The organism is Pseudomonas sp. LBUM1668 (assembly GCF_059695715.1).
On sequence record NZ_CP166787.1, the window covers coordinates 1,208,905 to 1,266,575 of the forward strand.

Below are 57,671 nucleotides of genomic sequence, written 5' to 3' on the forward strand. Positions count from 1 at the left end.
ACTTCGTGACCCTGCGCGACTTTCTGCACGCCTTCGATGTGGTTGACCTTGATGCCGTCGTAGATTTTGTTCCAGAACCAGCTCAGCACCACTTCGAGAAAGCGGATCGCGGTGTAGGTGTAGTCCGAGGCGATCTCGTTGCCATAGCGCAGGGCCTGGGCCTTGGCTTTTTCCGGCGAGATGTTTTCGCGTTCGGCTTCGTCGAGGATCGCTTGCTTGACCAATGGCTGGTTGAGCAGGCCTTTGACGAGGTTACGGCGGTGGGAAATGTCCGGGCCGATGACCGCGGCTTTTAGATTGCGGAAGTGCACGCGCAGGATTCGCTGGGCCATGCGCACGGTGCGCTCGTGGCCCTTGTTGTGATCGATCAGTTCGCGCAGATGGATTGGCGCGGAGAATTGCACGCGGGTCTTGCGCCCGAGAATCATGATGCTCAGCAGGCGACGCAAGCGCCCGGTGACTGCCCAACTGTCGGCAAACAGCAGTTTCCACGGGCTCGATTCGCTATCCGGCGACTGACCCCAGAACACGCTGACCGGAATGATCTGCGCGTCTTCGGCGGCGTTCTGGCTCAGCGCGCTGACGAGTCGCGTCAGCGTCGGCGGCGCGCCGCGTTTGTCCTGACGGCCGAGCCAGTCCGGTTCCGGCGTCAGATAGAAGAACGCCGCCGGTTCCAGCAAATTACCCACCGACACTGGCAGCACCGGACGCGGCAGACCGGCCTTGGTGCACTCGGTGTCGAGCACGGCCAGATCGGTCAGCGAAGGGTTTTGCAGGACGTAGAACACCGGACGACTGCGGTCGAGGTTGAGAGTGAACGACGACTGGTTGATCGTCTCGGAGCGAACCCAGAGATACAACAGTCGGCGCAAGGTGCCAAACACAAGACGGCGGAACGGGGAACGGGTCATACGGCTTCTGCATGAGTGGATAAAACCGAGCAGGCGCTCGGGGCGGACAGTTTGCCGTATTAGGCGAAAATCGGCAAAAAAGCGGCGAAGTAATCTCCTGTTGAGAGTTTTCGCGCCTGTCATATACTCGGCGGTCTGTCGCCGGGGCCCTTTAAAGGTCGTCGGACGCAGGCTGACGTTCCTCAAAGGCTTTCCTGCGAAAAGCCTGTCCAATAATAAAAAAGGAGTATGAACAGATGGCAACACGTGAAACCGGCAACGTGAAGTGGTTCAACGACGCCAAGGGCTACGGCTTCATTCAGCGCGACGACGGGGTGGACGTATTCGTGCACTACCGTGCAATTCGCGGCGAAGGACACCGCTCGCTGGCGGAAGGTCAGCAGGTCGAGTACGCGGTGGTGACGGGGGAGAAGGGTTTGCAGGCTGAGGATGTTGTGGGTCTGTAAAAACCAGGATCAAAAGATCGCAGCCTTCGGCAGCTCCTACAGTTTGGAATGCATTCCCCTGTAGGAGCTGCCGAAGGCTGCGATCTTTTGCTGGTTAAGCGGTTTTCCAGGTGATCTCTTCTTCACCGTCTTCGCTGATGCGCATCCAGCGATCCGCCGTCTCCTCACCTTCTTCCTCGACCCACGTGCCCGGCGCGCAACGCACTTCGACGTTCAGCGCGGCAAAGGCTGCGCGGGCGCAGGCGATGTCGTCGTCCCATGGGGTCTGGTCGCTTTCCAGGTACAGGCTGTTCCATTTGCCCACGGCTTTCGGCAACCAGGTGACCGGGACGTTGCCGGCCTTGCACTTGTAGGTCTGGCCTTTCTGTACCCAGTCGCTGCACGGGCCCAGCGCGGCGCCGAGCCATGCGGCGATGGCCTTGTGGTCGACGTCGGCGTCTTTCAGGTAAATCTCGATATCCGGTTGGCGCATGGATGTCCTCACTGCGGGTCTGAAAAATCCATTCGCGGATTTAGCCGGCCCCGGGCATTTGCCCGAGACCAATAGTTATTGAAGAACGAAATAATCGTAGCGCATCGACACGGTGGTCTCGAACGGCTCGGCCTGCTCGATCACTGCCGCGCGACGCTCGGCACTGGCGCGCCAGCCGTGGGGTGTCATCGCCAGGAGGTTGGCGCGATCCTGCGGCTTGTCCAGCGTCAGCTTGAATTCCAGGGTTTCACTGTGCGCCAGCGCCATGCCTTGCGGCACCAGGGCCAGATGCTTGTCGTCGGTGTATTCGCGCACTTCGTCGTACAGGCTTTCGCGCAGTTCCATCAAATGGCCGCTGGTCGGGCCGACTTTCATCAATCCGCCGCCGACGCTCAGCAGGCGTTTGGCCTCTTCCCAATCCAATGGACTGAAGACGCTGGCGAGAAACTGGCAGCTGCCCGACGCCAATGGCACGCGGGCCATGCTGGCGATCAACCAGGTCAGTTGCGGATTGCGTTTGCAGGCGCGTTTGACGGCTTCCCGCGAGATATCCAGTGCGTAGCCATCGGCATCCGGCAGGGCAGCGGCGATCTGCGCGGTGTAGTAACCCTCACCACAACCAATGTCGACCCAGCGTGCCGGCGCGTAACTCGCCGCCAGCTCGGCCAGACGCTTGGCCACCGGCGCGTAATGGCCGGCGTTCAAGAAATCACGGCGGGCCTCGACCATCGCCTGATTGTCGCCAGGATCGCGGCTGTTTTTGTGCTGCACCGGCAGCAGGTTCAGGTAACCCTGCCGCGCACGGTCAAAACGATGCCCGGCGGGGCAGGCCACGCCGTTGTCCACCGCATTCAGCGGCTCACTGCAGATCGGGCACGCGAGCATCAGGCGAGCAACTTGATCATGGTCTGGTAGTAAATCTCGGTCAGTACATCGAGATCGGCTGCCAGCACGCGCTCGTTGACCTGGTGAATGGTCGCGTTGACCGGGCCCAGTTCAACCACTTGCGTGCCCATGGTCGCGATGAAACGACCGTCGGAAGTGCCGCCGCTGGTAGACGCCTTGGTCTCGCGGCCGGTGATGTCCTTGATGCTCGCCGACACCGCGTCGAGCAGCGCGCCCGGCTCGGTGAGGAACGGCAGGCCGGACAGCGCCCAGTCGATGTGCCAGTCCAGGTCATGCTTGTCGAGGATGTCGGCCACGCGTTTCTGCAGGCCTTCGACGGTCGACTCGGTGGAGAAACGGAAGTTGAACACTGCCACCAGATCACCCGGGATCACGTTGGTCGCGCCGGTGCCGGAATTGACGTTGGAAATCTGGAAACTGGTCGGCGGGAAGAAATCGTTGCCGTGATCCCAGTGCTCGGCGGCCAGCTCGGACAGCGCAGGCGCGGCGAGGTGGATCGGGTTCTTGGCCAGATGCGGATAGGCCACGTGGCCCTGAATGCCTTTGACGGTGAGCTTGGCGCCCAGCGAGCCGCGACGGCCGTTTTTCACCACGTCGCCGACCAGCGTGGTGCTCGACGGTTCGCCGACGATGCACCAGTCCAGACGCTCGTTACGCGCGGCCAAACGCTCAACCACAGCCTTGGTGCCGTGGTGCGCCGGGCCTTCTTCGTCGCTGGTGATCAGGAACGCGACCTTGCCTTTGTGGTTCGGGAAGTCGGTCACAAAGCGCTCGGCGGCGACGGTCATCGACGCCAGGCTGCCTTTCATGTCCGCCGCGCCACGGCCGCAGAGCATGCCGTGTTCATCGATCAGCGCGTTGAACGGGTCGATCTGCCAAGCAGTCACCGGACCGGTCGGCACCACGTCGGTGTGACCGGCGAAACACAGCACCGGGCCATCGTTGTCGCCGTGGGTAGCCCAGAAGTTATCCACATCTTCGATGCGCATCGGCTCCAGTTTGAAACCGGCATCGCCCAGGCGCTGCATCATCTGCTTCTGGCAATCGGCGTCGACCGGCGTCACGGACGGACGGCGGATCAGGTCGATGGCGAGTTGAAGGGTCGGCGAAAGGTCGGCGTGGGCCGTCATGTAATAACTCCGGGGTGCGCACGGTAAACCTGTAGAAGCTGCCGAAGACTGCGATCTGTTGATCTTGCTGTTGATTTAAAAAACAAAATCAAAAGATCGCAGCCTGCGGCAACTCCTACAGGGTTTGTTGGCATTGAAAAAGGCGACCATTCTAAAGCAAAACGGCGACCCGAAGGCCGCCGTTTGACGTTATCCAATAACCGATTACGCGGTTGCCGGCTCAGGCGCCGCTGCAGGTTTTGGCAGCGACGACAGGAACGCCATGATCAACGCCGCCAGATACGGCAGCGACTGCACCAGCAACATGACCACCCAGAAGCGCATGTCGTTGCTCGGCATGCCGTTGACCAGATAAATCCCCAGCGCCGCGCCCCACAACAGCAGCATGATGAACAGCTCTTCGCGCGCTTCGGAGATCGCCACCCAGAAACCGTGGTTGTCAGCGTTTTTCGGCGTGCGGAAGAACGGAATGCTGCTGGTGAAGAAACCGTACAGCACCGCTTTGGCGATGGTGTGCGACAACGCCAGCCCGGCCAGTGCCGCGCAGAACGCATCTTTCAGGTTCACGCCAACGGCGCGACGGTACAGGAAGATGATCTTGCCGACCTTGAACACGAACAGCGCCAACGGCGGGATCGCGAAAATCAGCAGCGGCGGATCGACCCGTTGCGGCACGATGATCATCGCCGCCGACCACAACAGCGCGCCGACGGTGAAGAAGATGTTCATGCCGTCCGCGACCCATGGCAACCAGCCCGCGAGGAAGTGGTAGCGCTGGCCGCGAGTCAATTCGGTGTCCTTGCCGCGCAGCAGGCTGCCGGTGTGACGCTTGATGATCTGAATCGCACCGTAGGCCCAGCGGAAGCGCTGCTTCTTGAAGTCGATAAACGTATCCGGCATCAGGCCCTTGCCGTAGCTGTCGTGGTAATACGCCGCCGACAGGCCTTTTTCGAATACACGCAGACCGAGTTCGGCATCCTCGCAGATACACCAGTCAGCCCAGCCCAATTCTTCCAGAACCGAACGGCGAGTCATGGTCATGGTGCCGTGCTGGATGATCGCGTCGCGGTCGTTACGGGTGACCATGCCGATATGGAAGAAGCCCTTGTATTCGGCGTAGCAGAGCTTCTTGAAGGTGCTTTCGTTCTGGTCGCGGTAATCCTGCGGCGACTGCACCACGGCGATTTTCGGGTCGGCGAAGTGCGGCACCATGTGCTTGAGCCAGTTCGGCGACACGCAGTAGTCCGAATCGATGACCGCGATCACTTCGGCATCCTTGGCGGTGTGCGGAAGCAGGTAGTTCAGCGCGCCGCCCTTGAAGCCGGCCAATGGCGAAACATGGAAGAACTTGAAGCGCGGGCCGAGGGTTTCGCAGTAGTCGCGCACCGGCTCCCACACCGCCGGGTCCTTGGTGTTGTTGTCGATGATCAGGACTTCATAGTCCGGGTAATCGAGGGCGGCCAAGGCGTCGAGGGTCTGTTTGACCATCTCCGGCGGCTCGTTGTAGCACGGCACATGGATCGACACTTTCGGCCGGTAGTCCGAATCACCCACCACCGGCAGGAATTCGCGTCGACGTTTGTGAATCCACACCGCTTCAGCCAGTTCATGGGCCTCGGTGAGTAACACGATGAACACCCCGAACGCACCGAGCGCCAGCAGGAAACCCACCGTCAGACTGAACCACGTGCTGTATTGCAGGCTGTAGTCGTAACCGATCCACACCAGCACCGACCCGCAAAGGAAGGCGATAAAGGTCAGGAACACGCGTCCGCGCTGACGCAGCGCCGAGCCGTCGATCATCAGCAACGTCAGCGACAACAGCGCCAGCACCACCGAACCGACTGCCAGCACGCGCCATTGCGGGATCGCGACCACCGGGCCTTCGAAATTGAATTTCTGCTGACGCGCGGCGTTGAACACGCCCCAATACGCGCCGACCGAACCTTCATCGCTGGCCTTCCACGGCTGGTCGAACGCTTCGATCACGAAGTAGTTGAAGCCCTGACGGTTGAGTTTGTTCACCAGCGTACGCAGGTAGATCGCCTGATCCGCCGGCGACGCATCAGCGCCACCGCGCATGCGGCCGTTGCTTGGCCAGCCGATTTCGGACAGCAACAACGGTTTTTTCGGGAACATCTTTTTCAGGTCGCGGGCGCGGTCGAAGACGAACTGGCCGGCCTTGTCGACCGGGATGAATTCCCAGTACGGCAGAACGTGAGCGGCGATCAGGTCAACGTGCTTGGCCAGCTCCGGGTGTTCTTCCCAGACGTGCCACTGTTCGGACGTGGTGACGGGTACTTTCACCGCAGCGCGCACCCGGTCGAGCAGTACGCTGAGTTGTTCAGCGGTGATTTCCTTACGGAAGATCGCCTCGTTACCGACCACCACGCGAACCACACTGCGCGACGTATTGGCCAGTTCGATGGCACGAGTGATTTCGCGCTCGTTGCGCTCCTGATCGGGGCTGATCCAGATCCCCAGGGTCACGCGCAGACCGAACTCTTCAGCCAGTTTCGGAATGTCTTGCAGGGAACCGTCGACCGAGTAGATCCGGATGTTATCCGTCAACTTGCTCATGATCTCGAGGTCGCGGCGCATCTCGTCGTCAGACGGATACTGATCCTTCTGTGGGTACTGTCCCTGCTGGAACGGCGAATAAGAGAAACCGGAGATCTGTTCCGGCCAATTGGGCGCGGAGACCGGGCGATTGATCAGCGCCCAGAAACCAGTGAACAGGGCGGCGATTGCCAGAACCACCACCAGGTTGAGACCAAATTTACGCGATGACATAGCTGTTTCGGGTTCCAAAGGCTGTGGAACGAAGGATCGGTAGGCTGTACCCCACAGGGGCGCGCATCCTACACCGACAGTTCGCCGGTCGTACATCAGACAGGGAAATGGCTCACATTGGGCAAGCCTCTTTGACTTAAGTTCTTACACTTGTAGATCGAAGGTTAAAACTTGTCGCTGCGTAGCCCTATAATGCGCGCCGGTTTTTGGGGTAATGGTCATGAGTACAGAAGATCCGCGGTTTGCAGGCATCGCCCGTTTGTATGGCATCGAAGGCATGGAGCGCTTGCGCGCGGCCCACGTGGCGATCGTCGGCGTCGGTGGCGTCGGCTCCTGGGCGGCGGAAGCCATTGCCCGTTGTGGCGTCGGCGAGATTTCGCTGTTCGACCTCGACGACGTCTGTGTCAGCAACGCCAACCGCCAGTTGCACGCGCTGGACAGCACCGTCGGCAAACCCAAGGTCGAGGTGATGGCCGAGCGTCTGCGCGGGATCAACCCGGACTGCACGGTGCACGCCGTGGCGGATTTCGTCACCCGCGAGACCATGGCCGAATACATCACGCCGAATATCGACTGCGTGATCGACTGCATCGACGCGGTCAACGCCAAAGCTGCGCTGATCGCCTGGTGCAAGCGCCGCAAGATTCAGATCATCACCACCGGTGGCGCGGGTGGGCAGATTGATCCGACGCTGATTCAGGTCTGCGATCTCAACCGCACGTTCAACGATCCGCTGGCCTCGAAAGTGCGCTCGACATTGCGCCGCGATTACGGCTTCTCGCGCACCGTGACCCGCCATTACAGCGTGCCGTGCGTGTTCTCCACCGAGCAACTGCGCTATCCGAAACCGGATGGCAGCATTTGTTTGCAGAAGAGTTTTGTCGGCGACGGCGTAAAGCTGGACTGCGCGGGCGGGTTTGGCGCGGTGATGATGGTCACGGCGACGTTCGGCATGGTCGCGGCGACCAAGGCTGTGGACAAGATTGTGGCGGGTGTTCGGCGCCCGGCGGAGCGGGTCAAACCTGAAGTGCAGTGAAAGCAGTTTTTGTGGCGAGGGGATTTATCCCCGATGGGTGGCGAAGCCGCCCCAAAGCCTATGGATGCGGTGTGACTATGAAAAACTGGGGCCGCTTCGCGACCCATCGGGGATAAATCCCCTCGCCACAGGGGAATTCCATTTCAGGATTAACCTGCGAGCGCATTCATCCGCTGAAGCACAGCATTCAGGCCATTGCTGCGCGAAGGTGATAATTGCCGGGACAGCCCCAACTGACTGAACCAGTCCGGCAAATCCACTTGCTGCAACTCATTAGCGGTCAGGCCATTGACCCGCAACAGCAGCAACGCCACCAACCCACGAATCATGCGCGCATCGCTACTCGCGGCGAACTGCCAGTGGCCATCCTGTAACGCGCCGACCAGCCACACCTGGCTCTCACAGCCATGTACCCGATTGGCGTCGCATTTGTCCGCGTCATTCAACGGCGCCAGACGATCACCAAACTGCATCAACAACCGCGCCCGCTGTTCCCAACCTGCCGCATTCTGAAAGGTTTGCAGCGCCTCGGCAGCCTCGACCGGCAAACTCATCGCAATAACTCCAGCGCCTGATCCAGCGCTTCAAAGAAGCGTTCCAGATCCTCGGAATCGTTGTACAGCGCCAGCGACACCCGAATCGCCCCGGCCAGCTCAAAGCTTTTCAGTAACGGCATCGCGCAATGGTGCCCGGCGCGCACGGCAATGCCTTGCTCGGTCAGCAGGTGCGCCAAATCAGCGTTGTGTACGCCTTCAACGACAAAACTCGCCAGCGCCAGTTGCGGTTTGCCCAGCAGGCGAATGCCGTTACGCGCCGCGAGGCCACGCAACAGATAGTCATGCAATGCCGCTTCGTGCGCCGACACCGCGTCCTGATCAAGACCTGCCAGATAGTCGAGGGTCGCACCGAGGCCGATTACGCTGGCAATCGGTGGAGTGCCCGCCTCGAAACCCAGTGGAGCAGGGCGGAAACGTGCGTCGTGATAGTTGGCTTCCAGGACCATTTCGCCACCGAACTGCCACGGTTTCAGCTGTTCAAGCGCAGTGTTGCGCCCAAAGAGCACGCCGAGGCCATCGGGGCCGTACAGCTTGTGGCTGGAAAACACATAAAAGTCGCAACCCAGTGCCTGCACGTCATGCCGACCGTGGACCACACCTTGCGCGCCGTCGACCACGGTCAGCGCGTTGTGCGCCTTGGCCATGCCCAGCAGCGCCGGCAATGGTTGCCACGCGCCGAGCACGTTGGACAACTGACTGACCGCCAGCAGACGCGTGCGCGGGCCGATCAGGTGCACAGCGGCGGCGAGGTCGATCAAACCGTCGACATCCAGTGGCAGGATCACCAGTTTCAGTTGACGACGTTGTGCCAGTTGCTGCCACGGCAGCAGGTTGGCGTGATGCTCCAGGGCGCTGATGACAATTTCATCGCCCGGCTGGAAAAGATGTTCCAGGCCATAAGCCAGGAGATTCAGCGCGCTGGTGGCGCCGTGGGTAAAGATGATCTGTCCGCTGTCACCGGCATTCAGCCATTGCGCAACTTTCAGTCGACTGTCTTCAAATGCCTGCGTGGCATGGGCGCCGGGCAAGTGTTGTGCACGGTGCACATTGGCCGCGCCGTTGGCGTAGTAATGCGTCAGCGCGTCGAGCAGGGCTTGAGGTTTTTGCGTGGTGGCGGCGTTGTCCAGATAGGTCTGGTCTTGCCGTTGCAGAGCGGCGATGGCCGGAAAATCGGCACGCCAAGGGGAGGCAATCATCACAGTTTTTAGCCCTGGTGAAGAGGGGCGGGATGTACGCCAGACCCTGTAGGAGTGAGCCTGCTCGCGATGGCGTCTGTGAGGGCGCTAAAAGCATCGCGAGCAGGCTCACTCCTACAATGGATCGTCTAACGCTTAGTTGTGAGCGTGCAGCGCTTCGTTCAGCTCGATCGCCGATTTGTGGGTTTTGCATTCCACGGCACCGGTTTCCGAATTGCGACGGAACAGCAGGTCGGTCTGGCCGGCCAGTTCACGCGCCTTCACAACTTTAACCAGATTGTTGTGCTCATCCAGCAGCGCGACTTTGGTGCCGGCGGTCACGTACAGGCCCGACTCGACGGTGTTGCGGTCGCCCAACGGAATACCGATACCGGCGTTGGCGCCGATCAGGCAGCCTTCGCCAACCTTGATCACGATGTTGCCGCCGCCCGACAGGGTGCCCATGGTCGAGCAACCGCCGCCCAGGTCCGAACCCTTGCCGACGAAGACGCCAGCCGACACGCGGCCTTCGATCATGCCCGGGCCTTCGGTGCCGGCGTTGAAGTTGATGAAACCTTCGTGCATCACGGTGGTGCCTTCGCCCACGTAAGCGCCCAGACGCAGACGCGCGGCGTCAGCGATACGCACGCCGGCCGGTACGACGTAGTCGGTCATTTTCGGGAACTTGTCCACCGAGAACACTTCCAGCAGCTCGCCACGCAGACGCGCTTCGAGTTGCATTTCGGCCAGTTCGCTCAGGTCGACAGCGCCTTGGCTGGTCCACGCTACGTTCGGCAGCAGCGGGAAGATCCCGGCCAGGCTCACGCCGTGCGGCTTGACCAGACGGTGCGACAACAGGTGCAGCTTCAGGTACGCCTCAGGCGTGGAGGTCAGTTGCGCGTCTTCGGCCAGCAGAGTGGCGACCAGCGGCTTGTGGCTCTCGGCCAGACGGGTCAGCAGTTTGCCCTGAACGGCGTCGATGCCTTTGACCGCTTCAGCCAGTTGCGCAGCCTGTGCGGTGGTGAAGGTGATGGCCTGATTGCCTTCGGTGTAACCGAGGATCGGTGCAACAGCAGCGACCAGTTCGGCCGAAGGATTAAGCAGTGGCTGCGCGTAAAACACTTCGAGCCAGGCGCCCTGGCGGTTTTGCGTGCCGACACCGAAGGCGATGCTGAACAGAGAGTTGGACATGTGAATACCTCTACAAAGAGTGACGGGCTGCTTACTTCAGAGCGGCCGCGTAGATATCTGGCTTGAAGCCAATCAGGGTTCGGTCACCGAGATCGAGCACCGGGCGCTTGATCATCGAGGGTTGGGCGAGCATCAGTTCGATGGCTTTTGCTTGGTCGAGATCGGCTTTACGTTCGTCGTCGAGTTTGCGAAAGGTCGTGCCTGCGCGGTTCAACACCGTTTGCCAGCCGTGCTCGTCACACCATTGGGTCAGGTGTTCGCGGTCGATACCGGCGGTCTTGTAATCGTGAAAGTCATAGGCGACAGCGTGTTCATCAAGCCAGGTGCGCGCCTTTTTCATGGTGTCGCAGGCTTTGATGCCGAAAAGGTGCAACGTTTTACTTGAAACGGTCAAGGAATTGCCCCCTTTACAGGTGCTGGAAAAAAATGGTGTCGGATTATGCCATGACCAAACGGTTTCGCGGCGCCGAGGTTTATCTGCCACCACAAAACCCTGTAGGAGCTGTCGAGTGAAACGAGGCTGCGATCTTTTGATTCTGTTTTTAAACATCAAAAGATCGCAGCGTGCCGCAGCTCCTACACGGGGATCAGTGTCGGCGTGCGACATAGGTGCAACGGTCAGGCGCAGCCTAAACGGCTAATATGGCAGTTCAACGCTGTCGATTGTCCGAGATTCTGATTTATGCAAACCGCTTACACCGTCCTGATCCTGCTGATGCTCGTCAGCGTCTCGCGTCTGGTCGGACGGGTCATCCCGCTGCCGCTGCCTCTTGTGCAAATTGCCGCTGGCGCCTTGCTGGCCTGGCCGACCCTCGGTTTGCACGTGGCGCTGGATCCCGAACTATTCCTGTTTCTGTTCCTGCCGCCGCTGCTGTTCTCCGATGGCTGGCGCATGCCCAAGCGCGAACTCTGGCACCTGCGTGGCCCGATCCTGACGCTGGCCGTCGGGCTGGTGCTGTTTACGGTGGTCGGCGCCGGGTACTTCATTCATTGGTTATTGCCGACAATTCCGCTGCCGGTGGCATTCGCGTTGGCTGCCGTGTTGTCGCCAACGGACGCGGTGGCTGTTTCGGCGATTTCGCAAAATCGCCTGCCGACGCCGCTGATGCACATGCTTCAGGGCGAAGCACTGATGAACGATGCGTCGGGTCTGGTGACGTTCAAGTTTGCCTTGGCCGCGGCGGTGACTGGCGTGTTCTCGCTGGCCACCGCCAGTTTGACATTCGTATTGGTGGCGGTCGGCGGCCTGGCCGTCGGTGTGGCGCTGAGTTGGCTGGTCGGGCGTTTGCGGTCGTGGATGATCACTCGCGGGTGGGATGATCCCGCGACCCACGTCGTCTTCATGTTGCTGCTGCCGTTTGCGGCTTATGTGTTGGCCGAACGCCTTGGCGCCTCGGGCATTCTCTCCGCGGTGGCGGCGGGGATGATGCAGAGCTGGCTCGACCTGCTGCCGCGTCAGACCAGCACGCGATTGCTCAATCGCAGCGTTTGGTCGCTGCTGGAATTCGCTTTCAATGGCTTGATTTTCCTTCTGCTCGGTCTGCAATTGCCGGACATCATCAAAGCGGTGGTCAGCCATGAACCGACGTTGTGGCCGGCGTTGTTTTACCGCTGCCTCGATGTGATCGCAATTTTCCTCGCACTGGTGCTGCTTCGGTTTATCTGGGTACAGAGCATCTGGCGCTTATCGGTGTTGTTGCGGCGGTTGCGTGGTAAAGGTGCGCTGACGCAAGTGCCGACTGCGCGATCCTGCTGGCTGCTGACCGTCGGCGGCGTGCGCGGTGCGGTGACACTGGCGGGTGTGATGTCGGTGCCGATGCTGATGGGAGCGGATGCGTTCCCCGAGCGTGATCTGCTGATTTTTATCGCCGCGGGGGTGATTTTGCTTTCGCTGGTCTCGGCGTGCATCGCACTGCCACTGTTGCTGCGCGGCATCCAGAAGAGCCCGGACGACAAGCGCCGGCAGGAAGTTCGTGATGCCTGGCGCAAGACCGCCGAGGCGGCCATTCACTCGCTGGAAACCGAAGAGCTTGCCCCGCAGGACGCCGCGCAGGCAGCACTGGCGGCGGAACTCAAGGCGCGCATCATGTCCGAGTACCGCCATCAGCTCGATGTTTTCAACGACTCCGCCGAAGCCCAGGCGCTGGCATTCCAGATGGATCTGCTGGAGCGCCGTTTACGTCTCAAGGCGCTGCGCGCGCAACGCCTGGAGTTGTATAGCCTCAGCCGACAACATCAGATTGGTGATGATGTGCTCAGGGAAGTGCTGGGGGAGCTCGACCTGAGTGAGGCCAACCTCGGACAAGTCAAATAGACAGGTCACCGTAATCGATAGGTGGATAAATCGCTCTGGCGAAGGCCTTGTCGCCTTCGCTGAGCGTCTGGTTGATCCCTGTTTCCCAATTGTTTCGAGTCATGAAACTGGCGATCTGGTAATGCATGATCGAATCTTTATCGTAGGTGCCATAAATAATCATCCATTCGTTGATATAAAACAGATTGCGATCAACGTCCTTGTTACTCCATCCATGGCTCTCGGTGAAATACTTGTAGATCGCGGGTTTGTTCCATTGAATATTGGCTTCGGGATGCAAGTGGGCATGCTGGAAACCTAATGCATGGCCAAACTCATGAAGCATTGTTCGATCAAAGTCTGAATCGTCCGGCTTGACAGCGATTTTCAGAGTCGCTGTTTTTTTATCCGCGCGGAGTGCGTCGGTACCAACCATTGACTCGCTTTGTTTACTGCCGACTGCAATGCGAATGTCACCTTCGCCATCATCCACGAGTTCTATCGCAAGGCTGATAAAAGGCTCCCATTGCCGAATGACACGCTCTATACGATATCTGAGTTCATTGGGCACCTCTGGCATAAACGATATTTTCAGGGTGCTGGCGTTTTCCCATAACTTGCTGGATGCCACTGAGCGTTTGGGCCGTCCTTCGGATATCGCGGCGGTATTCTGTTCCTGAGTCGATGGCGTCGTTAATTGTTTTACATAGTGCATGATCAACATCCGTGTTGGGTCTGAGTGTTTGCGGCAGTGTGGCAGGGCAATGAAGTTAATGTATTTGAAAGGTATCAGGGGGCGGATGTTGTAACTTTATGCTGTGAACATTCGTTTTGACTGGATTTGTGGCGGTGGGGTGTTTGAAGGGAGTCGTGATGTATTGGCAGGCAAGTTATAAGCGTGTTCGTCGTAGGTGGCTGTAGCACGCTGGATCAATGTCCGCGCCAGGTTGCCTGGCGCGGACCTTCATGCTTACTGTTGACGAGTAATAAAGGCGCGAATCCGTTCGGCGGCTTCAACACACTCCGCCAAAGGCGCTACCAGCGCCATTCGAACGCGGCCGGCGCCCGGATTGACGCCATCGACATCGCGCGACAGATACGAGCCCGGCACTACGGTCACATGTTCTTCGGCAAACAGATCCCGGCAGAACGCCGCGTCGTCACCTTTCACGTTTGGCCACAAATAAAAGCTGCCATCTGGACGCTGCACATCCATCACCGGACTGAGGATTTCCAGTACCGCGTCGAACTTCTCGCGGTACAAGGTGCGGTTGGCGCGTACATGCTCTTCGTCATTCCACGCGGCAACGCTGGCCAGTTGCGTTTGCACTGGCATGGCGCAGCCGTGGTAGGTGCGATACAGCAGGAAGCCCTTGAGGATATCGGCATCACCGGCAACGAAGCCGGAGCGCAGGCCTGGCAAGTTGGAACGTTTGGACAGGCTATGGAACACCACGCAACGCTTGAAATCCTTGCGACCCAGTTCCACGCAAGCGGTGAGAAGGCCCGGCGGCGGGGTTTGCTCGTCGAAGTACAGTTCGCTGTAGCACTCGTCGGCGGCGATCACGAAGTCGTGTTCATCCGCCAGGGCGATGAGTTTTTTCAGGGTGTCGACCGGAATCAGCGCACCGGTCGGGTTGCCCGGCGAGCACAGGAACAGAATCTGGCAACGCTTCCAGATGTCCGCTGAAACAGCGTCGAAATCCGGATTGAAACCGTTATCGTCCAGGCACGGCAGGTAATGCGGTTTGGCGCCGGCCAGGAACGCCGCGCCTTCGTAGATCTGATAGAACGGGTTCGGGCTGACTACAAGCGCGTCGTCGCCACGGTTGACCACGGTCTGGGTGAAGGCGAACAACGCTTCACGGGTGCCATTGACCGGTAGCACGTTGCGCGCCGGGTCGATCCAGCCGCTCGGGACGCCGAAGCGGCGTTCGCACCAGCCGGCGATGGCTTCGCGCAGGGCCGGGATGCCGAGCGTGGTTGGATACACCGCCATCTGATCCAGGCTGTTGGCCAGCGTTTCGGCGACGAAGCCTGGCGAACGGTGTTTCGGCTCACCGATGGACAGCGCGATCGGGCGCTTGTCCGGGTTCGGGGTCACGGTGCCGAGCAGGGCGCGGAGCTTCTCGAACGGGTAGGGCTGGAGCTGGTTCAGAGCGTTGTTCATGCGGGCCTCGTTCAATGTGGGGAGAGGTCTGTAATTAGAGATCTGTGGTGAGGGGATCTATCCCCGATCGGCTGCGCAGCAGTCGCAAATCATTGAATGCGGAGTACTTGGTACACCGTGATGGCTGATTTGGGGACGCTTCGCGACCCATCGGGGATAAATCCCCTCGCCACAGAAAAACCGTCACATACGTCTGTGTCCACCGGGGAAATGGTTAATTCAAATCAAATACTGATACGCGAAAGATTGATATCGGGTTCGTGGCTGACGCTCAACTGCTCGACAATCGCATCCTGCAAACGGCTGCACAGCAGCGGATCGGACAAAGGCTGATTTTTCGCATCAGTAATAAAGAACACGTCCTCCACTCGTTCGCCCAATGTTGCAATCTTGGCGTTTTGCAGCGACAGGTCGAACTCCAGAAAGATTCCGCCGATTCGCGCCAGCAGACCCGGTCGGTCAGGTGCGGTCAATTCCAGCACGGTGACCGGGCGTTGCGCGTCGTTGTGGATAGTGACCTGCGGCGCGAACGCGAAATGCTTGAGCTGGCGCGGCACCCGGCGCTGAATGATCGTCGGGTAGTCGTCCGGATTGCGCAGGGCGTCGGTCAAACCGTCGCGGATCTGCTTGATCCGCACAGGGTTGTCGCCGATGGATTCGCCATCGTTGTCGAGCACGATGTAGGTGTCGAGGGTGAACTGGCTGCTCGAGGTGATAACCCGGGCGTCGTGAATGTTCAGGTTGAGCTGATCCATTGCCGCCACGGTCACCGCGAAGAAGTCGTGCTGATCCGGTGCATAAATGAAGATTTGTGTGCCGCCCTCGAACTCGCGCTGGGTGGTTTCCTTGATCAACACCAACGGCCCGCCATCGACGGGTTGCTGGAGGATCGCATCGCTGTGCCAGGCCACGTCGCCGGCGGTGTGGCGCAGAAAATAGTCGTCGCCCAGTTGTGCCCACAATTGTTCGACGTCGTCCGGATCGGTGCCGCCGCGCACGAGGATGTCGAGTGCCGCACTCTGGGTCTGGCGGATCTGCTCTTCGCGGTCCACCGGGTTCTCCAGGCCGCGACGCAAGGCCCGCTTGGTTTCGGTGTAGAGCTGGCGCAACAGGCTGGCGCGCCACGAATTCCACAGCGTCGGATTGGTCGCGTTGATGTCGGCCACGGTCAGCACGTACAGATAGTCGAGACGGGTTTCATCGCCGACCGCTTGCGCGAAATCGTGGATTACCTGCGGGTCGGACAAATCCTTGCGCTGAGCGGTGGTCGACATCACCAGGTGGTTCTGCACCAGCCAGACGATCAGGCGGCTATCCCACACCGGCAACTGATGGCGCTGGCAGAACGCCTCGGCATCGATCGCGCCGATCTCCGAGTGATCGCCATGACGGCCCTTGCCGATGTCGTGATACAGGCCGGCGAGATAAATCAGCTCGGGTTTCGGCAGCTTGGCCATGAGCTTGCTGGCCAACGGGAATTTTTCCGACACCTGGGTGTACTGAAGCTTACGCAGGTGTTTGATCAGGTTCAGCGTGTGCGCATCGACCGTATAAATGTGGAACAGGTCGTGCTGCATCTGCCCGACGATAAAACCGAACTCCGGCAGGTAGCGCCCGAGAATGCCGTAACGGTTCATCCGTCGCAGATTGCGATGGATGCCGATCTTGCATTTGAACAGCTCGATAAACAGGCTGGTGTTGCGGATGTCGTTGCGGAAATCGTCGTCGATCAGGTGACGATGCTCGCGCAGCAGGCGGATGGTGTCGGCGCGCACGCCTTTGATTTCCGGCTGCTGGGCCATCAGCACGAATATCTCGAGCATGGCGAACGGGGTGCGGCGGAACACATTGTCGTTGCGCGCTTCGATGTAGCCGTCATGTAGCTGGAAACGCGAATTGATCGGTTGCGGCGGCGCTTCGTCTTCCGGCGCGAGGATGACTTCCTCGAAGTGCTGGATGATCAGGTCGCTGAGCTGGGCGATGCTCATGACCACCCGGTAATACTGCTGCATGAAGTTTTCGATGCTGTGCTTGGCGTCATCGCCTTCGAACCCCAGCAGCGTCGCAATCGAACGCTGATGATCGAACAGCAGACGGTCTTCGGAGCGTCCGGCGAGCATGTGCAGGGCGTAGCGCACCTTCCAGAGAAATTCCTGAGAGGACGCGAGCAACGCGTTTTCGCTCTCCACCAGAAAACCTTCGCCAGCGAGTGCACGTAAATTCAGCGTGCCGTACTGACGACGGGCGACCCACAGAATCGTCTGAATATCCCGTAGTCCACCGGGCGAGCCTTTGACGTTGGGTTCCAGGTTGTATTCGGTATCGTTGTACTTGTGGTGACGAGCCTTCTGCTCGGCGCGTTTGGCCAGGAAAAATTCCTTGGCCGGCCACATGTGCGCAGTGCTGGTGACGTCGAGCATGCGTTGGCGCAAACGCTCGGGGCCGCTGATGGTGCGGCTTTCCATGAGGTTGGTGACCACGGTCAGGTCGGCGCGCGCCTCTTGCGCGCACTCGTCCACCGAGCGAACGCTCTGACCGACTTCCAGGCCGATGTCCCACAGCAAGGTGAGAAACCGCTCGATGGAATCGCGGAAAACTTCGTGATCGGCGCTGTCCAGCAGGATCAGCAAATCGATGTCGGAATAGGGGTGCAATTCACCTCGGCCGTAGCCGCCGACTGCGACCAGCGCGATGTCCGCGTCTTCGCTCCAGTTGAACTGCTCCCAGGCCTTTTGCAGGATATTGTCGACGAACCAGGCACGGTCCTCGATCAGCCGACGAATATCACGACCGCTGCGAAAACGTGCGTCGAGCACGTCGCGGGCCTGGCGAATCGCCTTCTTGAAGGCGGCGATGGGGCTCGCTTTCAGGGCCAGCTCAGCCTGGAACTGGCCACGGTCGAAGAGTTCGGGATCCACCTGCGGCATCGATTGGCTTTCCTTCTATAAGGCTGGGAGCGTTTGTGGATCAGGCCGAGATGCGTGGAATGGTGTCATCGGCACGCAGGGTGAAGATCTCGTAGCCGGTGTCGGTGACCAACAGGGTGTGTTCCCACTGGGCCGAGAGCTTGCGGTCCTTGGTGATCGCGGTCCAGCCGTCGCCCAATACCTTGGTGTCGGCCTTGCCCTGATTGATCATCGGCTCGATGGTGAAGGTCATGCCGGCCTTCAGTTCCATGCCAGTACCGGCGCGGCCGTAGTGCAGGATCTGCGGCTCTTCGTGGAACACCTTGCCGATGCCGTGGCCACAGAACTCACGAACCACCGAGAAGCCGTTCTTTTCCGCGTGTTTCTGGATGACTTCACCGATGTCGCCGAGGCGGCAGCCAGGTTTGACGATTTCGATCGCCTTGTACATGCATTCTTGGGTGATTTGCGACAGGCGCTCAGCCCATACCGGGACTTCGCCGACATGGAACATGCGGCTGGTATCGCCGTGGTAACCGTCCTTGATCACGGTGACGTCGATGTTCAGGGTGTCGCCGTTTTTCAGCGGCTTGTCGTTCGGGATGCCGTGGCATACGACGTGGTTGATCGAGGTGCAGATCGACTTCGGATAGCCCTTGTAGTTGAGCGGGGCAGGGATGGCCTGCTGCACGTCGACGATGTAGTCGTGGCAGATCTGGTTCAGTTGATCGGTGGTAACGCCCGGTTTGACGTGTTCGGCAATCATTTCCAGCACATCGGCGGCCAGTTTGCCGGCGACACGCATGCCAGCGATGTCCTCGGGAGTTTTGAGGTTGACGGTCATACAGGCTCTCTTTGCGCTCGGCGGCGCTTGCTGATACGGATAGGGCGGCAGGTGTACATTTTGCGACCCTGAAAAACGCGATTCTAACAGACGAGAGGAGCAAATCCGCGCCTGCGTGCATCGCTTCTGTCTATACAATGGTGCCCGCGGCGCCGATTCCAAGGGGGCTGAGCCCATGTCCTTGGTGTGATTGCAGATTTCGAGTTCCGTTTCTGCCTTCCTTGTGATATAAAATGCGCCGCTTTCCGGGGATACCCCGAAAGGCTTAAATCCACACACGTGTCGACACGATGACCTGGGTGCTTTTGGCTTTATGCCACTGGTTGGTCATTGGGATACGTGGAGGCCAAACCCGACTTATTAAGGAACTATCATGTCCCAAGTCAATATGCGCGATATGCTGAAGGCCGGTGTGCACTTCGGTCACCAAACCCGTTACTGGAACCCGAAAATGGGTAAGTACATTTTCGGCGCGCGTAACAAGATTCACATCATCAACCTTGAAAAAACCCTGCCAATGTTCAACGAAGCTCTGACTTTCGTAGAGCGTCTGGCCCAGGGCAAAAACAAGATTCTGTTCGTCGGCACCAAGCGTTCCGCTGGCAAGATCGTTGCTGAAGAAGCAGCACGTTGCGGTTCGCCGTACGTCGATCACCGCTGGTTGGGCGGCATGCTGACCAACTTCAAAACCATTCGTGCTTCCATCAAGCGTCTGCGTGACCTTGAAGTTCAAGCCGAAGACGGTACTTTCGCCAAGCTGACCAAGAAAGAAGCGCTGATGCGCACTCGTGATCTTGAGAAGCTGGATCGTTCGCTGGGCGGCATCAAGGACATGGGCGGTCTGCCAGACGCACTGTTCGTGATCGACGTTGACCACGAGCGCATCGCGATCACCGAAGCCAACAAGCTGGGCATCCCGGTAATCGGCGTTGTCGATACCAACAGCAGCCCGGAAGGCGTTGACTACATCATCCCAGGCAACGATGACGCAATCCGCGCTATCCAGCTGTACATGGGTTCGATGGCTGACGCTGTTATCCGTGGTCGCAGCAATGTTGGCGGCGGCACTGTAGAGTTCGCAGCTGAAGAAGCTCCGGCAGCTGCAGCTGAGTAATTGACGCCCTGGCGTTGACTCAGTAAGCAAAAAGGGGGCTTGGCCCCCTTTTTGCCACCTCGAAAACCATTTGTTAACAGCGCAGCTACAGCATCTGTAACGTGCAGCGGCTAACAAGGGTGATTCGGGAAGAATTGAACGCCCGTTCGATCGGGTGGAATGGTTGAAAACCTATCCAAGAGGAATTTGAAAATGGCAGAGATTACTGCAGCGTTGGTTAAAGAACTGCGTGAGCGTACCGGCGAAGGCATGATGGATTGCAAAAAGGCCTTGACCAAGGCCGGCGGCGACATCGAAAAAGCCATCGACGACATGCGTGCTTCGGGCGCCATCAAGGCCGCCAAGAAAGCCGGCAACGTAGCTGCTGAAGGCGCGATCGCTCTGGTAGAAGACGGCAAGTCCGCCGTTCTGCTGGAAGTGAACTCGCAGACCGACTTCCTTGCTCTGCAAGACGACTTCAAGGCATTCGTTGCTGCCAGCGTCAAAAAAGCATTCGACGAGAAGCTGACCACTGTTGAGCCTCTGATCGAATCGCAAGAAGCTGATCGCCTGGTACTGGTCGGCAAGGTTGGCGAAAACGTCAACATCCGTCGTCTGGTTCGCGTTGAAGGTGATGTTGTTGGTGGTTACCTGCACGGCAACAAGATCGGTGTTGCAGTTGTTCTGAAAGGCGGCGACGTTGAGCTGGCCAAGGACATCGCTATGCACGTAGCGGCGACCAACCCAGAATTCCTGCTGCCATCGGAAGTTTCCGCTGAAGCGGTTGAGCGTGAGAAGGGCGTTTTCCTGAGCCTGAACGCTGACAAGATCGCTGGCAAGCCAGAAAACATCGTTGAAAACATGATCAAAGGCCGTATCAGCAAGTTCCTGGCTGAAGCGAGCCTGGTTGAGCAGGCGTTCGTCAAGAACCCTGAAATCAAAGTCGGCGACCTGGCCAAGAAAGCCGGTGCTGAAATCGTTTCCTTCACCTACTTCAAAGTAGGCGAAGGCATCGAGAAGCCGGTCGACAACTTCGCTGAAGAAGTTGCTGCCCAGCTGGCTGCCGCCAAGCAGTAAGACGGTTTTCAACTGTCGCCCGAAAGAGGCTGCCCGCTCACGCGCGCAGCCTCTTTTCAGATGGGGTAACCAATTATTTATTGGTTTCCACTTGGAACTGACTTACAAAGCCATGTTCCGATGGCGCTGAAGCAGCGCCAAGCTAGAGTGAACGCCAGCTGAAAACAGCTCGCAAAGAATTTTAAATACGCCGCAGGAGAGATTCGCAATGGCTCAGCAGGGCAGTGGTTATCAGGCTCGCTATAAACGCATTCTACTCAAGCTTAGCGGCGAGGCCCTGATGGGCTCGGAAGAGTTCGGGATCGATCCAAAAGTGCTGGATCGGATGGCGCTGGAAGTCGGCCAACTGGTCGGCATCGGCGTACAGGTCGGTCTGGTGATCGGCGGTGGCAACCTGTTCCGCGGCGAAGCCTTGAGCAAAGCCGGTATGGATCGGGTGACAGGCGACCACATGGGCATGCTGGCCACTGTGATGAACGCCCTGGCCATGCGCGACGCGCTGGAACGTGCGAATATCTCGGCAATCGTCATGTCGGCCATTTCGATGGTGGGCGTGACCGATCACTATGATCGCCGCAAAGCCATGCGTCACCTGAACTCCAAAGACGTCGTGATTTTCGCAGCCGGTACCGGCAATCCGTTCTTTACCACGGATTCGGCAGCCTGCCTGCGTGCAATCGAAATCGATGCCGATGTCGTGCTCAAGGCGACCAAGGTGGATGGCGTCTACACCGCAGATCCGTTCAAAGACCCGCATGCCGAGAAGTTCGATCATCTGACTTATGATGAAGTACTGGATCGCAAGCTGGGTGTAATGGACCTGACAGCTATTTGCCTGTGCCGCGACCACAAGATGCCGCTGCGCGTATTCAACATGAACAAGCCTGGCGCCCTGCTGAACATCGTGCATGGCGGCGCTGAAGGCACCCTGATCGAGGAAGGTCAACAATGATCAACGAAATCAAGAAAGACGCTCAAGAGCGTATGCAGAAATCCCTGGACTCTCTGGCCCATGCATTTGGTCAGATTCGTACCGGCAAGGCTCACCCAAGCATTCTGGGTAGCGTAATGGTCCCGTACTACGGCGCTGATACGTCCATTACCCAAGTGGCCAACATCACCGTTAAAGACTCGCGCACCCTGCAAGTCGTGGCTTTCGAGCGCAACATGCTTGCGGCTGTCGACAAGGCAATCCAGAGCGCTGGTCTGAACCTCAACCCGACCAACCTGGGCGAGTTGTTGCTGATCTCCATGCCTGCCCTGACCGAAGAAACCCGCAAGGGCTTCACCAAGCAGGCACGCAGTGCCGCAGAAGACGCTCGTGTTGCCGTGCGCAACATCCGTCGCGATGCGCTGGGTGATTTGAAGAAACTGGTTAAAGACAAAGAAATCAGCGAAGACGAAGAGCGTCGCGCTGCTGCCGATATCCAGAAGCTCACCGACAAGGCTGAGGCTGATATCGACGCGGCTACCAAGCAGAAAGAAGCGGATTTGATGGCCGTATAAGGGTCGAGTTTTTAATGGACAAGACCAAGCAGACTGCGCCGTCCGCGGTGCCGCGCCATGTCGCGATCATCATGGATGGCAACAATCGCTGGGCGAAAAAACGCTTTATGCCGGGTGTCGCCGGGCATAAGGCGGGCGTGGATGCGGTTCGTGCGGTAATCGAGGTGTGTGCCGAGGCCAAGGTCGAGGTGCTCACCCTGTTCGCTTTCTCCAGTGAAAACTGGCAGCGCCCGGCCGATGAGGTCAGCGCTTTGATGGACCTGTTCTTCAAGGCGCTGCGTCGTGAGGCCAAGCGCCTCAACGACAACAACATCAGCTTGCGCATCATTGGCGATCGCTCGCGCTTTCATCCGGAGCTTCAGGTCGCGATGCGCGAAGCCGAGGCCATGACCGCGGGTGCCAACCGTTTTATCCTGCAGATTGCCGCCAATTACGGCGGTCAGTGGGATATCGCACAAGCTGCACAGCGTCTTGCACGTGAAGTTCAGGCCGGGCATCTGCGTCCGGAGGACATCACTCCGGATCTGCTGCAAACCTGTCTGGCAACCGGTGATCTGCCGTTGCCGGATTTGTGCATCCGCACCGGTGGCGAGCACCGCATCAGCAACTTCCTGTTGTGGCAACTGGCTTACGCCGAGTTGTACTTCTCCGACCTATTCTGGCCGGACTTCAAACACGATGCCATGCGCAACGCGCTGGCCGATTTCGCTTCGCGCCAACGTCGCTTCGGTAAAACGAGCGAACAAGTCGAAGCTGGAGCCCGGGTTTAATGCTTAAACAACGAATCATCACCGCGCTGATCCTGCTGCCGATCGCCTTGTGCGGGTTTTTCCTGCTTGAAGGTTCCGGTTTTGCGCTGTTCATCGGGCTGGTCGTGAGCCTGGGCGCCTGGGAATGGGCGCGGCTGGCGGGCTTCACCGCACAATCGTTCCGCGTCGGTTTTGCCGCCGTCGTCGCATTGATGCTGTTCGTCATGTATGTGCTGCCCGGTCTCGCACCTTGGGTGCTCGGTGCTTCGGTGCTGTGGTGGGCGGTCGCGACGTATCTGGTGCTGACCTATCCACGTTCCAGCGAGCATTGGTCCAGTGCAGCCACCAAACTGGTGATCGGTTTGCTGATTCTGCTGCCGGCCTGGCAAGGTCTGGTACAGATCAAGCAATACCCGCTGGGTAACTGGCTGATCATGGCGGTCATGGTGTTGGTCTGGGGCGCAGATATCGGTGCCTATTTCTCTGGCCGTAAATTCGGCAAGCGCAAGTTGGCTCCTCAAGTCAGCCCCGGCAAGAGCTGGGAAGGCGTTTACGGCGGTCTGGCGCTGAGCCTGGTGATCACCGCGATTGTCGGTCTGGTGCGTGACTGGACGGTGGCCGAGTTGCTCAAGGGCCTGATTGGCGCTGCGCTGATCGTGTTTATTTCGGTTGTGGGAGACCTGACCGAAAGCATGTTCAAGCGTCAGTCCGGCATCAAGGACAGCAGTAATCTGCTGCCCGGTCACGGCGGCGTGCTTGATCGCATCGACAGCCTGACCGCGGCCATTCCGATCTTCGCCGTGTTGCTGTGGATGGCTGCGCCGTGAGTCGCCCGCAACTGATTACCGTTCTGGGCGCGACCGGCTCGATTGGTCTGAGCACCCTTGATGTGATTGCGCGTCATCCTGAGCGTTATCAGGTGTTCGCGTTGACCGGTTTTACGCGCCTCAGCGAATTGCTGGCCTTGTGCATACGTCACGTGCCGCAATTTGCCGTGGTGCCGGAAGTCACAGCAGCTCGCGGTTTGCAGGACGATTTGCGTGCAGCCGGTCTGGCGACCCGTGTGCTGGTGGGTGAGGCAGGTTTGTGTCAAGTCGCTTCTGCGCCGGAAGTCGATGCGGTCATGGCGGCGATTGTGGGTGCCGCTGGCCTACGTCCGACGCTGGCTGCTGTCGAAGCAGGCAAGAAGATTCTCCTGGCTAATAAAGAGGCGCTGGTAATGTCCGGCGCCTTGTTCATGCAGGCCGTACGCAAGAGCGGTTCGGTGCTACTGCCGATCGACAGCGAACACAATGCGATTTTCCAGTGCATGCCACAGGATTTCGCCACCGGATTAAGCAAGGTCGGTGTCCGTCGGATTTTACTCACAGCCTCTGGTGGACCGTTCCGGCAGACGCCCATGAGTGAATTGGCACATGTTTCGCCTGAGCAGGCGTGTGCGCATCCGAACTGGTCGATGGGCCGCAAGATCTCCGTGGATTCGGCCAGCATGATGAACAAAGGTCTTGAGTTGATCGAGGCCTGCTGGTTGTTTGATGCAAAACCGGCGCAGGTCGAGGTGGTCATTCATCCGCAAAGCGTGATTCACTCGCTGGTCGATTATGTCGACGGTTCGGTCCTGGCGCAGTTGGGCAATCCTGACATGCGCACGCCGATCGCCAGCGCGCTGGCCTGGCCGGAGCGTATCGACTCCGGCGTCGCGCCGCTGGATCTGTTTGCGATTGCGCGTCTGGACTTCGAGGCGCCGGATGAAGAGCGCTTCCCGTGCCTGCGTCTGGCGCGGCAAGCGGCCGAGGTGGGCGACAGTGCACCGGCGATGCTCAATGCGGCCAACGAAGTAGCGGTGGCCGCGTTTCTCGACGGACGGGTTCGTTACCTGGAAATCGCGAGTATCATCGAGGACGTCTTGAGTCTTGAGCCGGTCGTAGCGCTGGATGATCTCGATGCTGTGTTCACGGCGGACGCGAAGGCCCGAGTTCTGGCCGAGCAATGGTTGGCTCGTCACGATCGATAGGTTTTGCAACACAATGGTTTCAAGCAGCACTGAACGGGATTGCGGAGAAAGTAGATGAGCGCGCTCTATATGATTGCCGGCACCCTGATCGCCTTGGGTGTGCTGGTCACCTTTCACGAATTCGGCCACTTCTGGGTCGCGCGTCGCTGTGGCGTCAAGGTTCTGCGCTTTTCCGTAGGCTTTGGCATGCCGCTGCTGCGCTGGCACGACAAGCAAGGCACCGAGTTCGTCATCGCTGCGATTCCGCTGGGTGGCTACGTCAAGATGCTCGACGAGCGCGAAGGCGAAGTGCCGGTTGATCAGCTCGATCAGTCGTTCAATCGCAAGTCCGTTCGCCAGCGTATTGCTATTGTCGCGGCCGGCCCTATCGCCAACTTTCTACTGGCCCTGGTGTTTTTCTGGGTATTGGCGATGCTCGGTAGTGAGCAGGTGCGTCCGGTTATCGGTGCGGTCGAATCCGGCAGTATCGCCGCGAAGGCCGGTTTGGGTGCAGGTCAGGAGATCGTTGCGATCGATGGCGAGCCGACTTCCGGCTGGGCTGCCGTCAATTTGCAGCTGGTTCGCCGGCTCGGCGAAAGCGGCTCGTTGCAGGTGCTGGTGCGCGAGCAGGGCTCTACGGCGGATTTGCCCCGTGAACTGACGCTGGATGAGTGGCTCAAGGGTGCTGATGAGCCGGATCCGATCCGCTCTCTGGGGATTCGTCCATGGCGTCCAGCCTTGCCGCCTGTACTTGCCGAACTTGATCCAAAAGGCCCGGCCCAGGCCGCTGGCCTGAAAACCGGTGATCGCCTGGTGTCTCTTGACGGTCAGGCGCTCAATGACTGGCAACAAGTGGTCGATACCGTTCGTACGCGTCCTGATACCAAAATCTTGCTGCGAGTCGAGCGCGATGGTGCTCAAATCGACGTCCCTGTGACCTTGGCGGCGCGCGGTGAGAGCAAGGCGCCCAGCGGTTATCTGGGTGCAGGCGTAAAAGCGATCGACTGGCCGCCGGAGATGATCCGCGAAGTCAGTTATGGGCCGTTGGCCGCGATTGGCGAGGGTGCTCGTCGCACTTGGACCATGAGCATCCTCACGCTGGATTCGCTCAAGAAAATGCTGTTCGGCGAGCTCTCGGTAAAAAACTTGAGTGGACCGATAACCATTGCTAAAGTGGCGGGCGCTTCTGCCCAGTCGGGCGTCGCTGATTTCCTGAATTTCCTTGCTTATCTGAGTATTAGCCTGGGTGTTCTGAATTTGCTGCCCATTCCTGTACTGGATGGGGGGCATTTGTTGTTTTATCTGATCGAGTGGGCGCGTGGTCGTCCCTTGTCGGATCGGGTGCAAGGTTGGGGGATACAGATCGGTATCAGTTTGGTGGTCGGGGTGATGTTGCTTGCTCTGGTCAACGATCTGGGTCGACTGTAACGCTTCGCTGAATTGCGAATCTGCCGCATTTTGCGGCAGTTTGTTTATTGCCAGTTGGAATAAGAAAGGACTTCATGAAACGTCTGCTGCTAACTGCGGTTCTCACCGTATTGATGATCGCCGAAGTTCACGCCGAGTCCTTCACCATCTCTGATATTCGCGTCAATGGCCTCCAGCGGGTCTCCGCGGGTAGTGTCTTTGGTGCCTTGCCGTTGAACGTCGGCGAGCAGGCGGATGATCGTCGCCTGGTGGAATCCACTCGTGCGTTGTTCAAAACCGGTTTCTTTCAAGATATCCAGCTGGGCCGCGAAGGCAACGTTCTGGTGATCACGGTCGTCGAACGTCCGTCGGTTGCCAGTATCGAGATCGAGGGCAACAAGGCGATCTCCACTGAAGACTTGATGAAAGGCCTCAAGCAGTCCGGTCTGGCCGAAGGCGAGATCTTCCAGCGTGCCACCCTCGAAGGCGTGCGTAACGAACTGCAGCGCCAGTACGTCGCGCAAGGTCGCTATTCGGCTACGGTCGATACCGAAGTGGTATCCCAGCCGCGTAACCGCGTCGGCCTGAAAGTGAAGATCAACGAAGGCACCGTTGCGGCCATTCAGCACATCAACGTGGTGGGTAACACGGTTTTCCCTGAGGAAGACCTGACCGACCTGTTCGAGCTGAAGACCACCAACTGGCTGTCGTTCTTCAAGAACGATGACAAATATGCCCGTGAAAAACTATCCGGTGACCTGGAGCGTCTGCGTTCCTACTATCTGGATCGCGGCTATATCAACATGGATATCGCTTCGACCCAGGTGTCCATCACCCCGGACAAGAAGCACGTCTACATCACTGTCAACGTGACCGAAGGCGAGAAGTACACCGTTCGCGACGTCAAACTCAGCGGTGACCTCAAAGTCCCTGAAGACCAGGTCAAGTCCCTGTTGCTGGTGCAGAAAGGCCAGGTGTTCTCGCGCAAGCTGATGACTACCACCTCTGAACTGATCACCCGTCGTCTGGGTAACGAGGGTTACACCTTCGCCAACGTCAACGGCGTGCCTCAGCCGCACGATGATGACCACACTGTGGACATCCTCTTTGCCGTCGATCCGGGCAAGCGTGCCTACGTCAACCGCATCAACTTCCGTGGTAACACCAAGTCGGAAGACGAAGTGTTGCGTCGTGAAATGCGTCAGATGGAAGGTGGCTGGGCTTCGACTTACCTGATCGACCAGTCCAAGACCCGTCTTGAGCGTCTGGGCTTCTTTAAAGAAGTCAACGTCGAAACCCCGGCCGTTCCGGGGGTCGATGACCAGGTTGATGTGAACTACAGCGTTGAAGAGCAGGCTTCGGGTTCGATTACCGCCAGTGTCGGTTTCGCCCAGAGTGCCGGTCTGATCCTCGGTGGTTCGATCACCCAGAACAACTTCCTCGGTAGCGGTAACCGCGTCAGCATCGGTCTGACCCGAAGCGAATACCAGAGCCGCTACAACTTCGGCTATGTTGACCCGTACTGGACCGCCGATGGTGTGAGCCTGGGTTACAACGCGTTCTACCGCACCACTGACTACGATGAACTCGATGCCGATATCTCGAGCTACTCCGTAGACAGCCTGGGCGCCGGTGTCAACGTTGGCTACCCGATCAGCGAGACTTCGCGACTGACCTTCGGTCTGTCTGCTCAGCAAGACACGATCAATACAGGTAAATACACCGTTGACGAGATTTTTGACTTCGTCAAACAGGAAGGCGACAGCTATCTGAACTTCAAGGCGTCGGCCGGCTGGTCCGAGTCGACCCTTAACAAAGGTGTACTGCCGACCCGTGGCCGTTCCCAGAGCCTGACCCTGGAGAGCACCATTCCGGGCAGCGACCTGTCGTTCTTCAAACTTGATTACCGTGGTCAGTTGTTCCAGCCACTGAGCGAAAACTACACCATGCGTCTGCACACCGAACTCGGTTATGGCGACGGTTACGGTTCGACTGACGGCTTGCCGTTCTATGAAAACTACTATGCTGGTGGTTTCAACTCGGTTCGTGGTTTCAAGGACAGTACGCTTGGCCCGCGAAGCACGCCAAGCCGTGGCGCAGGTGTGACCGGTAACACCGGTACGCTGGCCGACCCGGATCAGGATCCGCTGCCGTTCGGCGGTAACGTGTTGATCCAGGGTGGTGTCGAACTGCTGTTCCCGCTGCCGTTTGTCAAAGATCAGCGTTCCCTGCGTACTTCGGTATTCTGGGATGTGGGTAACGTATTTGACTCCAAGTGCGAGAAGACTACCAACGCTACCGTCGGTTCGACTTCCTCCACTCAGTGCAACGACATCAGCCTGAGCAACATGGCAAGTTCCGTCGGTGTAGGCGTGACTTGGGTTACCGCGCTGGGTCCTCTGAGCTTCGCGTTGGCCATGCCGATCAAGAAACCGGATGACGCTGAAACTCAAGTGTTCCAATTCTCCCTCGGCCAGACGTTCTAAGCGTCTGCCCCAAGATAACGACAATGGATTTTGTAGGAGTGCATCGTGCGTAAGTTGACTCAATTGGTTCTCCTGGCCTCCGTACTGGTGGCAGGCCCGGCGTTCGCCGACATGAAAATCGCCGTCCTGAACTATCAGATGGCTCTGCTGGAATCCGATGCGGCGAAGAAGTACGCCGTGGATGCCGAGAAGAAGTTCGGTCCTCAACTGACCAAACTGAAGACTCTGGAAAGCAGCGCCAAAGGCATTCAGGATCGTCTGATGGCCGGTGGTGACAAGATGCAGCAAGGCGAGCGCGAGCGTCTGGAGCTTGAATTCAAGCAAAAGGCCCGTGATTTCCAGTTCCAGTCCAAGGAGCTGAACGAAGCCAAAGCCGTTGCCGACCGCGAAATGCTCAAGCAACTGAAGCCAAAACTGGATGGCGCCGTGGAAGAAGTCATCAAGAAAGGTGGTTTTGACCTGGTGTTCGAGCGTGGCGCAGTCATCGATGTCAAACCTCAGTACGACATCACGCGCCAGGTTATCGAGCGCATGAATCAGCTGAAGTAACCCATGACCGTGACTATCAAGCTCGGCCAGTTGGCCGAGTTCCTCGGCGCCACCCTGCGTGGCGACCCGGAGAAGCAAATTACTGGGCTAGCCACTTTGCAAGAGGCTGGCCCAGCTCAGTTGAGCTTTCTGGCAAATCCGCAATACCGCAAATTCCTGGCAGGCTCGCAGGCGGCAGCGCTGTTGCTCAAAGAAGCTGATGCCGAAGGTTTTGCCGGCAATGCGCTGGTGGTGCCGGATCCTTATCTGGCCTATGCACGCATCTCTCACTTGTTCGATCCCAAGCCAAAAGCCACTGCGGGTATTCATCCTTCGGCGGTGATAGCAGCTGATGCGGTGGTTGATCCAACCGCCAGCATCAGTGCGTTTGTGGTGATCGAGGCAGGTGCGCGGATTGGTGCGCAGGTCACTCTGGGTGCCCATTGTGTTATCGGTGCACGCAGTGAAATTGGTGAAGGCGGCTGGCTCGCGCCGCGCGTGACCCTGTATCACGACGTTCGTATCGGCAAGCGTGTGGTTATCCAGTCGGGTGCCGTAATCGGTGGTGAAGGCTTCGGCTTTGCCAACGAGAAGGGTATCTGGCAGAAAATCGCCCAGATTGGTGGTGTGACCATCGGTGACGATGTGGAGATCGGCGTGAATACCGCCATCGACCGCGGTGCGTTGGCCGATACAGTGATCGGCAATGGTGTAAAGCTCGACAACCAGATCCAGATTGCTCACAACGTCCAGGTCGGTGATCACACCGCGATGGCTGCGTGCGTGGGTATTTCCGGCAGCACCAAAATCGGCAAGCACTGCATGCTGGCCGGTGGTGTCGGTCTGGTCGGGCACATTGATATTTGCGACAACGTTTTCCTGACCGGGATGACCATGGTGACCCACTCGATTACCGAGCCGGGTGCCTATTCTTCCGGCACAGCCATGCAACCGGCTGCCGAATGGCGCAAAAGCGCGGCACGCATCCGTCAGCTCGATGACATCGCGCGACGTTTGAAACAGCTGGAAAAGCGCGTAGGGGAAGTGACCCCTGACGGCAATGCTTCATCTGATGGCTGATACCATTTCCATATCAAGTGTGCACAGCCGCTAGACTGCCTCCTTGATTTGCTAGAGGAGTGCGCGTCAGTCGCGCTCCCAATCTTTACATAGGCTTCCCCCCGAAATGATGGACATCAACGAGATTCGCGAATACCTGCCTCACCGTTACCCGTTCCTGCTGGTGGACCGGGTGGTGGAACTGGACACTGAAGGCAAGCGAATTCGCGCCTACAAGAATGTCAGCATCAATGAGCCGTTCTTCAATGGTCACTTCCCTGCGCACCCAATCATGCCGGGCGTGCTGATCATCGAAGCGATGGCTCAGGCTGCCGGGATCCTCGGTTTCAAAATGCTCGACGTCAAACCGGCCGACGGCACCCTGTATTACTTCGTTGGTTCGGACAAACTGCGCTTCCGCCAGCCAGTCAAGCCTGGCGACCAGTTGATTCTTGAAGCCACGTTCATCAGCTGCAAGCGCAAGATCTGGAAATTCGAATGCCAGGCTTCGGTTGATGGCAAGCCGGTCTGCTCGGCCGAGATCATCTGCGCGGAACAAAAAGTATGAGTTTGATTGACCCTCGCGCAATCATCGATCCGTCTGCCGTTCTGGCTGACGGCGTCGAGGTCGGCCCGTGGTCGATCATCGGCGCAGGTGTGGAAATCGGCGAGGGTACCGTGATCGGGCCGCATGTGATTCTCAAAGGCCCGACCCGCATTGGTAAACACAATCGCATCTACCAGTTTTCTTCGGTAGGCGAAGACACACCCGATTTGAAGTACAAGGGTGAAGAAACCCGCCTGGTGATCGGTGACCACAACGTCATCCGTGAAGGCGTGACGATTCACCGGGGTACCGTTCAGGACCGTTCGGAAACCACGCTGGGCGATCACAATCTGATCATGGCTTATGCGCACATCGGTCACGACAGTGTCATCGGCAATAACTGCATTCTGGTCAACAACACCGCGTTGGCTGGCCACGTGCACGTCGATGACTGGGCGATCCTCTCCGGGTTCACCCTGGTTCACCAGTATTGCCACATCGGCGCCCACAGCTTTTCCGGTATGGGCACGGCAATTGGCAAAGACGTTCCGGCGTTCGTCACCGTGTTCGGCAACCCGGCCGAAGCGCGCAGCATGAACTTCGAGGGCATGCGCCGTCGCGGGTTCAGCGAAGACGCTATCCACGCGCTGCGCCGTGCTTATAAAACCGTTTATCGCCGAGGGCTGACAGTTGATCAGGCCTTGGCCGACCTGGCAGAGCCTGCTGCTCAGTTCCCGGAAGTCGCTGTGTTCCGCGACTCCATCGAGTCATCGACTCGCGGCATCACCCGCTGATCATGGCCAGTCTGCGTATTGCGCTGGTGGCGGGGGAGGCTTCCGGTGACATTCTCGGTGCCGGTCTCATGCGTGCCCTCAAGGCACAACATCCGTCAGTCGAGTTCATCGGTGTCGGCGGTCCGTTGATGGAGGCCGAAGGCCTGACTTCCTACTTCCCCATGGAGCGCTTGTCGGTCATGGGGTTGGTTGAGGTGCTCGGCCGGCTGCGCGAGTTGCTCAAACGTCGCAAAAAGCTGATTGCCACGCTGATTGCCGAGAAGCCTGACGCGTTCATTGGCATCGATGCCCCGGACTTCAACCTCAATATCGAACTCAAGCTGCGTCAGGCCGGGATCAAAACCGTGCATTACGTCAGCCCGTCGGTGTGGGCATGGCGGCAGAAGCGCGTGCTGAAGATTCGCGAAGGTTGCGATCTGATGCTCACGCTGTTCCCGTTTGAAGCCAAATTCTACGAAGAGAAAGGCGTGCCGGTGCGGTTCGTCGGTCACTCGCTGGCCGATGCCATACCGCTGCAAGCCGATCGCGCCGCAGCGCGTGCCGAGTTGGGTTTGCCCGACGGACCGCTGGTCGCGTTGATGCCCGGCAGTCGTGGCGGTGAAGTCGGTCGTCTCGGCGCGTTGTTTCTCGATACGGCGCAACGCCTGCGAGCCCTGCGCCCCGGTGTGCGTTTTGTCATGCCGTGCGCCAGTCCGGAGCGCCGTGTGCAGCTTGAAGAGCTGCTCGCCGGCCGCGACTTGCCGGTGACCTTGCTTGATGGCAAGTCCCATCTGGCCCTGGCTGCGTGCAATGCTGTGCTGATCGCTTCCGGCACGGCGACCCTTGAAGCGCTGTTGTACAAGCGGCCGATGGTGGTTGCGTATCGCCTGGCACCGCTGACGTTCTGGATTCTCAAGCGGATGGTCAAGAGCCCGTACGTGTCTCTGCCGAACCTGCTGGCCCAGCGCCTGTTGGTGCCGGAATTATTGCAGGATGATGCGACAGTCGAGGCGCTGGCGCAGACCCTGTCGCCATTGATCGAGGGCGGCGAAGAGCAGACCCGTGGTTTCGACGAGATCCATCGCACACTGCGGCTGGATGCTTCCAACCAAGCGGCGGATGCCGTGCTGAACCTGATCGGTCAAACACGATGAGCAAGAAAGTTATGCAGATGGGCCTGGATTTCACTCTGGTTGCCGAAGTTGAAGAACTGGTCGCTGGCGTCGATGAAGTCGGTCGTGGCCCGTTGTGCGGTGCGGTGGTGACGGCGGCGGTGATCCTTGATCCGAACCGGCCGATTCTCGGTCTCAATGACTCGAAGAAACTCACCGAAGCCAAGCGTGAAAAGCTTTATGACGAGATCATCGAGAAGTCCCTGAGCTGGTGCATCGCCCGCGCCGAAGTCGAAGAAATCGACGAGCTGAACATTCTGCACGCGACCATGCTGGCCATGCAGCGCGCGGTGGCCGGGCTGCACATTCAGCCGAAACTGGCGATGATCGACGGCAATCGCTGCCCGCACTTGCCCATGCGCGCCGAAGCGGTGGTGCAGGGCGATGGCAAGGTTCCAGCCATTGCGGCGGCATCGATTCTGGCCAAGGTCAGTCGTGACCGCGAAATGGCCGCATTCGAGTTGATCTATCCGGGTTACGGTATCGGCGGCCATAAAGGCTACCCGACGCCCGTTCATCTGGAAGCGTTGGTTCGCTTGGGCCCGACGCCGATCCACCGGCGCTCGTTCGCCCCGGTGCGTCAGGCTTATGAGGCACTGGAAGGTCTGACGCAGGTTTAGTCGCAAGGCTGATGTTTTGTTCAAGGCCCGGTACAATCCGGGCCTTGTTGTCTCTCTGTAACTGGACAGGATCACTATGCCGGCTTCATTCGTTCATCTACGCCTGCACACTGAATACTCCCTGGTCGACGGGCTGGTACGGATCAAGCCGCTGGTCAAGGCGCTGACCGCCATGAACATGCCGGCGGTTGCGGTCACTGATCAGAACAACATGTGTTCCCTGGTCAAATTCTATAAAAACACCATGGGCGCAGGCATCAAGCCGATCTGCGGCGCCGACCTGTGGCTGTCGAACAAGGATCCGGACGCGCCCCTGAGCCGGCTCAGCCTGCTGGTGATGAACGCCAAGGGCTATCGCAACCTCACCGAGTTGATCTCGCGCGGCTTCATCGAAGGCCAGCGCAACGGCATGATCATCATCGAGCGTGAGTGGGTTGCCGAGGCGAATGAAGGCCTGATCATGCTCTCCGCCGCCAAAGAGGGCGAGATCGGTATGGCGCTGATCAGTGGCAACCCGGCCGAAGCCGAGGCCCTGACGCGTGAGTGGATGTCGGTGTTCCCGGACCGCTTCTACCTGGAAATCCAGCGCACCAGTCGCCCTAACGATGAAGAACAGTTGCACGGTGCCGTGGCCCTGGCCGACAAGCTCGGCGCGCCGCTGGTGGCGAGCAACGATGTGCGCTTCATCAAGCAGGAAGATTTCGCCGCCCACGAAACCCGGGTGTGCATCGGTGAAGGCCGTGCCCTCGACGATCCTCGGCGCTCAAAGAATTACAGCGATCAGCAATACCTCAAAAGCGCCGAGGAAATGGCCGAGCTGTTCAGCGACATTCCCGACGCAATCGAAAACACCGTCGAGATCGCCAAGCGCTGCAACATCGATGTAAAACTGGGCACGCACTTTTTGCCCAACTTCCCGATTCCCGATGGCATGACCATCGATGAGTATTTCCGCAAGGTGTCCTTCGATGGTCTGGAGGAACGGCTGGCGGTTTTGTTGCCAAAAGACACCACCGAAGATTACGAAACCAAGCGTCAGGTCTACGTCGACCGGTTGAATTTCGAGCTGGATATCATCATCCAGATGGGGTTTCCCGGTTACTTCCTGATCGTTATGGACTTTATCCAGTGGGCCAAGAGCAACGGTGTACCGGTAGGCCCGGGCCGTGGATCGGGTGCCGGCTCGCTGGTGGCCTATGTGCAGAAGATCACCGACCTCGATCCGCTGGAATATGACCTGCTGTTCGAACGTTTCCTTAACCCGGAACGGGTATCGATGCCCGACTTCGACGTCGACTTCTGCATGGACGGGCGTGACCGGGTCATTGACTACGTGGCCGAGAAATACGGCCGCAACGCGGTAAGCCAGATCATCACGTTCGGTTCCATGGCCGCCAAGGCTGTGGTGCGTGACGTGGCGCGGGTGCAGGGCAAGTCGTATGGCCTGGCGGATCGTCTGTCGAAGATGATTCCGTTCGAAGTCGGCATGACCCTGGAAAAAGCCTACGAACAGGAAGAGATCCTGCGCGATTTCATCAAGGTCGATGAAGAAGCCGCGGAAATCTGGGAGATGGCGCGCAAGCTCGAAGGCGTTGTGCGTAACGTCGGTAAACACGCCGGTGGTGTGGTGATCGCGCCGACCAAGCTGACTGACTTCTCGCCTATCTATTGCGACGAGGCCGGCGACGGTCTGGTGACCCAGTTCGACAAGGATGACGTTGAGGCTGCCGGTCTGGTGAAGTTCGACTTCCTCGGCCTGCGAACCCTGACGGTCATCGACTGGGCGTTGAAGACCATCAACCGCGACCGCGCCAAGGTCGATCAGCCGCCTCTGGACATCGCGTTCATCCCGCTGGACGACAAGCCGACCTATCAGCTACTGCAAAAAGCCGAAACCACGGCGGTGTTCCAGCTCGAGTCGCGCGGCATGAAAGAGCTGATCAAAAAGCTCAAGCCCGACTGCCTGGAAGACCTTATTGCACTGGTGGCCCTGTTCCGTCCGGGCCCGTTGCAGTCAGGCATGGTTGACGACTTCATCAACCGTAAGCACGGTCGCGCCGAACTCGCGTACCCGCACTCGGACTACCAGTACGAAGGCCTCAAGCCGGTATTGGCGCCGACCTACGGCATCATCCTGTATCAGGAACAGGTGATGCAGATTGCCCAGGTCATGGCCGGTTACACCCTCGGTGGTGCGGACATGCTGCGTCGGGCCATGGGTAAGAAAAAACCCGAAGAAATGGCCAAGCAGCGCGGCGGTTTCATTGAGGGTTGCAAGACCAACAATATCGATGCGGACCTGGCCGGTAACATTTTCGACCTGGTGGAAAAATTCGCCGGTTACGGCTTCAACAAGTCTCACTCCGCCGCTTACGGCCTGGTCTCGTACCAGACCGCTTGGCTGAAGACGCATTACCCAGCGCCGTTCATGGCGGCGGTGTTGTCGGCGGATATGCACAACACCGACAAGGTCGTCACCTTGATCGAAGAAATTCGCACCATGAAGCTGCGTCTCGACGCGCCGGATGTGAACACTTCGGAATTCAAGTTTACGGTGAACGACGACGGCCGCATCGTCTATGGTCTCGGCGCAATCAAAGGCGTCGGCGAAGGCCCGGTAGAGGCAATTACCGAGGCGCGTCAGGCGGGGCCGTTCAAGGATCTGTTCGACTTCTGCGCCCGCGTCGACCTCAAACGCATTAACAAGCGCACCCTTGATGGCTTGATCCGCAGCGGTGCGCTGGATCGTCTCGGTCCGTATTTCCACGACGAACAAAAGGCTTATCAAGCCAACATCGACCGCAACCGCGCCGTGCTGCTGGCGGCGATGGAAGAGGCTATCAAGTCAGCCGAACAGACCGCCCGTACCCGCGACAGTGGCCACGCCGATCTGTTTGGCGGGCTGTTCGTCGAGGAAGACGCCGATGTGTATGCGGTGCATCGCAAGGCCAAGGAGCTGACCCTCAAGGAGCGCCTCAAGGGTGAGAAAGACACTTTGGGCCTGTATCTGACCGGCCACCCGATTGACGAATACGAAGGCGAAATTCGCCGTTTCGCCCGTCAGCGCATCATCGACCTGAAACCGGCGCGCGATACGCAAACCGTGGCGGGGATGATCATTGCCCTGCGGGTGATGAAGAACAAGAAGGGCGACAAGATGGGTTTCATCACCCTCGACGACCGCTCCGGGCGGATCGAGGCGTCGCTGTTTGCCGAGGCGTTTCACTCGGCGCAGTCGCTGCTGCAGACCGACGCGATGGTGGTGGTCGAAGGCGAAGTCAGTAACGACGACTTCTCCGGTGGCTTGCGCCTGCGGGTCAAGCGGGTGATGAGCATGGAAGATGCGCGCACCAACCTCGCCGAGAGCCTGCGTCTGAAGTTGCAGACACAGGATCTCAAAGGCGATCAGCTACGCTGGTTGGGTGATCTGCTCAAGCGTCATCGCGGGGCGTGCCCGATCACCATGGAGTACACCAGCCCTGATGCGAAGACCTTGCTGCAGTTCGGCGAGACCTGGCGAATCGATCCGGCGGATGCCTTGATTCAAGCCCTGCGTGACCAGTTCGGGCGAGACAACGTCTTCCTCCAATACCGTTGACCGGCAGGTGCCATCATTGCACTTGCCCGCAACCTGAATTTTTAATCTCGACCTCAGCGCGCCTCTCCCTTAAGGTAGGGCGCGAATAGACAACCGGCCGGCCCAAGCTCATTTGGGACACGACCCAAGACGGACGCCTATGAACCCGAATTTTCTAGATTTCGAACAGCCGATCGCCGACCTGCAAGCCAAGATCGAAGAGTTGCGCTTGGTCGGTAATGACAATTCGCTGAATATCGGCGATGAGATCTCCCGCCTGCAGGACAAGAGCAAAACGCTGACCGAAGACATCTTCGGCAAGCTGACCAGCTGGCAGATCGCGCGTCTGGCGCGTCACCCGAAGCGTCCGTACACCCTGGACTACATCGAACACATCTTCACCGAGTTCGACGAACTGCACGGCGACCGTCATTTCTCCGACGACGCTGCAATCGTTGGCGGTATTGCCCGTCTGGACGACCAGCCAGTGATGATCATCGGACACCAGAAGGGCCGCGAAGTACGCGAGAAGGTTCGCCGCAACTTCGGCATGCCGCGTCCGGAAGGCTACCGTAAGGCTTGCCGTTTGATGGAAATGGCCGAGCGTTTCAAAATGCCGATCCTGACCTTCATCGACACCCCGGGTGCCTACCCTGGCATCGACGCTGAAGAGCGCAACCAGAGCGAAGCGATCGCCTGGAACCTGCGTGTCATGTCGCGTCTGAAAACTCCGATCATCGCCACCGTCATCGGTGAGGGTGGTTCCGGGGGCGCATTGGCGATCGGCGTTTGCGATCAGTTGAACATGTTGCAGTATTCGACCTACGCGGTAATTTCGCCGGAAGGTTGCGCCTCGATTCTGTGGAAAACCGCTGAAAAAGCGCCGGATGCCGCTGAAGCGATGGGCATCACCGCCGAGCGTCTGAAAGGCCTGGGCATTGTCGACAAGGTGATTGGCGAGCCATTGGGCGGCGCGCATCGTGACCCGGCAGCCGCTGCGGCGTCGATCCGTGCCGAGCTGAGCTCGCAACTGGCGATGCTGAAGAAGTTCGACAACGAAGCGCTGCTCAAGCGCCGTTATGATCGACTGATGAGCTACGGTCTCTAACCGAACTCGTTGCCTGTGTAGGAGCTGCCGCAGGCTGCGATCTTTTGATCTGGTTTTTTCAAGATCAAAAGATCGCAGCCTGCGGCAGCTCCTACAGGAATCTTTGAGAAGTGATCGATCTTTATGAATCCTTCGAAAAGTGATTTGCCATCCCTGCTACTGCTCAATCTTGCAGCCTGGCGCAATGCTAGGAACTGGCGCGTCGCTTTCTCCGGCGGCCTCGACTCAACTGTCCTCCTGCATCTACTGGCCAATCTCGCCAAAACCGATTCCCTCCCAACGCTAAGCGCCATCCACATCCATCACGGCCTCCAGGCTGCGGCCGATGCCTGGCCGGAACATTGCCAGTCGGTCTGCGATGCGTTGGGTATTGCGTTGCAAGTGGAGCGGGTAAAGGTGCAACCGGGCGCGAGTCTGGAGCGGGCGGCGCGGGATGCGCGTTATTCGGTGTTCGGTGCGGTAACCCAGGCCAATGACGTTTTGCTGACCGGGCAACACCGCGACGATCAGGCGGAAACCCTGTTGTTTCGTCTGTTGCGCGGTGCCGGCGTGCGCGGGCTTTCGGCAATGCCGGCGCAACGTCCGTTGGGGCAGGGCACGTTGGTTCGGCCTTTGCTCGACGTCACTCGCGCAGAGCTTGAAGCCTACGCCGCGGCGCACCAGTTGCAATGGATCGAAGACCCGTCAAACGAAGATCGGCAGTTTTCGCGCAATTACCTGCGTCATCAGATCGTGCCGCTGCTGACCGGGCGCTGGCCGCAAGCGCAAGCCAGCATGGCCCGTAGCGCCGCGCATTTGCGTGAAGCGCAAGGCTTGCTGGATGAGCTGGCGCAGATCGATCTGGCGCACGCCAAAGCCTCAACTAATTTCGACTGGCTGGGCGTACCCTCGCTGGAATTGGCACCTTTGGCGGAGCTGTCTCCCGCCCGTCAGCGAAATGCACTGGGCCACTGGCTCCAACCACTGACTCGGTTGCCTGATACTGACCATTGGTCGGGTTGGGCGAATCTGTGCGAAGCCGCCCACGATGCATCGCCGGTCTGGCGTCTGGCCGATGGCGAGTTGCACCGCAGCGCCGGTCGACTCTGGTGGCTGAGTGGCGACTGGCTGCGTGCGCCAGTGATCGGCAGCGAGTGGCACGCCCCGACATCACCGCTACGCTTGTCCGATAACGGCTGCGTCGTGCTCAGTGGCCAGACGCCTTGTGGGCCGCTGCGCATTGCTTACCGTCGGGGCGGCGAAGTGATGCTTCTGGCCGATCGTGGCCATCGTGATCTCAAACGGTTACTCAACGAGCGTGCGGTGCCGGCCTTCGTGCGTGGCAGATTGCCGCTGCTGTTTCGCGGTGAAGAATTGCTCGCGGTGGCGAACCTGCCGGGCCTTGATGGCAATGTGCAGGACGGCTGGAAATTGCATTGGCAGCCAACGGACGAAGATCTAGGTTTGAGATGAAAGGGGCATTCCGGTAGACTACGCTCCCTTCTTGATACAACTTCTGTGGATTCGCCTGAATTGCAGGAGTTGCCGATTACCAAGCAGTCTTTGCTGGGCGATTCCAAAAAATGTGTAGCGAGCAACGTACCGGTGTTTCATCTGCCGGTCTGTCCCAACGCGGCGGTTTTTTTGAAAGGTGCACTGTGATTAATGCAGGTGATCGGGGGCTTCGGCCTTCCTTCGCTTTCCCCGGCGGCTCGTACCGCTTTAACGCAGACTTCTAGGGTTTTTCATGACGCGCTACATATTCGTCACGGGCGGTGTTGTTTCTTCATTGGGGAAAGGCATTGCCTCGGCTTCATTGGCGGCTATCCTGGAGGCGCGGGGGCTTAAGGTCACCATGCTTAAGCTGGATCCGTACATCAACGTCGACCCGGGCACCATGAGCCCGTTCCAGCATGGTGAAGTGTTCGTCACCCACGACGGCGCCGAAACCGACCTGGACCTGGGCCACTACGAGCGGTTCATCCGCACGACCATGACCCAGAACAACAACTTCACCACCGGCCGTGTTTACGAGCACGTGTTGCGCAAAGAGCGCCGTGGTGACTACCTGGGTGCAACCATCCAGGTGATTCCGCACATCACCGACGAAATCAAGCGCCGCATCATCAAGGGTGCAGGCGATGCCGACGTGGCGATGGTCGAAATCGGTGGCACCGTGGGTGACATCGAGTCGCAACCGTTCCTCGAAGCCATCCGTCAGCTGCGATTCGAAGTCGGCGCCAAGCGCGCGATGCTGATGCACCTGACGCTGGTGCCGTACATCGCCACCGCTGGCGAAACCAAAACCAAGCCAACCCAGCACTCGGTCAAGGAACTGCGTTCCATCGGCCTGCAGCCTGACGTGCTGGTTTGCCGCTCCGATCACCCGATCGACATCTCGTCGCGTCGCAAGATCGCGCAGTTCACCAACGTTGAAGAGCGTGCGGTTATCGCTCTGGAAGACGCCGACACCATCTACAAGATCCCGGGCATTCTGCATTCGCAGGGTCTGGACGATTTCGTCGTCGAGCGTTTCGGTCTGCAATGCGGCGGTGCCGATCTGTCCGAGTGGGAAGCTGTGGTTGACGCCAAGCTGAACCCGGAACACGAAGTCACCATCGCCATGGTTGGCAAGTACATGGAGCTGCTGGACGCCTACAAGTCGCTGATCGAAGCGATGAGCCATGCGGGCATCAGTAACCGTACCAAGGTCAACCTGCGCTACATCGATTCCGAAGACATCGAAAACCAGGGCACTGCGCTGCTTGAAGGTGTTGACGCCATCCTCGTACCGGGCGGCTTCGGTCTGCGCGGCGTGGAAGGCAAGATCACTGCCGTTCAGTACGCTCGCGAAAACAAGGTTCCTTACCTGGGTATCTGCCTGGGCATGCAAGTGGCGGTCATCGAGTTCGCTCGTAACGTCATGGGCTGGAAAGACGCCAACTCCACCGAGTTCGATCGCGCCAGCGGCCACCCGGTTGTCGGCCTGATCACCGAGTGGGAAGACGCCACCGGTGCCGTGGAAGTGCGTACTGAAACCTCCGATCTGGGCGGCACCATGCGCCTCGGCGCTCAGGAATGCCTGCTCGAAACCGGCTCCAAAGTGCACGATTGCTACGGCAAGGACGTGATCGTCGAGCGTCACCGTCACCGTTACGAAGTGAACAACAACCTGCTGCCGCAAATCATCGAGGCCGGCCTGAAGATTTCCGGTCGCTCCGCCGATGCTGCACTGGTTGAAGTGGTTGAAGCACCGGATCATCCATGGTTCGTCGCTTGCCAGTTCCACCCTGAGTTCACCTCGACACCACGTGATGGCCATCCGCTGTTCAGCGGCTTCGTCAAAGCAGCGTTGGCTCAACACCAGAAGAAGGCGTAACCCCGATGGCACAGAAGATCATCCGCGTCGGCGACATCGAGATTGCCAACGACAAACCCATGGTGCTGTTCGGCGGCATGAACGTGCTGGAAAGCCGTGACATGGCCATGCAGGTTTGCGAAGAGTATGTGAAGGTCACCGAAAAACTCGGTATCCCTTACGTGTTCAAGGCCAGTTTCGACAAGGCCAACCGTTCTTCTGTGACCTCGTATCGCGGTCCTGGCCTGGAAGAGGGCATGCGCATCTTCCAGGACATCAAGCAGGCTTTTGGCGTGCCGATCATCACCGACGTCCACGAGCCTGAACAGGCCGCGGTCGTCGCCGAGATCTGCGACATCATCCAGTTGCCGGCCTTCCTGTCGCGCCAGACCGATCTGGTCGTGGCGATGGCCAAGACCAACGCGATCATCAACATCAAGAAAGCCCAGTTCCTCGCCCCTCAGGAAATGAAACACATCCTGAACAAGTGCGTTGAAGCGGGTAATGATCAACTGATCCTCTGCGAGCGTGGTTCGAGCTTCGGCTATAACAACCTCGTGGTCGACATGCTCGGCTTCGGCATCATGAAGCAGTTCGAGTACCCGGTATTCTTCGACGTGACCCATTCGCTGCAAATGCCTGGCGGTCGTTCCGACTCCGCCGGCGGTCGCCGTGCGCAGGTTCTGGACTTGGCCAAGGCTGGCATGAGTCAAGGTCTGGCAGGTCTGTTCCTCGAAGCTCACCCGGATCCGGACAACGCCAAATGCGACGGCCCTTGCGCCTTGCGTCTGGACAAACTGGAGCCATTCCTGGCCCAGCTCAAAGCTCTGGACGAACTGGTTAAGAGTTTTCCGACGGTAGAAACCGCGTAAACCTCAATTCTCCGGTAAAGTACCGCACGATTTGTCGCTCATGCCCTCGGGCATGAGCGTTATCGTCTGCAAATCTGCCCGCTGCACCCCCTTGCCGACGGTAAAAAGATTTCCTCTAGCTGCGTCGTTTTCGTCAACTTTGGAGTGTTTACAACAATGGCAAAAATCGTCGACATCAAAGGTCGTGAAGTTCTCGACTCCCGTGGCAATCCCACCGTGGAAGCGGACGTGCTTCTCGACAACGGCATCATCGGCAGCGCATGCGCGCCGTCCGGTGCATCCACTGGCTCGCGTGAAGCACTCGAGCTGCGTGATGGCGACAAGAGCCGTTACCTGGGCAAGGGCGTGCTTAAAGCGGTAGCCAACATCAACGGTCCGATCCGCGATCTGCTGCTGGGCACCGACCCAAGCGACCAGAAAGCCCTCGATCACGCGATGATCAAGCTCGACGGCACTGAAAACAAAGCGACCCTGGGCGCCAACGCCATTCTCGCCGTGTCCCTGGCTGCGGCCAAGGCTGCTGCACAGGATCAGGACCTGCCGCTGTACGCTCACATCGCCAACCTGAACGGCACCCCGGGTGTGTACTCGATGCCGGTTCCGATGATGAACATCATCAACGGTGGCGAGCACGCCGATAACAACGTCGACATCCAGGAATTCATGGTTCAGCCGGTTGGCGCCAAGTCTTTCTCGGAAGGTCTGCGCATGGGCACCGAGATTTTCCATCACCTCAAAGCTGTGCTGAAGGCTCGTGGCCTGAGCACCGCTGTCGGCGACGAAGGTGGTTTCGCGCCTAACCTGGCTTCCAACGAAGACGCGCTGAAAGTGATTTCCGAGGCCGTTGCCAACGCCGGTTACAAGCTGGGCACCGACGTGACCCTGGCTCTGGACTGCGCGGCCAGCGAATTCTACGAAGACGGCAAGTACAATCTGTCCGGCGAAGGCCAGGTGTTCACTGCTGAAGGTTTCGCCGACTACCTCAAAGGTCTGACCGAGCGTTACCCGATCATCTCCATCGAAGACGGTCTGGACGAGTCCGACTGGGCTGGCTGGAAAATTCTCACCGACAAAATCGGCGAGAAAGTGCAGCTGGTGGGCGACGATCTGTTCGTGACCAACACCAAGATCCTGAAAGAAGGCATCGATAAAAAGATCGCCAACTCGATCCTGATCAAGTTCAACCAGATCGGCACCCTGACCGAAACCCTGGAAGCCATCCAGATGGCCAAGGCTGCCGGTTACACCGCAGTGATCTCGCACCGTTCCGGCGAAACCGAAGATTCGACCATTGCCGACCTGGCTGTGGGCACCTCGGCTGGCCAGATCAAGACCGGTTCGCTGTGCCGTTCCGACCGCGTTTCCAAGTACAACCAACTGCTGCGTATCGAAGAGCAGTTGAATGGCAAAGCCAAGTACAACGGTCGTAGCGAGTTTCGCGGTTAAGCGCAAACTGATAAAAGGACACCGGATTGTGTCGAAAAAGTCGTGACAGCGATGGATTTGCCACTAATCTGATGCCTTAACAGCACAAGCCTGGATTTTCCAGGCTTCGTGCTATCAGATGCTGCAAAGTTTTGGCGTGGCTGTCTTTTTTCACTGGATACCTGATATTCGATGCGCAGTCCTTACTGGTTGTTTCTCGTTTTGCTCCTGCTGCTGGCCGGTCTGCAGTACCGCCTGTGGGTGGGCAATGGCAGTCTGGCGCAAGTCGCCGAGCTGAATCAGCAGATTGCTGATCAACATGCCGAGAACGAAGGTTTGCTGGAGCGCAACCGGGTGATGGACGCTGAGGTCAGCGAGTTGAAGAAAGGCATGGAGACCGTTGAAGAGCGGGCTCGTCACGAGTTGGGCATGGTCAAGGACGGCGAAACCCTTTACCAGTTGGCCCAATGATCAATTCCTTGCCGGCCTTCTGGGCCGTGATTCCTGCCGCGGGCGTCGGTGCCCGAATGGCCGCGGACCGTCCCAAGCAATATCTGCAACTGGGCGGGCGCACAATTCTCGAACACAGCCTCGGCTGTTTCCTCGATCACCCGAGCCTCAGAGGGCTGGTGGTCAGTCTTGCTGTCGATGATCCTTACTGGCCGAACCTGGCATGCGTCAACGATCCGCGTATTCAGCGCGTTGACGGCGGTGCCGAGCGTTCCGGTTCGGTGCTCAATGCCTTGCTGCATTTGCACGCGCAAGGTGCGGACGATGAGGACTGGGTGCTGGTGCACGATGCGGCACGGCCCAATCTGAGTCGCGATGATCTCGACAAATTACTCGATGCGCTGGCGGATGACCCTGTGGGTGGTTTGCTGGCGGTTCCTGCGCGCGACACCCTGAAGCGGATCGACAAGCACGGTCGTGTGGTTGAAACAGTTGACCGCAGTGTGATCTGGCAGGCTTATACGCCGCAGATGTTCCGCCTCGGTGCACTGCATCGCGCGTTGGCGGACAGCCTGGTGGCAGATGCGGTGATTACCGATGAGGCATCGGCGATGGAGTGGGCGGGGCAGGCACCCCGTCTGATCGAAGGGCGTGCGGATAACCTCAAGGTGACCCGACCGGAAGATCTGGAGTGGTTGCGTCAGCGTTGGGCTAACCGCCGCTAAAAGATTGCGGCCTGCTGCACTCCTACAGTGGTTTTTGTCGCGGTAAATCCCCCTGTAGGAGCTGCCGCAGGCTGCGATCTTTTGGTCTTAAATCCGATACTCCGGCCGTTCGGCCAACCCCTCCTTAAGAAAGTCCACCAACTTGCGCACCTTCGGCGACAAATGCCGCTGCTGCGGATACAGCGCCCACACCGCGGTATTCGGCGGCTGATGCGCCTCCAGCAACGAAATCAATGCGCCGCTGTGCAAATGCTCCAGCACGTAATAGTCCGGCAACTGACACAACCCGACCCCTTGCAAAGCAGCATCCAGCACCGCTTGCCCGCTGTTGCAACGCCAGTTTCCCTGCACTCGCTGGGAAAATTCCCGCCCGTTTTGCTCAAGCTGCCAGATGTCCGTGCTGCCGATCAGGCAATTATGCCGGCTCAGTTCCGACAAGCTGTGTGGGCGGCCGTACCTTTCCACGTAGGAAGGTGACGCGCAAAGATACATACGCCTTGGCGCCAGGCGCGTCGCGACCAGTCGTGAGTCTTGCAAGCGTCCCAGTCGAATCGCCAGATCCAGCCCCTCATGCACCAGATCGAGTTGCCGATTGCTCAGCTCTATATCGATGCGCAGTTGCGGGTAGAGCCCCATGAACCGTGTCACCAGCGGCACGATAAATCGCTCGCCATAGGCAACAGCGCACGTCATGCGCAGCATGCCTTTGGGTTCGCTGGTCAGATCGCCCACCGCGCGCAGGGCTTCTTCGCGTCCGTCCTGCAAGCGCTGGCAGTGTTGCAGGAATGTCTGCCCGGCTTCGGTCAGCGTCACCCTGCGGGTACTGCGATAGAGCAGGCGTGTTTGCAAACGCTCTTCCAGTCGTACGATTTGTCGACTGATATGCGAGGAAGAAACCCCAAGACGTTCGGCTGCAGCGGTGAATTGGCTGCATTCGGCTACGGCGACAAACTCGTCGATGCCTTCCCAGCGGTTTTCGGACATCAGGATTATCCCTGTATGGCAATAATGTTTTGCTTTTGGCCTGATTATTAATCGTCAGGCCATGTATTACACTCCTTGTCTGCTTTTTTTATTTAATGGATTCACTGGAGAGTCAGCATGATCAAGTCGCGCGCAGCCGTTGCCTTCGAGGCCAAGAAGCCGCTGGAAATCGTAGAAGTTGATGTCGCCATGCCCAAGGCCGGTGAAGTGCTGTTGCGCGTAGTCGCTTCCGGTGTTTGCCATACCGACGCCTACACCTTGTCCGGCGCTGACCCGGAAGGGATTTTCCCTTCGATCCTCGGCCACGAAGGCGGCGCCATCGTTGAGGCGATCGGCGAAGGCGTGACTTCGGTTGCTGTAGGCGATCATGTCATCCCGCTCTACACCCCGGAGTGTGGCCAGTGCAAATTCTGTAAGTCGGGCAAGACCAACCTTTGTCAGGCCATTCGTGCGACCCAGGGCAAAGGCTTGATGCCGGATGGCACTTCGCGTTTTTCCTACAAGGGCGAAACGATTTTCCACTACATGGGTACTTCGACCTTCTCGGAATACACCGTGTTGCCGGAAATCTCCGTGGCCAAAATCGCTAAAGACGCACCGCTGGAAAAGGTCTGCCTGCTCGGTTGCGGCGTCACCACCGGTATCGGTGCAGTGCTCAACACCGCCAAGGTCAAACCGGGCGACACCGTGGCCATTTTCGGTTTGGGCGGCATCGGTCTGTCGGCAGTCATCGGTGCGGTGAAGGCCAAGGCCGCGCGCATCATCGCCATCGACATCAATCCGGCCAAGTTCGAAATCGCCAAGCAGCTGGGTGCGACTGATTGCGTAAACCCTAAAGACTTCGACCGTCCGATTCAGGAAGTCATCGTCGACATGACCGATGGCGGCGTCGACTTTTCCTTCGAGTGCATCGGCAACGTGCAACTGATGCGCGCCGCCCTCGAGTGCTGCCACAAAGGCTGGGGCGAGTCGGTCATCATCGGCGTTGCCGGTGCCGGTCAGGAAATCGCTACCCGCCCGTTCCAGTTGGTCACCGGTCGCGTCTGGCGCGGTTCGGCATTCGGCGGCGTACGTGGCCGCAGCGAATTGCCAAGCTACGTCGACATGGCCCAGAGCGGTGAAATCCCGCTGGATACTTTCATCACCCACACCATGGGTCTGGAAGATATCAACAAGGCGTTCGACCTGATGCACGAAGGCAAGAGCATTCGTACCGTCATCCATTTCTGATCAATCGTGATGTCATGGCTACAAGTCTTGAAGGCTTGTGGCTGTGACCGCGTAGGAGTTTTTACATGAGCCTGGAAAACATCTCCTGTCAGAAGAGTTTTGGCGGTTGGCACAAGCGCTATCGTCACCGTTCCGACGTGCTGGGCTGCGACATGGTGTTTGCCGTGTACCTTCCGCCGCAGGCGGAGCAGGGCGGCAAGCTGCCAGTGTTGTACTGGCTGTCGGGGCTGACCTGTACCGACGAGAACTTCATGCACAAGGCCGGCGCGTTGCGCATGGCTGCTGAACTCGGTCTGATCATCGTCGCGCCGGACACCAGCCCGCGCGGTCCCGATGTGCCGGGTGATCCGGATGGCGCGTGGGACTTTGGTCTCGGTGCCGGGTTTTATCTGAATGCCACGCAGGAGCCTTGGTCGCGGCACTATCGGATGCATGACTATGTCGTGCAGGAATTGCCTTCACTGGTTGAAGCGCATTTCCCTGCGTCCGATAAACGCAGCATCAGCGGCCACTCCATGGGTGGCCACGGTGCGTTGGTGTGTGCCTTGCGCAATCCGGGACGTTATCAATCGGTGTCGGCCTTTTCGCCGATCAACAACCCGATGGATTGCCCGTGGGGGCAGAAGGCATTCTCGCGTTATCTGGGTGAAGACCGTTCGAAGTGGAAAGAGTGGGATGCCTGCGCGCTGATCGCCGAGGCTGACGAGAAGCTCCCGCTGCTGGTCGATCAAGGTGATCGCGATGATTTCCTCGCGACTCAGCTCAAACCCGAAGCCTTGCAACAAGCGGCAAAACAAGCGGGTCATCCGCTGACGCTGCGCTTGCAACCGGGCTACGACCACAGCTATTTCTTCATCTCAAGCTTTATAGACGACCACTTGCAGCATCACGCACAAGCCCTTCGGGGCTAATGCAGGTAGAATCACGCCCTGACAAAAATCGGGGCGTTTTTTTTATGCGTATTGGCCACGGCTATGATGTGCACCGTTTCGCTGAAGGCGATTTCATTACTCTGGGCGGCGTGCGCATTGCACACAGCTTCGGGCTGCTCGCTCATTCCGACGGTGACGTCCTGCTGCACGCCTTGAGCGATGCCTTGCTCGGCGCGGCTGCGCTGGGTGATATCGGCAAACACTTCCCGGATACCGACCCGCAATTCAAGGGCGCCGACAGCCGTGCGTTGTTGCGTCATGTGGTCGGTCTCATCCATGCCAAGGGCTGGAAAGTCGGCAACGTCGATAACACCATCGTTGCCCAGGCGCCGAAAATGGCCCCGCATATCGAATCGATGCGCGCACTGATCGCCGCGGATCTTCAAGTTGAGTTGGATCAAGTGAACGTGAAAGCTACCACCACCGAAAAGCTTGGCTTTGTCGGTCGCGAAGAAGGCATCGCCGTACACTCCGTTGCCTTGTTGCTGCGCGCATGAATGAACTGCAATTGCTCGGCCCGCGCGCCTACGGCGAACCCCTCGGCACCGCGGTACTAAAAGCCATCGCTGAAGATTTTCAGGTGGATGAAGTGCTGGATATTCCGTTCAGCGGCGACGGCGAACACCTGTGGATCTGGGTGGAAAAACGTGGCCTGAACACCGAAGAAGCCGCACGGCGTATCGCCAAGGCTGCCGGTGTGCCGCTGCGCACTGTCAGCTACGCCGGTCTCAAGGATCGTCAGGCGCTGACCCGCCAGTGGTTCAGCGTGCAACTGCCGGGCAAGGCAGATCCTGATCTGTCGGCGGCGGAAAACGACACGTTGAAAATCCTCAAAACCACTCGCCACAAACGCAAGCTGCAACGCGGCGCGCATTCGGCGAATGGTTTCACGTTGCGCCTGACGCAATTCGCCGGCGACAAAGCCGCGATTGAAGAGCGCCTGCAACTGATCGTCAAACAAGGTATTCCCAATTATTTCGGCGCCCAGCGTTTCGGCCATGACGGCGGTAACGTCGTCGACGCCCGTTCGTGGGCGGCGCGCAAGGCCCTACCGGAGCAGCGCAATGTGCGCTCACGCCTGCTGTCGACGGCGCGCAGTTTTCTGTTTAACCAGGTGTTGGCTGCACGTGTGGCGGATGGCACCTGGCAACGTGCGCTGGTTGGCGATCTGCTGGCTTTCACCGATAGCCGTAGCTTCTTCCCGGCCGGTGAAGCTGAATTGAGCGACCCGCGTCTGGCGATTCTCGATCTGCACCCGACCGGCCCGCAGTGGGGTGAAGGTGACTCCCCGGCCGCTGGCGCTGTCCATGATCTGGAGCAGGGGATTGGCGCGCGTGAAGCGGATCTGCGCGATTGGTTGATCAACGCCGGCATGAGTCACGAACGTCGCATCCTGCGGCTGCCCATTGGCGGGTTGACGTGGCATTATCCCCAGCCTGACATTCTGCAACTGGAATTCGTCCTCCCGGCCGGATGCTTCGCCACTGTATTAGTGCGCGAGCTCGTTGATCTGGTGCCGGTGGGGCAGACGGACAGCCCATGCGTATTCTGATTTCTAACGATGATGGGGTAACCGCACCCGGTCTTGCCGCGCTTTATGCTGCGCTGGCGGATTACACCGAGTGCGTGGTTATCGCCCCTGAGCAGGACAAAAGCGGCGCCAGCAGTTCGCTGACGCTCGACCGTCCGTTGCACCCGCAATACCTGGCCAACGGCTTTATCAGCCTCAACGGCACGCCAACCGACTGCGTACATCTGGGCCTGAATGGCTTGCTGGAACGCCAGCCGGACATGGTGGTTTCCGGGATCAACCTCGGCGCCAACCTTGGCGATGACGTGTTGTATTCCGGTACGGTGGCGGCGGCCCTTGAAGGACGTTTCCTCGAGCGACCGTCGTTCGCCTTCTCGCTGGTCTCACGCCAGGTCGATAATCTTCCTACGGCAGCCTACTTTGCGCGCAAACTGGTCGAAGCCCACGCCGGGCTCGATCTGCCGCCGCGCACGGTGCTCAACGTGAACATTCCCAATCTGCCGATCGACCACATTCGCGGCATCCAGCTGACCCGACTGGGGCACCGTGCCCGGGCGGCGGCGCCGATGAAAGTGGTCGACCCGCGTGGCAAGGCCGGTTACTGGATTGCGGCCGCCGGCGATGCCGAAGATGGCGGCCCGGGCACCGACTTTCATGCGGTGATGCAGGGCTATGTTTCGATCACGCCGCTGCAACTCGATCGCACCTTCAATGATGCCTTCAGAAGTCTCGATGGCTGGCTGGAGGGACTGCGCTGATGGCTCGCGAACACGAAGACAGAATGCGCAGCGGCATCGGCATGACGTCCCAGCGCACGCGGGAACGTTTGATCCAGCGTCTGTATGAAGAAGGTCTGTCCAACGCCAAGGTGCTGGAAGTCATCCGGCGCACGCCGCGTCACCTGTTCGTCGACGAAGCGTTGGCGCACCGCGCTTATGAAGATACAGCGCTGCCGATCGGCCATAACCAGACCATCTCCCAGCCTTATATGGTGGCGCGCATGAGCGAGCTGCTGTTGGAGGCTGGTCCGTTGGACAAGGTGCTGGAGATCGGCACCGGTTCCGGTTACCAGACTGCCGTGTTGTCGCAACTGGTTGAGCGGGTGTTCTCGGTCGAGCGCATCAAGGTCTTGCAGGATCGGGCCAAGGAACGTCTGGTCGAACTCAATCTGCGCAACGTGGTGTTCCGTTGGGGCGACGGTTGGGAAGGCTGGCCGGCGCTGGCACCGTACAACGGCATTATTGTCACCGCCGTGGCCACCGATGTGCCGCAAGCGTTGCTTGATCAACTGGCACCGGGCGGGCGCCTGGTGATCCCGGTCGGTTCCGGAGAAGTGCAGCAATTGATGCTGATCGTGCGTGAAGAAAATGGCTTTTCTCGACACGTTTTAGGCGCCGTGCGTTTTGTGCCTTTGCTTAATGGCCCACTGGCCTGAGCATTTATTCAACGGCGCTGAATTCCTTTCGTTGGCCTTGGTCTTACACCGGCAGCGATCGTTTAAACGCAGCAGATTGTCAGCTTGCAAACGTGTGCGTGAAGCGATTTCGCTTCATTAAAGGTAAAGCCGATTCGGCCCGTTATACTTGCGACACCTCATGCCGGAGTTCGGCATTCGAATTTTTCAGCCACCACAAAGGGAGCGGCGGGTGAGTCTCACTGTCATTGCGCAGCGTATGGGTAACACGAGCTTTCAGCGCCTGGTGACTGGCCTTGTCTTGAGCACCTTGCTGGTGGGTTGCTCCAGCACCAAATCGAGCAATGTCCGGGTGGTCGATCGCAACGGCGCGGTCGCACAGCGTCCTACCGTGACGACCGGCCAATATGTAGTCCGTCCGGGCGATACGATGTTTTCCATCGCATTTCGCTACGGCTGGGACTACAAAGCCCTCGCGGCACGGAACAATATTCCTACGCCGTATACGATCCATCCGGGTCAGACAATTCGCTTCGACGGGCGTACCGGTTCTACGCCGACTGCCGTGGTGAGCAGCGCCAGTTCTTCGCCATCATCGTCCAGCAAAACCACCGTAATCCGGCGCCAGGCAAATGGCACGACGACCACCACAACCCGCGGTTCTACGAGCGCTGTACCGTCCGTCGCCAACAAGCAAACCCCGGCTCCAATGCCTCCAGCCGGTCCGGCCCCGACCGGCTGGGGATGGCCATCTAATGGCATTCTGATTGGTAAATTCTCTTCAAACGGTAGTTTGAATAAAGGAATTGATATCGCCGGAGATTTGGGACAGCCTGTTTTAGCTGCGTCTGATGGGACGGTGGTTTACGCCGGGAGTGGCTTAAGGGGCTACGGCGAATTAGTCATCATCAAACACAGCGAAACCTACGTCAGTGCTTACGGACATAACCGCAGGCTGTTGGTTCGGGAGGGACAGCAGGTCAAAGTCGGACAGACAATTGCCGAAATGGGGTCAACGGGTACAGACCGGGTGAAACTGCATTTTGAGATTCGCCGACAAGGTAAACCAGTAGATCCGCTGCAGTTCCTGCCAAGGCGTTGATTTGCAATCCAGCCTGTTCCGTCGCGTAGAGGGGACAGGCTCCAGCGTTGCCAAGGATAGAGGCGTCGCTTGAGCTTGGGGTCGAACTCACCAAAGGACTATAACAATGGCTCTCAGTAAAGAAGTGCCGGAGTTTGACATCGACGATGAGGTTCTCCTTATGGAGACCGGCATCGATTCGGAATCTTCGATGTCGAATGATGAAGGGGCTGCTCCACCTTCCGTTCGTTCCAAATCCAAACAATCCGCCACACTTAAACAACATAAATACATCGATTACACTCGGGCACTTGATGCCACGCAGCTGTATCTCAACGAAATCGGCTTTTCCCCATTGCTCTCCCCCGAGGAAGAAGTTCATTTTGCGCGCTTGTCGCAAAGTGGCGATCCGGCGGGGCGCAAGCGCATGATTGAAAGTAACCTGCGGCTGGTGGTGAAAATCGCCCGGCGTTACGTCAATCGGGGGCTGTCGCTGCTGGATCTGATCGAAGAGGGCAACCTCGGCTTGATCCGCGCGGTAGAAAAGTTCGACCCCGAGCGCGGCTTCCGCTTCTCGACCTACGCGACCTGGTGGATTCGTCAAACCATCGAGCGCGCGATCATGAATCAGACCCGGACCATCCGGTTGCCGATCCATGTGGTCAAGGAGCTCAATGTGTACCTGCGTGCTGCACGGGAGCTGACGCAGAAACTCGACCACGAACCTTCACCCGAAGAAATCGCCAACCTGCTGGAAAAACCGGTGGGCGAGGTCAAGCGCATGCTGGGCCTGAACGAGCGTGTTTCTTCGGTCGACGTCTCGCTGGGTCCGGATTCGGATAAAACCCTGCTGGACACACTTACCGATGATCGTCCGACCGATCCGTGCGAACTGCTGCAGGACGATGACCTGTCGCAGAGCATCGATCAGTGGCTGTCGGAGCTGACCGACAAGCAGCGCGAGGTGGTCATCCGCCGCTTCGGCCTGCGCGGCCACGAGAGCAGTACGCTGGAAGATGTAGGCCTGGAGATCGGCCTGACCCGGGAACGGGTAAGACAGATCCAGGTAGAAGGGCTCAAGCGCCTTCGCGAAATCCTTGAAAAGAATGGCCTGTCGAGCGAGTCGCTGTTCCAGTAAGCGCTTCAAACGACCGCCCGCAAAATGCCCCGACTGGTTCGGGGTTTTTTGTTGCCTGAAATCCACGTCGAATCGCGACGTTGTGTGTAGGAGCCTTCGGCAGCTCCTGCAAAAGATATCGGGCGAGATTTGTAGTCTCACTCTGTAAGCCTTTGCTTACTGTTTCGTAAGTGTTTGTTATTTTTACACGGCAGTAGACGTCGATATTTCCAATGGTCTGTTTTTAACTTATTGATTCGTATAATTATTTTCTAATATGAAACGCTTGTGACAGACCGTTTAAGCGTCCAGGACCTGTTGCTCTTACCTAAGAATTCTCTAGTATCCGGGTTGTGTCGACGGACAGACACGCCCTTCAAGGAAGAGGGGAAAGGACATCGCAGGATGCGATTCATCAGGACGATGAAAGGGAACACAGGGAATAGGGAAAAAATGTGGGCGGGTCAAACCGCCCCTTTTTTTGTCTGCAAAAAAGTAAAAACCGCAAAAGCAAAAAGGCCCGCAAAGGGCCTTTTTATCGAGCGCGTGACAAATCAGCGTTCGAGGTCTTTGATCTTGCCTTTGACGCCATCCCACTCTTCGGCATCCGGCAGCGATTCTTTCTTCTCGGTGATGTTCGGCCAGATTTCCGCCAACTCAACGTTCAGCTGGATGAATTCCTGCATCTCTTCCGGAACTTCGTCCTCGGAGAAAATGGCTACGGCCGGGCATTCTGGTTCGCACAGGGCGCAGTCGATGCACTCATCCGGGTGAATCACCAGGAAGTTCGGGCCTTCGTAAAAGCAGTCCACCGGACAGACTTCTACGCAGTCGGTGTACTTGCACTTGATGCAGTTGTCGGTGACGACGAAGGTCATTTCTAGTTCTCTCCTCAGGCGGCGGCAGCGTTGCCCCTTCACGGTTGGGGTCGCCAGGTTCGGGAGCGATGTCTGCTGGCCAGGCTATTAGCCAGCAGCATCCCAAACCGCGCGAGATTCTAACAGCTTGAAGCCGTTTGCGTTATATCCGCTTCTTCAGTGCTTATATCCGGTTCTTCAGCGCATAGAGCATTTCCAGAGCACGACGAGGAGTCATGTCGTCGATATCCAGTTTGGCCAGCTCATCCAGTACCGGGTGCGGCAGGCTGGCGAACATATCGCTCTGTTGCGGCGCTGCGGGTTTTCCCTTGACCGGTTTCGGCGCTTCATGGGGAAGAGCGGTCTCTTCCAGTCGACTGAGATGTTCCCGCGCCCGCACGATGACTTCGCTCGGTACGCCCGCCAGTTGCGCGACCGCCAGGCCGTAGCTCTGGCTTGCAGGCCCTGGCAGCACATGGTGCAGGAACACGATGCGCTCATTATGTTCGGTCGCGTTAAGGTGGACGTTAGCCACCAACGGCTCGGCTTCCGGCAACACGGTGAGTTCGAAATAGTGCGTGGCGAACAGCGTGTAGGCGCGCAGATGCGCCAAGCGCTCGGCCGCAGCCCAGGCCAGTGACAGGCCATCGAAGGTGCTCGTGCCGCGTCCGACTTCGTCCATCAGCACCAGACTGCGTTCGGTGGCGTTGTGCAGGATGTTGGCGGTTTCGCTCATTTCCACCATGAAGGTCGAGCGGCCACCGGCCAGGTCATCACTGGAACCGATCCGGGTGAAGATCCGGTCAACCAACGACAGTTCGCAACTGGCCGCCGGCACGAAGCTGCCGATGTGTGCCAGCAGCACGATCAAAGCGGTTTGCCGCATGTAGGTGGATTTACCGCCCATGTTCGGGCCGGTGATCACCAGCATTCGCGTGTTGTCATCCAGACTCAGGTCATTGGCCACGAACGGCGTGGTCAGGACTTGCTCGACCACCGGGTGACGACCCTGGGTGATGCGCATGCACGGCTCGCTGACGAAACGCGGGCAGTTCAGATCCAGATTCAGTGCGCGTTCGGCGAGGTTGCTCAGCACGTCCAGCTCGGCCAATGCGCCGGCAGTGTCCTGCAGCGGTGGCAACTGGCTGATCAGATCTTCCAGCAGCGCCTCATAGAGCATCTTTTCACGAGCAAGGGCGCGGCTCTTGGCCGACAGCGCCTTGTCTTCGAACTCTTTCAGTTCTGGCGTGATAAAACGCTCGGCACCTTTCAAGGTCTGGCGACGGATGTAATCCGCCGGTGCCGATTCGGCTTGCTTGCTCGGCAGCTCGATGAAGTAGCCGTGAATACGGTTGTAGCCGACTTTCAGGTGGGACAGCCCGGTGCGAGCCTTTTCCCGGGCTTCCAGATCAATCAGGAACTGGCCGGCGTTTTCGCTCAGCGATTGCAACTCGTCGAGTTCGCTGTCGTAACCGGTCTTCAACACGCCGCCGTCACGTATCACCGCAGGCGGGTTGTCGATAATGGCTTTTTCCAGCAGTGCCGCCAGTTCAGGGTAAGTGCTGGTGGTTGTCGCCAGACTTTGCAGGTGCGGCGCTTCCAGATCGGTCATCGCTACTTGCAGTTCCGGCAGCGCGCCAAGGGCATCGCGCAGGCGCGCAAGGTCACGCGGACGCGCATTGCGCAGGCCGATTCGCGCCAGGATTCGCTCGATGTCGCCGATTTCCTTGAGCTGCGGCTGCAGTTTTTCAAAACGATAGCGGTCGAGCAGGCAAGTGATCGATGTCTGACGCGCCAGCAGCACGGTCAGATCACGCAGCGGGCGGTTCAGCCAACGGGTCAGCAGACGGCTGCCCATGGCGGTCTGGCAGCGATCGACCACCGATTGCAGCGTGTTGTCGCGGCCCCCGGCCAGGTTGGTGTCGAGCTCCAGATTGCGCCGGCTCGCGCCGTCGAGCACAACCGTGTCATCTAGACGTTCGTGGCGCAGGCTGCGCAGGTGGGGCAGGGCGGTGCGTTGGGTTTCCTTGGCGTAGGCCAGCAGGCAACCGGCAGCGCCGATGGCCAGGGTCAGGTTTTCGCAACCGAAGCCCTTCAGGTCCTGGGTGGAAAACTGCTGACAGAGACTTTTCAGCGCCGAATCACGCTCGAAATCCCACGGCGCACGACGCCGCACGCCACGGCGTTTTTCCGCCGGCAGATCCCGCGGCCAGTCATCCGGGATCATCAGTTCCACCGGGTTGACCCGCTCAAGCTCTGCCAGCAGGTTTTCCCAGCCCTTGATTTCCAGCACGGTGAAGTTGCCGCTGGTGATGTCCAGCACCGCCAGACCAAACAGGCGCTCGTCGCCCAGCACGGCGGCGATCAGGTTGTCGCGGCGCTCATCGAGCAGCGCCTCGTCACTGACCGTGCCCGGTGTGATGATCCGCACCACCTGACGATCAACCGGCCCTTTACTGGTGGCCGGATCGCCGACCTGCTCGCAAATCACCACCGACTCGCCAAGCTTGACCAGTTTCGCCAGGTAACCTTCCGCCGCGTGGTAAGGAATCCCACACATCGGAATCGCCTGTCCCGCCGATTGCCCGCGCGCAGTCAGCGTGATGTCGAGCAGCTTGGCGGCCTTCTTCGCGTCTTCATAGAAGATCTCGTAGAAGTCACCCATGCGGTAGAACATCAGCTGATCCGGGTGCTGATTCTTCAGGCGCCAGTATTGCTGCATCATCGGGGTGTGGGAGGACAGATCGGAGACGGCTTTATTCATCGGATTGTCAGGCAACTCGTTAAAAGATGTAGGGCAAAAGCGGGGACAACGGCCGGGCTTTTCCGCGATGGGCGCAAGGTTAACATGGGGAGTCTGCTCGACGCAGGCATCGCGAGTCGCTGTGCATTTGCTTCGTCGAAAAGACGCTATATGCATTGATTATGCAAATCAGCATTTGTCTTCGCGAATAACTTCAAGCAATATGCGCGTTATGCAAAAACGCAACGTATCCTCCGTCTTAAGAGCACTGCTCGATCAGCACGGGATCTCCCCCACGGAGCTCCACCGTCGCACCGGCGTGCCTCAATCCACTCTCTCGCGGATTCTCAGCGGGAAGATCGTCGATCCTTCGGATAAACATATTTCGAAGATCGCCGAGTACTTCGCCGTGAGCACCGATCAGTTGCGCGGGCGCGCGGATGTCGCG

The 57,671-nt window shown here is 58.7% G+C and carries 51 protein-coding genes (2 of these 51 only partly in view); 35 read left to right on the forward strand and 16 right to left on the reverse strand.

Translation table 11 applies throughout. The features are described 5' to 3' along the window. On the reverse strand, nt 1–911 hold the 5' portion of the coding sequence (gene plsB, locus ACA061_RS05260) for a glycerol-3-phosphate 1-O-acyltransferase PlsB (protein ID WP_497300759.1). Its footprint begins 1,591 nt before the window's first position; the window shows 911 of its 2,502 coding nt (coding positions 1–911); the start codon lies at nt 909–911; its stop codon lies off the left edge, out of view. 236 nt (nt 912–1,147) lie between these two features. Between plsB and ACA061_RS05265 the strand changes: the two genes are divergently transcribed. Beyond that, nucleotides 1,148–1,357: a cold-shock protein gene (locus tag ACA061_RS05265; RefSeq protein ID WP_042557861.1), complete on the forward strand. Its 210-nt coding sequence runs from the start codon at nt 1,148–1,150 to the stop codon at nt 1,355–1,357. 94 nt (nt 1,358–1,451) lie between these two features. Here the strand turns inward: ACA061_RS05265 and ACA061_RS05270 are convergent, their stop codons facing one another. The 4 genes from ACA061_RS05270 to ACA061_RS05285 all read right to left on the reverse strand — a co-directional run bounded on the left by ACA061_RS05270 (nt 1,452) and on the right by ACA061_RS05285 (nt 6,658). After that, complete coding sequence (locus ACA061_RS05270; RefSeq protein ID WP_150604722.1) at nt 1,452–1,829, reverse strand: hypothetical protein; 378 nt, start codon at nt 1,827–1,829, stop codon at nt 1,452–1,454. 75 nt (nt 1,830–1,904) lie between these two features. After that, complete coding sequence (locus tag ACA061_RS05275; protein WP_210553897.1) at nt 1,905–2,714, reverse strand: putative RNA methyltransferase; 810 nt, start codon at nt 2,712–2,714, stop codon at nt 1,905–1,907. Then, entirely contained in the window at nt 2,714–3,865 is a 1,152-nt protein-coding gene (dapE, locus tag ACA061_RS05280; protein ID WP_150618113.1) for a succinyl-diaminopimelate desuccinylase, read from the reverse strand. Before dapE ends, ACA061_RS05275 begins: the two co-directional genes overlap by 1 nt. Before the next feature lie 204 nt (nt 3,866–4,069). Then, the gene (locus ACA061_RS05285; protein WP_210553896.1) at nt 4,070–6,658 is read right to left on the reverse strand and encodes a glycosyltransferase; all 2,589 of its coding nucleotides are present in this window, start codon (nt 6,656–6,658) and stop codon (nt 4,070–4,072) included. A 214-nt stretch (nt 6,659–6,872) separates the two neighbouring features. Between ACA061_RS05285 and tcdA the strand changes: the two genes are divergently transcribed. After that, nucleotides 6,873–7,694 carry a tRNA cyclic N6-threonylcarbamoyladenosine(37) synthase TcdA gene (gene tcdA, locus ACA061_RS05290; RefSeq protein ID WP_150604718.1) on the forward strand — a complete coding sequence of 274 codons (822 nt, stop codon included), beginning with the start codon at nt 6,873–6,875 and terminating at the stop codon, nt 7,692–7,694. A gap of 149 nt (nt 7,695–7,843) precedes the next feature. Here the strand turns inward: tcdA and ACA061_RS05295 are convergent, their stop codons facing one another. The 4 genes from ACA061_RS05295 to ACA061_RS05310 form a co-directional block, all read right to left on the reverse strand. Then, the gene (locus tag ACA061_RS05295) at nt 7,844–8,248 is read right to left on the reverse strand and encodes a SufE family protein (protein ID WP_497300761.1); all 405 of its coding nucleotides are present in this window, start codon (nt 8,246–8,248) and stop codon (nt 7,844–7,846) included. After that, nucleotides 8,245–9,450 (reverse strand): aminotransferase class V-fold PLP-dependent enzyme, encoded by a 1,206-nt coding sequence (locus ACA061_RS05300; RefSeq protein WP_497300763.1) that lies wholly within the window; start codon nt 9,448–9,450, stop codon nt 8,245–8,247. The genes ACA061_RS05295 and ACA061_RS05300 overlap by 4 nt, the downstream gene beginning before the upstream one ends. 132 nt (nt 9,451–9,582) lie before the next feature. Beyond that, the gene (gene dapD, locus ACA061_RS05305) at nt 9,583–10,617 is read right to left on the reverse strand and encodes a 2,3,4,5-tetrahydropyridine-2,6-dicarboxylate N-succinyltransferase (RefSeq protein WP_116028740.1); all 1,035 of its coding nucleotides are present in this window, start codon (nt 10,615–10,617) and stop codon (nt 9,583–9,585) included. A gap of 31 nt (nt 10,618–10,648) precedes the next feature. Continuing rightward, nucleotides 10,649–11,011: an ArsC family reductase gene (locus tag ACA061_RS05310; protein WP_042557868.1), complete on the reverse strand. Its 363-nt coding sequence runs from the start codon at nt 11,009–11,011 to the stop codon at nt 10,649–10,651. Between the two features lie 288 nt (nt 11,012–11,299). On the opposite strand from ACA061_RS05310, the gene ACA061_RS05315 reads away from it, so the two are divergent. Next, nucleotides 11,300–12,931 carry a Na+/H+ antiporter gene (locus tag ACA061_RS05315; RefSeq protein ID WP_497300765.1) on the forward strand — a complete coding sequence of 544 codons (1,632 nt, stop codon included), beginning with the start codon at nt 11,300–11,302 and terminating at the stop codon, nt 12,929–12,931. On the opposite strand, the gene ACA061_RS05320 is transcribed toward ACA061_RS05315, so the two are convergent. The 4 genes from ACA061_RS05320 to map all read right to left on the reverse strand — a co-directional run bounded on the left by ACA061_RS05320 (nt 12,924) and on the right by map (nt 18,830). Then, nucleotides 12,924–13,625, reverse strand: a complete 702-nt coding sequence (locus ACA061_RS05320; RefSeq protein ID WP_150618108.1) for a M12 family metallopeptidase — start codon at nt 13,623–13,625, stop codon at nt 12,924–12,926. The genes ACA061_RS05315 and ACA061_RS05320 overlap by 8 nt on opposite strands. Nucleotides 13,626–13,880: 255 nt before the next feature. Continuing rightward, nucleotides 13,881–15,080 (reverse strand): succinyldiaminopimelate transaminase, encoded by a 1,200-nt coding sequence (gene dapC / locus ACA061_RS05325; protein WP_497300766.1) that lies wholly within the window; start codon nt 15,078–15,080, stop codon nt 13,881–13,883. Between the two features lie 224 nt (nt 15,081–15,304). Then, complete coding sequence (locus tag ACA061_RS05330; protein WP_150618106.1) at nt 15,305–18,007, reverse strand: [protein-PII] uridylyltransferase; 2,703 nt, start codon at nt 18,005–18,007, stop codon at nt 15,305–15,307. A gap of 40 nt (nt 18,008–18,047) precedes the next feature. Further along, the gene (map, locus tag ACA061_RS05335; protein WP_042557873.1) at nt 18,048–18,830 is read right to left on the reverse strand and encodes a type I methionyl aminopeptidase; all 783 of its coding nucleotides are present in this window, start codon (nt 18,828–18,830) and stop codon (nt 18,048–18,050) included. A gap of 373 nt (nt 18,831–19,203) precedes the next feature. On the opposite strand from map, the gene rpsB reads away from it, so the two are divergent. The 23 genes from rpsB to ispD all read left to right on the forward strand — a co-directional run bounded on the left by rpsB (nt 19,204) and on the right by ispD (nt 45,334). Beyond that, a complete protein-coding gene (rpsB, locus tag ACA061_RS05340) occupies nt 19,204–19,944 on the forward strand; it encodes a 30S ribosomal protein S2 (protein WP_042557874.1) in 741 nt (246 codons plus the stop codon). A gap of 192 nt (nt 19,945–20,136) precedes the next feature. After that, nucleotides 20,137–21,000, forward strand: a complete 864-nt coding sequence (tsf, locus tag ACA061_RS05345) for a translation elongation factor Ts (protein ID WP_042557875.1) — start codon at nt 20,137–20,139, stop codon at nt 20,998–21,000. Between the two features lie 208 nt (nt 21,001–21,208). Beyond that, nucleotides 21,209–21,952, forward strand: a complete 744-nt coding sequence (gene pyrH / locus ACA061_RS05350; RefSeq protein ID WP_003222124.1) for a UMP kinase — start codon at nt 21,209–21,211, stop codon at nt 21,950–21,952. Then, the gene (gene frr / locus ACA061_RS05355; RefSeq protein ID WP_042557876.1) at nt 21,949–22,506 is read left to right on the forward strand and encodes a ribosome recycling factor; all 558 of its coding nucleotides are present in this window, start codon (nt 21,949–21,951) and stop codon (nt 22,504–22,506) included. The genes pyrH and frr overlap by 4 nt, the downstream gene beginning before the upstream one ends. Before the next feature lie 14 nt (nt 22,507–22,520). After that, entirely contained in the window at nt 22,521–23,276 is a 756-nt protein-coding gene (uppS, locus tag ACA061_RS05360) for a polyprenyl diphosphate synthase (protein ID WP_042557877.1), read from the forward strand. Next, entirely contained in the window at nt 23,276–24,082 is an 807-nt protein-coding gene (locus tag ACA061_RS05365) for a phosphatidate cytidylyltransferase (RefSeq protein WP_210553890.1), read from the forward strand. Before uppS ends, ACA061_RS05365 begins: the two co-directional genes overlap by 1 nt. Continuing rightward, nucleotides 24,079–25,269 carry a 1-deoxy-D-xylulose-5-phosphate reductoisomerase gene (ispC, locus tag ACA061_RS05370; RefSeq protein WP_150604710.1) on the forward strand — a complete coding sequence of 397 codons (1,191 nt, stop codon included), beginning with the start codon at nt 24,079–24,081 and terminating at the stop codon, nt 25,267–25,269. The genes ACA061_RS05365 and ispC overlap by 4 nt, the downstream gene beginning before the upstream one ends. A gap of 54 nt (nt 25,270–25,323) precedes the next feature. Next, nucleotides 25,324–26,676 carry a sigma E protease regulator RseP gene (gene rseP / locus ACA061_RS05375; protein WP_150604709.1) on the forward strand — a complete coding sequence of 451 codons (1,353 nt, stop codon included), beginning with the start codon at nt 25,324–25,326 and terminating at the stop codon, nt 26,674–26,676. A gap of 74 nt (nt 26,677–26,750) precedes the next feature. Next, nucleotides 26,751–29,141 (forward strand): outer membrane protein assembly factor BamA, encoded by a 2,391-nt coding sequence (gene bamA, locus ACA061_RS05380; protein ID WP_150604708.1) that lies wholly within the window; start codon nt 26,751–26,753, stop codon nt 29,139–29,141. 45 nt (nt 29,142–29,186) lie between these two features. Further along, on the forward strand, nt 29,187–29,690 hold the full coding sequence (locus ACA061_RS05385; RefSeq protein WP_042557882.1) for an OmpH/Skp family outer membrane protein: 504 nt from the start codon (nt 29,187–29,189) through the stop codon (nt 29,688–29,690). Between the two features lie 3 nt (nt 29,691–29,693). Then, the gene (gene lpxD / locus ACA061_RS05390; protein ID WP_210701070.1) at nt 29,694–30,749 is read left to right on the forward strand and encodes a UDP-3-O-(3-hydroxymyristoyl)glucosamine N-acyltransferase; all 1,056 of its coding nucleotides are present in this window, start codon (nt 29,694–29,696) and stop codon (nt 30,747–30,749) included. A gap of 106 nt (nt 30,750–30,855) precedes the next feature. Next, a complete protein-coding gene (gene fabZ, locus ACA061_RS05395; protein ID WP_016771469.1) occupies nt 30,856–31,296 on the forward strand; it encodes a 3-hydroxyacyl-ACP dehydratase FabZ in 441 nt (146 codons plus the stop codon). Then, entirely contained in the window at nt 31,293–32,069 is a 777-nt protein-coding gene (gene lpxA / locus ACA061_RS05400; RefSeq protein WP_150604706.1) for an acyl-ACP--UDP-N-acetylglucosamine O-acyltransferase, read from the forward strand. Before fabZ ends, lpxA begins: the two co-directional genes overlap by 4 nt. 2 nt (nt 32,070–32,071) lie before the next feature. Continuing rightward, nucleotides 32,072–33,202, forward strand: a complete 1,131-nt coding sequence (gene lpxB, locus ACA061_RS05405) for a lipid-A-disaccharide synthase (RefSeq protein WP_215731359.1) — start codon at nt 32,072–32,074, stop codon at nt 33,200–33,202. Between the two features lie 11 nt (nt 33,203–33,213). After that, nucleotides 33,214–33,840, forward strand: a complete 627-nt coding sequence (gene rnhB / locus ACA061_RS05410; RefSeq protein WP_042557887.1) for a ribonuclease HII — start codon at nt 33,214–33,216, stop codon at nt 33,838–33,840. 76 nt (nt 33,841–33,916) lie between these two features. Further along, a complete protein-coding gene (dnaE, locus tag ACA061_RS05415; protein ID WP_150604704.1) occupies nt 33,917–37,438 on the forward strand; it encodes a DNA polymerase III subunit alpha in 3,522 nt (1,173 codons plus the stop codon). A gap of 139 nt (nt 37,439–37,577) precedes the next feature. After that, the gene (locus ACA061_RS05420) at nt 37,578–38,525 is read left to right on the forward strand and encodes an acetyl-CoA carboxylase carboxyltransferase subunit alpha (protein ID WP_042557889.1); all 948 of its coding nucleotides are present in this window, start codon (nt 37,578–37,580) and stop codon (nt 38,523–38,525) included. A gap of 123 nt (nt 38,526–38,648) precedes the next feature. Beyond that, entirely contained in the window at nt 38,649–39,977 is a 1,329-nt protein-coding gene (tilS, locus tag ACA061_RS05425) for a tRNA lysidine(34) synthetase TilS (protein WP_497300770.1), read from the forward strand. Nucleotides 39,978–40,251: 274 nt separating this feature from the next. Continuing rightward, entirely contained in the window at nt 40,252–41,883 is a 1,632-nt protein-coding gene (gene pyrG, locus ACA061_RS05430) for a CTP synthase (protein ID WP_150594519.1), read from the forward strand. A gap of 5 nt (nt 41,884–41,888) precedes the next feature. Then, on the forward strand, nt 41,889–42,734 hold the full coding sequence (kdsA, locus tag ACA061_RS05435; protein ID WP_150594518.1) for a 3-deoxy-8-phosphooctulonate synthase: 846 nt from the start codon (nt 41,889–41,891) through the stop codon (nt 42,732–42,734). A 156-nt stretch (nt 42,735–42,890) separates the two neighbouring features. Further along, a complete protein-coding gene (eno, locus tag ACA061_RS05440) occupies nt 42,891–44,180 on the forward strand; it encodes a phosphopyruvate hydratase (RefSeq protein ID WP_042557893.1) in 1,290 nt (429 codons plus the stop codon). A 171-nt stretch (nt 44,181–44,351) separates the two neighbouring features. Further along, nucleotides 44,352–44,630: a cell division protein FtsB gene (ftsB, locus tag ACA061_RS05445; protein WP_007908838.1), complete on the forward strand. Its 279-nt coding sequence runs from the start codon at nt 44,352–44,354 to the stop codon at nt 44,628–44,630. After that, the gene (gene ispD, locus ACA061_RS05450) at nt 44,627–45,334 is read left to right on the forward strand and encodes a 2-C-methyl-D-erythritol 4-phosphate cytidylyltransferase (protein WP_210701067.1); all 708 of its coding nucleotides are present in this window, start codon (nt 44,627–44,629) and stop codon (nt 45,332–45,334) included. The genes ftsB and ispD overlap by 4 nt, the downstream gene beginning before the upstream one ends. An 87-nt stretch (nt 45,335–45,421) precedes the next feature. On the opposite strand, the gene ACA061_RS05455 is transcribed toward ispD, so the two are convergent. After that, entirely contained in the window at nt 45,422–46,318 is an 897-nt protein-coding gene (locus ACA061_RS05455) for a LysR family transcriptional regulator (protein ID WP_150604701.1), read from the reverse strand. 117 nt (nt 46,319–46,435) lie between these two features. Here ACA061_RS05455 and ACA061_RS05460 point away from each other — a divergent pair, with 117 nt between their 5' ends. The 8 genes from ACA061_RS05460 to rpoS all read left to right on the forward strand — a co-directional run bounded on the left by ACA061_RS05460 (nt 46,436) and on the right by rpoS (nt 53,644). Then, nucleotides 46,436–47,548 carry an S-(hydroxymethyl)glutathione dehydrogenase/class III alcohol dehydrogenase gene (locus ACA061_RS05460; protein WP_042557895.1) on the forward strand — a complete coding sequence of 371 codons (1,113 nt, stop codon included), beginning with the start codon at nt 46,436–46,438 and terminating at the stop codon, nt 47,546–47,548. Nucleotides 47,549–47,613: 65 nt separating this feature from the next. After that, entirely contained in the window at nt 47,614–48,459 is an 846-nt protein-coding gene (gene fghA, locus ACA061_RS05465; protein ID WP_042557896.1) for an S-formylglutathione hydrolase, read from the forward strand. 44 nt (nt 48,460–48,503) lie between these two features. Then, nucleotides 48,504–48,977, forward strand: a complete 474-nt coding sequence (gene ispF / locus ACA061_RS05470; protein ID WP_042557897.1) for a 2-C-methyl-D-erythritol 2,4-cyclodiphosphate synthase — start codon at nt 48,504–48,506, stop codon at nt 48,975–48,977. Next, nucleotides 48,974–50,032: a tRNA pseudouridine(13) synthase TruD gene (truD, locus tag ACA061_RS05475; RefSeq protein WP_150618100.1), complete on the forward strand. Its 1,059-nt coding sequence runs from the start codon at nt 48,974–48,976 to the stop codon at nt 50,030–50,032. Before ispF ends, truD begins: the two co-directional genes overlap by 4 nt. Further along, complete coding sequence (gene surE, locus ACA061_RS05480) at nt 50,020–50,769, forward strand: 5'/3'-nucleotidase SurE (protein ID WP_008081730.1); 750 nt, start codon at nt 50,020–50,022, stop codon at nt 50,767–50,769. Before truD ends, surE begins: the two co-directional genes overlap by 13 nt. A gap of 41 nt (nt 50,770–50,810) precedes the next feature. Further along, entirely contained in the window at nt 50,811–51,446 is a 636-nt protein-coding gene (locus ACA061_RS05485; protein ID WP_170947254.1) for a protein-L-isoaspartate(D-aspartate) O-methyltransferase, read from the forward strand. Nucleotides 51,447–51,657: 211 nt separating this feature from the next. Continuing rightward, nucleotides 51,658–52,527 (forward strand): peptidoglycan DD-metalloendopeptidase family protein, encoded by an 870-nt coding sequence (locus tag ACA061_RS05490; RefSeq protein ID WP_210553881.1) that lies wholly within the window; start codon nt 51,658–51,660, stop codon nt 52,525–52,527. Nucleotides 52,528–52,633: 106 nt separating this feature from the next. Continuing rightward, the gene (gene rpoS / locus ACA061_RS05495) at nt 52,634–53,644 is read left to right on the forward strand and encodes an RNA polymerase sigma factor RpoS (protein WP_150597634.1); all 1,011 of its coding nucleotides are present in this window, start codon (nt 52,634–52,636) and stop codon (nt 53,642–53,644) included. Nucleotides 53,645–54,177: 533 nt separating this feature from the next. Here the strand turns inward: rpoS and fdxA are convergent. Continuing rightward, nucleotides 54,178–54,501: a ferredoxin FdxA gene (gene fdxA / locus ACA061_RS05500; protein ID WP_007908827.1), complete on the reverse strand. Its 324-nt coding sequence runs from the start codon at nt 54,499–54,501 to the stop codon at nt 54,178–54,180. Between the two features lie 163 nt (nt 54,502–54,664). After that, nucleotides 54,665–57,244 carry a DNA mismatch repair protein MutS gene (mutS, locus tag ACA061_RS05505; RefSeq protein ID WP_047299922.1) on the reverse strand — a complete coding sequence of 860 codons (2,580 nt, stop codon included), beginning with the start codon at nt 57,242–57,244 and terminating at the stop codon, nt 54,665–54,667. A gap of 202 nt (nt 57,245–57,446) precedes the next feature. Between mutS and ACA061_RS05510 the strand changes: the two genes are divergently transcribed. Next, nucleotides 57,447–57,671, forward strand: partial view of a LexA family transcriptional regulator gene (locus tag ACA061_RS05510; protein WP_150604695.1) — the 5' portion only. Its footprint extends 519 nt past the window's final position; 225 of the gene's 744 nt are visible here — the first part of the coding sequence; the start codon lies at nt 57,447–57,449; its stop codon lies beyond the right edge, outside the window.

Bases quoted from the DNA above. Each gene is read 5' to 3' on its own strand.
- fabZ (WP_016771469.1), top strand. From the start codon at position 30,856: ATGATGGACATCAACGAGATTCGCGAATACCTGCCTCACCGTTACCCG.
- surE (WP_008081730.1), top strand. From the start codon at position 50,020: ATGCGTATTCTGATTTCTAACGATGATGGGGTAACCGCACCCGGTCTT.
- rnhB (WP_042557887.1), top strand. From the start codon at position 33,214: ATGCAGATGGGCCTGGATTTCACTCTGGTTGCCGAAGTTGAAGAACTG.
- tsf (WP_042557875.1), top strand. From the start codon at position 20,137: ATGGCAGAGATTACTGCAGCGTTGGTTAAAGAACTGCGTGAGCGTACC.
- ACA061_RS05365 (WP_210553890.1), top strand. From the start codon at position 23,276: ATGCTTAAACAACGAATCATCACCGCGCTGATCCTGCTGCCGATCGCC.
- pyrG (WP_150594519.1), top strand. From the start codon at position 40,252: ATGACGCGCTACATATTCGTCACGGGCGGTGTTGTTTCTTCATTGGGG.
- tilS (WP_497300770.1), top strand. From the start codon at position 38,649: ATGAATCCTTCGAAAAGTGATTTGCCATCCCTGCTACTGCTCAATCTT.
- dapD (WP_116028740.1), bottom strand. From the start codon at position 10,617: ATGTCCAACTCTCTGTTCAGCATCGCCTTCGGTGTCGGCACGCAAAAC.
- eno (WP_042557893.1), top strand. From the start codon at position 42,891: ATGGCAAAAATCGTCGACATCAAAGGTCGTGAAGTTCTCGACTCCCGT.
- ispF (WP_042557897.1), top strand. From the start codon at position 48,504: ATGCGTATTGGCCACGGCTATGATGTGCACCGTTTCGCTGAAGGCGAT.
- frr (WP_042557876.1), top strand. From the start codon at position 21,949: ATGATCAACGAAATCAAGAAAGACGCTCAAGAGCGTATGCAGAAATCC.
- rpoS (WP_150597634.1), top strand. From the start codon at position 52,634: ATGGCTCTCAGTAAAGAAGTGCCGGAGTTTGACATCGACGATGAGGTT.
- ACA061_RS05455 (WP_150604701.1), bottom strand. From the start codon at position 46,318: ATGTCCGAAAACCGCTGGGAAGGCATCGACGAGTTTGTCGCCGTAGCC.
- ACA061_RS05270 (WP_150604722.1), bottom strand. From the start codon at position 1,829: ATGCGCCAACCGGATATCGAGATTTACCTGAAAGACGCCGACGTCGAC.
- dapC (WP_497300766.1), bottom strand. From the start codon at position 15,080: ATGAACAACGCTCTGAACCAGCTCCAGCCCTACCCGTTCGAGAAGCTC.
- mutS (WP_047299922.1), bottom strand. From the start codon at position 57,244: ATGAATAAAGCCGTCTCCGATCTGTCCTCCCACACCCCGATGATGCAG.
- dapE (WP_150618113.1), bottom strand. From the start codon at position 3,865: ATGACGGCCCACGCCGACCTTTCGCCGACCCTTCAACTCGCCATCGAC.
- ACA061_RS05460 (WP_042557895.1), top strand. From the start codon at position 46,436: ATGATCAAGTCGCGCGCAGCCGTTGCCTTCGAGGCCAAGAAGCCGCTG.
- fdxA (WP_007908827.1), bottom strand. From the start codon at position 54,501: ATGACCTTCGTCGTCACCGACAACTGCATCAAGTGCAAGTACACCGAC.
- ACA061_RS05265 (WP_042557861.1), top strand. From the start codon at position 1,148: ATGGCAACACGTGAAACCGGCAACGTGAAGTGGTTCAACGACGCCAAG.
- pyrH (WP_003222124.1), top strand. From the start codon at position 21,209: ATGGCTCAGCAGGGCAGTGGTTATCAGGCTCGCTATAAACGCATTCTA.
- ACA061_RS05295 (WP_497300761.1), bottom strand. From the start codon at position 8,248: ATGAGTTTGCCGGTCGAGGCTGCCGAGGCGCTGCAAACCTTTCAGAAT.
- uppS (WP_042557877.1), top strand. From the start codon at position 22,521: ATGGACAAGACCAAGCAGACTGCGCCGTCCGCGGTGCCGCGCCATGTC.
- truD (WP_150618100.1), top strand. From the start codon at position 48,974: ATGAATGAACTGCAATTGCTCGGCCCGCGCGCCTACGGCGAACCCCTC.
- rseP (WP_150604709.1), top strand. From the start codon at position 25,324: ATGAGCGCGCTCTATATGATTGCCGGCACCCTGATCGCCTTGGGTGTG.
- rpsB (WP_042557874.1), top strand. From the start codon at position 19,204: ATGTCCCAAGTCAATATGCGCGATATGCTGAAGGCCGGTGTGCACTTC.
- dnaE (WP_150604704.1), top strand. From the start codon at position 33,917: ATGCCGGCTTCATTCGTTCATCTACGCCTGCACACTGAATACTCCCTG.
- ACA061_RS05315 (WP_497300765.1), top strand. From the start codon at position 11,300: ATGCAAACCGCTTACACCGTCCTGATCCTGCTGATGCTCGTCAGCGTC.
- map (WP_042557873.1), bottom strand. From the start codon at position 18,830: ATGACCGTCAACCTCAAAACTCCCGAGGACATCGCTGGCATGCGTGTC.
- ACA061_RS05330 (WP_150618106.1), bottom strand. From the start codon at position 18,007: ATGCCGCAGGTGGATCCCGAACTCTTCGACCGTGGCCAGTTCCAGGCT.
- ACA061_RS05420 (WP_042557889.1), top strand. From the start codon at position 37,578: ATGAACCCGAATTTTCTAGATTTCGAACAGCCGATCGCCGACCTGCAA.
- ACA061_RS05285 (WP_210553896.1), bottom strand. From the start codon at position 6,658: ATGTCATCGCGTAAATTTGGTCTCAACCTGGTGGTGGTTCTGGCAATC.
- kdsA (WP_150594518.1), top strand. From the start codon at position 41,889: ATGGCACAGAAGATCATCCGCGTCGGCGACATCGAGATTGCCAACGAC.
- bamA (WP_150604708.1), top strand. From the start codon at position 26,751: ATGAAACGTCTGCTGCTAACTGCGGTTCTCACCGTATTGATGATCGCC.
- fghA (WP_042557896.1), top strand. From the start codon at position 47,614: ATGAGCCTGGAAAACATCTCCTGTCAGAAGAGTTTTGGCGGTTGGCAC.
- ftsB (WP_007908838.1), top strand. From the start codon at position 44,352: ATGCGCAGTCCTTACTGGTTGTTTCTCGTTTTGCTCCTGCTGCTGGCC.
- lpxA (WP_150604706.1), top strand. From the start codon at position 31,293: ATGAGTTTGATTGACCCTCGCGCAATCATCGATCCGTCTGCCGTTCTG.
- lpxB (WP_215731359.1), top strand. From the start codon at position 32,072: ATGGCCAGTCTGCGTATTGCGCTGGTGGCGGGGGAGGCTTCCGGTGAC.
- ACA061_RS05485 (WP_170947254.1), top strand. From the start codon at position 50,811: ATGACGTCCCAGCGCACGCGGGAACGTTTGATCCAGCGTCTGTATGAA.
- lpxD (WP_210701070.1), top strand. From the start codon at position 29,694: ATGACCGTGACTATCAAGCTCGGCCAGTTGGCCGAGTTCCTCGGCGCC.
- ispD (WP_210701067.1), top strand. From the start codon at position 44,627: ATGATCAATTCCTTGCCGGCCTTCTGGGCCGTGATTCCTGCCGCGGGC.
- ACA061_RS05275 (WP_210553897.1), bottom strand. From the start codon at position 2,714: ATGCTCGCGTGCCCGATCTGCAGTGAGCCGCTGAATGCGGTGGACAAC.
- ACA061_RS05320 (WP_150618108.1), bottom strand. From the start codon at position 13,625: ATGCACTATGTAAAACAATTAACGACGCCATCGACTCAGGAACAGAAT.
- tcdA (WP_150604718.1), top strand. From the start codon at position 6,873: ATGGTCATGAGTACAGAAGATCCGCGGTTTGCAGGCATCGCCCGTTTG.